Below are 54,600 nucleotides of genomic sequence, written 5' to 3' on the forward strand. Positions count from 1 at the left end.
AGCATCTGGTATGCCGACTACCACCTGTTCAACGTGTTGGGCGTCTACGCCGAGTTCACCATCGTCGCCCATGGTGACTGAGCTTCCGCCTCTCGATGGGGGTGAGACCATGCGCGCGTGGAAGCTGATCGCCCTGATGGCCGTCCTGACGGCCGTCACTGCAGGATGCCGGGGGGCCGTCACGATGTCCCAGATGGCCTGCCCGGTCTTGCCGGCCAGCGGGCTCCTCTTCGCCGACATGTGCGGCCCGCTGACCGTCGACTACAACGGGACGCCTGTGGCAGCCAGAAGCGGAGAGGCGTCGACGCTCTACGTGTACGATCCCGTCATCACCGGGCTTGACATCGCCTGGAGCGACGCCAGCATCGCGGCGGCCGCCGCCCAGGGCCGCCTCTCCCGCGTACACTACGCCGACTACCGCCTTTTCCAGATCCTGGGAGTCTTCGGGAGGTTCACCGTCATCGCGTACGGGGAGTAGTCCGGCGCAGGCCGGCCGGCTCAGCAACGGTCGCACCCTCCCCCGCCGCCGATCGGCTGCCCTTCCGGCACGTGGCGCAGCCCGCCCTTGCAGCCGGCCGCGCCCAGGCGATAGACTGGATGTCATCGCCCCTGGATTGCAGTTGGTTGATGGCCTGCGACACTACTTCTGTACCAGCCGAGGTCGCCACGGCCCTCCTTCGTCGTCTCACCGGCTCCCCGCTCGCCGTCACGGGCATGACCCGGATGCACGGCGGGATGGTCAACAGCGTGCTGGAGCTGACGACGGACGGCAGGCCGGAGCGCGTGGTCGCCAAGTTGTCCGCCCACCCGGACGACGCGGCCTTCGAACGCGAATTCTGTGCCCTCCGGTGGTACCGCCGTCACACCGCGTTCCCCGTGCCGGAGCCCTACGGGGTGGACGTCTCAGGCGACCTCTTCCCCGGGAGCTGCCTGATGATGCAGCGCCTGCCCGGCGAGAACCTTGCGCAGGCGGCGCTGAGAACGCGCGAAGCGGCCGACGTCGAACGCCGCATCGCAGACTGCCTGGCCCATCTCCACGGCCTGCACCGCGCGACCTATGGCTTCGCCTACGAACCCGCCGCCGCCGGATGCGGACTCTGGCTCGACTGGTTCGCGCCGAAGATGCAGGCCGAGTTCGAGGCCGCCGCCGACCGCCTGAGCGCCGACACGCGGGACATCCTCGCCCGCGAACTGGCCCGGCTCGACCTCTGGCTCCCCGAATGCGGCGCCCCGACGCTGGTCCACGGAGACGTCTGGGCCACCAACGTCATCGTGGACCCACTGGCGCCCGGCGGGCCGGCCCTGAGCGGATTCGTCGACGGCCGCTGCCGGTTCGCGGACGTCGAATACGAACTGGCCTACCTGCTCGTCTTCCGCACGGTCGGCCGCGCGTTCTTCGACGCCTACACCAGGACGCGACCGCTGCGCGACGGCTTCGAACAGCGCTGCCGCCTCTACTGGCTCCACACCATGCTGCTGCACGTCCGCGCCTTCGGCGACGCCCACTACATCCGCGCCTGCGAGGCCCTGGCGCACGAGATCGGTTGCCTCGGGCCCCCCTGAGGCGAATCACGCCCCCCCCGACTCGGACATCCGCCGCCGAATGCCGCCGAACACGAACAGGCCCCCTGCGGAACCCTCTGCAACCCGCCCGGGGACCGCACCGCGGCGCCGCGACACCGCCCTCGGCAGCCGGCCGACACGCGCACGCACGCCGGGACGAAACTTGCAGCCCCGGAGCCCGGCGGGCTATACTTGCCTCTCGATCGGCACAGCGGGGAGGGGGAGGGGCGGCCGCACCGCGAGGGCGTAGCTCAGTCGGAAGAGCAACGGATTTTTAATCCGTAGGCCGAGGGTTCGATCCCCTCCGCCCTCACCATCCCGACAGCCCGTTGAAGAAGTTATACTCCTGGGTGCGGTCGATTTCTTCTGGTGGAAAGGGCGTCCGCTCGTGGCGGGGATGGCCCGGCTGGCCACCGATGTGGCGCTTCTTGCCACGCCGCCGCGTGGCCGCCGGCGGTTTGACGATGTCCGAGGACGGCGGCTTGTGCGAGTTGGAGGAGTCCTTGCGCAGGCGGGCAACCTCGCGCTCCAGCTCCGCGTTGCGCGCCTCCAACTGCACGTTGTGCGCCTCCATCTCTTCGAGACGTGCCTCCAGCTTGAGCAGGCTCGCCTCCAGCACTTCGATGCGGGCTTCGAGTCGTCTGCAATTCGGGCATGTGGCTGGCGCTGCGTCGCTCATGCCGACGCAGCATACACGTACGCCGAAGGCAAAAGCATCAGGTCTTCAGAGAAACCGTGAACGGTTACTGACCCTGGAATGACAGGCCTGCATCGGCTACAAGTCCTGTGAAAGCGTTCGCCTGAGTCGGTGCAAATCTCGCTGGGCGTGGAGGAGGGACTGCCGTGGAACGCCGTAGGATGCTGCCGGCTGCACTCGTGTTGGCTGCCCTGGTATGCGGTCCCGCGTCCGGGGAGATCATCCCCGCTGAGCGCAGGATGGACTGGACTCCCGGAGTGAACGTCGGCGTGCCGGGCGGCATTCCGCAGCGTACGACTATCGGTGCGACGGTCGACGCGGCAAGGTACGGCACCGGACTCGTCGACGCCTCAGGCGCGATCGGAGCCGCAATCGACGCGTGCCCGGCCGGGCAAGTGGTATTCATCCCGGCCGGCACCTACCGCATCGACAACCGCGTCTATCGCCCCTACGCCAGTAACATCACGCTCCGCGGCGCGGGAATGGGGAGGACTGTCCTGAAGGCGAATACCAAAGGACAGGTCCTCCTGTTCGGCACTTCCGACTGGCCCCGGCCCACCGCCGGACTTGCGATCACGGGGGGCGCCATGAAGGGCAGCGAGGTCCTGACCGTGGCCGACACCTCCACGATTGCCGTCGGCAATCTGGTCCGCGTCGAGCAGGACAACGCGCCCTACGTCGCCTCGACCTCGGGGCTCCGGCCCGATGTCCGGCTGATGAGCGCCGTGTTCAGGGCGACGGCGAAGACCGGGACCACGGTGACGGTCGCGCCACCGCTGCCGTTCGATTTCACGCTGTCGCCGAGGCTGGTGCCGTACAAGATCCCGCCCCTGAGCAATACGGGTGTGGAAGACCTCACGATCGACTGCAACGCGACCTCGGGGATCGGCATATCGTTTGAGCAGTGCTGGGGATGCTGGATCAAGAACGTGGAGATCGCCGGGTCCCTGAGCCGCCAGATGCTGTTGGTCCGCTTCGTCAGCGGGGAGATCCGGCGCTGCTATACGCACGATTGCATAGGCGGCGGCCCCAATCACGAGGGCATTGACTTCTACGAAGACGGATCGTTCAACCTGATCGAGGACAACATCACCTACAACGGCGGCTTCCCTGGCATCATCCTCGGCGATTCCAAGGGCGGCTGCACCGGCAACGTGATCGCCTACAACTTCTCGTACGCGGGGAACGTCGGCACGCCCACGATGGCGGGCATGGACATCAGCGTTAGCCACGGCCCGCACAACATGATGAACCTGGTCGAGGGAAACATCGCCGGGGGCATCGGCAGCGACGGGTATTTCGGCTCCACCAGCCATATTACCTTCGCCCGCAACTGGTGCACCGCCACGCATCCCACCGCCGCAGAGAACCTGATCGCGGTGAACGTGGGCAGGTGGAACACCTATTTCAACGTGGTCGGCAACATCCTCGGCACGAACGGCTTCAGCAGTCAGGGGCTGTTCCAACCGGAGACCCCGTTCGGATATGAGAAGCAGGTGATCTACAAGATCGGCTTCCCCAACATGGGCAACAACGGCTTCTCGGGGACGTGGGGCCCCACCACCCCGCCGGACTACAGGAGCCAGTGGGCGAACCAGCCGGACCGTCGATCGCCGCAGGAACTGGACCTCAACGTCAAGAACACCATGATCCGGCACGGGAACTACGACTTCCTCACCCGTGCCGTCGAGTGGAACCCGGCGATCGCAGACCGCGCGCTCCCGAGCAGCTACTTCCGCGCGAGCAAACCGGCTTACTTTGGGGACCTGGCGTGGCCGCCGTTCGATCCGGCTTCCCCGCCCGCCGCGTTCGATGAGGCCAATGTCTGCAGGATCCCCGCCGGTTATCGATACGTCCACGGCACCGACCCGCCCGGGGCAGGGAACCCATAACGGGCCGGGTGGCCACCGCCCATCCCGACCTCACCTTCGTGAAGAGTCCGCAGGCGCCTTGAGGATCGCGATCAAGTAGTCCGTGGGGCTCTTGTGCGTCGCACCTGTGGCGCCGGGGTACGCGAGTTCACAGTCAGTGCCCATCTCCCGGCAACGCTCCTGCAGCTTCACTCCGAAGTTGGCGGTGTGCGTTGGATCCTTCTCCTCCTGGCCAAGGGCCGGAGGGTTCCTATAGGACAGGTAGACGGGAGGATCATCGGCACTCACGAGCGCCCACGGGGAATACTCGGCGATCCACGGCAGGAGGCTTCCCCGCGCGGCAAGGAACTCCGCGAAGTCGCGTTTTCCGAAGGCATGGCCCCCGTACCTGCTGTTCGGCGTCCAGTCCTTCATCTGCTGCGGATCGAGCGTGGTCTGCGCGCTCGCAACGGCGGCGCACCACAGGCGAGTGGATTCACGGGCGACCGGATCCTCGCTTCCGGCGTCAGCGAGATCATCACGGTAAGCCAGCCAGAGGGCCGAACAGCCTCCCGCTGAGACGCCTGCCGCGCCCATGCGTTCCTTGTCGAGGTTCCACTCGCGCGCCTTGCTGCGGATGAACTGCAGGGCCCGGGCGGCGTCATACAGCGGCGCCTTGACGGGTGGCTCGATCCCTTCCCGGGTGGCCTGAGAGATATACCGGTAGTTGATGGCAGCCACCGAGATGCCCTCCTTCAGCAGGGCATTCACGTCGACGGAACGGTGCACCGTCTCCTTGTTGTTGCCTGTCCAACTGCCGCCGTGGATGACCAGGACGAGCGGGGTCGGCCTCTCGGAGGGCGCCTGCCAGAAGTCGAGGACGTTCCGCTCGTGATCGCCGTAGCGGGCCTCAGCCCGGGTGGGCGTCGGGACGAAAGCCGCATACGCCGTCATGACCTCGGGCTCGACGTTCCTCGGCCGGCCGGCATCTTGAGCATGAGTGACAGCCACGGCGCCGACAAGACTGAGAAGGCAGCATGCAGCCAGGAAGGTAGAGGTTACGGTCTTCATGGAAGGTGTCCTTAGCGCTGGTTCTGCTGGCGGGGCAGCGTCGGGGCCGACGCCTCGTCCCTGTGTTCTCGCAGAAAAGCCCGCAACAGGCGGCTCCAGTTGGGCTTGTCGCCCATATGGCCGCACAACGGGTCGATGGCGACCTCCTTCGGGCCCCGCAGCGCATTGTAGGCCGCGAAGACCCCTGACGATGGGCAACTGAGGTCCTGGAACGCCACACCCACAATGGCGGGCGCGGTTATGCGGCTGGCGAAGTTTACGCCGTCCATGTAACGGGCGGTCGTGAACGTTACGGGGTCCGGCACGGCGCCGTTCATGATCACCAGCCTTGGCCGGCCTGTCGCGCGGCCGACCAGGACTCCCGCATAGTCGCACATGCCGGGCGCGTCGATGGCCAGCGCCGTCACGTGGGGGCTCAGAGCGGCGCAAGCCAGCCCCTGGCCGCCGCCCATGCTGTGGCCGTGGACGGCAAGGGTCCGGCCGTTCCAGTCAGGCCGGGAGGCCACGAACTCCGCCGCGCGGTAGCAGCGCAAGTACATCGCTCGAAAGTAGGTCGTCTCGCGGCTCTCCCGTCCCTGGAACATGTAACCCGCCAGGCGCCCCGCCATGAGCCGGTCGTAGTACTCCTGCGGCTGACCGTTGTCGATGTCGTGCGCATTCATCGCGAACGCCAGGTAACCCATGCGTGCGTAGCCGAGCGCCTTGTCGGGGTCCACCGAGGACACGCCCGCTCCCTGAAACCGCACGAGGCCCGGAAAAGGGCCGGGGCCCGCGGGTCTGGCCAGATAGCCGGTCACCTTGGTGCCGCCCAGGCCCGCCAGCGTCACTGAAAACAACTTGCAGGCATCGGGGGAAGGCATCGGCGTGAGCACCGGATTCATGGGCACCGCGTCGACCAGTGCTTTCTGGGCCTCCCAGAACTGATCGAAATCGTCCGGCGCGGACATGGGCGCCCGGATCTCCTCGTGACTGAAGGCCGCGCCGCCCATCGCCCTGACGGCCCTCCCGCCTGCGGGCGTGCAGGTGGCCCGGATCCAGAGAAGGGACGGCTCCGGCCGGCTTCCCTGCACCTCCGCACGACCGGCCCTGAGAACGACCTGTCGCCGCTCACTGTGCTCGAAGGCGTCGGCGGACAGCTCCACATCGAGCAAGGCTTCTGCGACGGGCTGATCGCCGTGCTGCATCTCGATGATGAACGTCACGGTTTCCCCCTTAGCGTAGACGGCCTCGGGTCGGTCGGTCCGGACCGCGAGCTGCAATGCCTGCTCGGCCGCCGTCGCCACGGGAGAGCCCAAGAGAAGCGCGAAGCCCAAAAGAACCGTCGCGGCTCGCGTCATCGTCCTGCCCTTTCATGGTTCGCTCCCGATGGAGCATATCCGGGCATTGTAGCCCCGGCATCCGCCAGTGCCAGAACGTTGTTCTTGAACTCCCCCGGCGAGAAGTTCTGAACGAGCGAGATGAGACCGGATTGATGGTCGATCAGCAGCAGCGCCGCCTCGTCCCGGGACAAGCGGTTGTACGCGAATCCCTTTGCCATAGTCGCCCCCTTCCTGGCTGTCGTTACGCAGTCCTGTGCCGCGGACCGCTCCCCCATCTGCCTGTCTAATGCGCAGGGCCGCCGGTGGCAAGCAGGACGAGCCGGCGATCGGATTTCCGTCAGTCGACGCGGCTCGGCGGCCGGCGTGCATTGCTCAACTGTCGCCTTTCAGGCCGAGGCTGCGACCGCCGTCCACGGCCAGTTCCTGGCCGGTGATGAAGTCCGATTCCGGTTGCGCCAGGAACAGCACGGCGCGGGCGACGTCGTCCTGTGTGCAGACGCGGTTGACGGCAGAGAAGCGGTGCGCGAACGCGGCGGCGTCCTCGATGGGGTCGCGCTGCACCAGGCCCGGCGAGACGCAGTTGACGGTGACGTTGTGCGCTCCGAGTTCGAGCGCCAGGGAACGGGTCGCCGCAATCAGGCCGCCCTTCGCGGCGCCGTACTCGACGCAGCGCTTCTTGCCGCCCCGCGCTACGATGGAAGTGACGTTGATGATCGCCCCCTGCTTTGCCGCCACCATGAGCGGCGAGACGGCGCGGATGCAATGCAGCGCGCCGACCAGGTTGACGCTCAGCATGTCATGGATGACGTCCAGCGACTGCTCGTGGAACAGCGCCATCTTGTCCCGCGCGCTCCCGCCGGCGCAGTTGACCAGGATGTCGATCCGGCTGAAGCGCCGCAGCACCTGATCGACCGCCGCGGCGACGGCTTCGTAGCATCGCACGTCGACGGCGAAGGCGGCGCCTCCGTTGCCGGTCTCGCGCAGCATGTCCACGGTCCGTTCGGCAGCCTGCGACGTGACGTCAAACACCGCCACCCTGGCCCCGTCACCGGCGAGATGGCGACAGATGGCCCTTCCGATCGCGCCGCCGCCGCCCGTGACGATCGCCACCTTCTCGGTCAGTGACATGACGACTGCCTTTCTCCGTATCCCGCCGCCGCCAGCAGTGTTTCCTGCACCAGCAGCTCGTGTTTGTAGTCGAACGGATTGACTTTCGCGCCCCGGATGATCTCCGCGAACTCCCGGAGTTGCGGAGCATAGCGGTCACCCATTGGACCGCAATCGACCTGGTGGGTGCCGGCCTCGTGACCGGGCACGGCATGTTTCAGGGTCAGCCGCGCGGTGAGCGGTTGGGTCTCGTATCGGCCGCCCGGCGCCTCCAGCGGACAGATCTCCACCGTGCCCTCGGTCCCGCAGACGATCAGCCGCCGGTGCTGCATGCCGTCGACCTCCTCGACCGACACGCGAAGGGTGGCGGTAGCATGCTCGTATTCGAGCACCGCCAGCCCGTTGTCGATGAGGCCGTCGTCGCGGGTGCGTTTCAGAAACGGCACAACCCGATCCGGCCGGCCGAGCATCGTCACCACGACGTCCACCAGGTATCCGGCGAAGATGAACATGGCGCCGCCTTTGAACTGCGCCAGCCAGCGGCGATAGGCGGCGTTGTCGCCGTCGTAGCGGCTCATCACCGCATGGATCTCGAAGATCTCCCCCAGCCAGCCGGCACGCACCGCGCCGATCGCAAAGCGGATCGCCGGATTGTAGCGGTACGCATAGGCAAGCTGAATGGCGAGGCCCTTTTGTTCGCAGGTCTCGAGCAATCGGCGGAAGGCCGGAAACGACTCCCCGCCGGGCTTGTCCAGGTGGACGTGCAGGCCGCGTTCCGCGCAGCGCTGCGCCGTCGGAACGAGTTCGAAGCCGTCGGTCTCCACCGCGACCGCATCCAGATGGGGCATGGCCAGAAGCTCGTCTTCGGAAACCCATTCCAGCCCGCGGTAACACGGCAAGCCGCCGCGTCTTTCCTTCCACTCCGGATCGGCCTCGGCGACGCCGACGATCTCGAAGAGATCGGGGAGCTTGCGCAGCGATTCCATGTTGCCCTCGGCATGGTTGTGTCCGATGCCGATCTGCCCGATCCTGATGCGCTTTCCGCTCATGCCGTGTTCCACTCCGTCCAGGACCTGCTGCGCGCCTTTCACTGTCTTTCAGCCGGCGCTCCGATGCCGCACAGGTGTGTGGTCCAGCACTGTAGTTCACGCGCGGTGCAGTGTCCAGCGTCGAGCCGCCTCTGCCGCGCGCTCTGATGCTGATGCAGGCCCTGGTCGCTCCGGGGGCCCGGTGCCGGTTTGCCGGTGGACAGGTTGCCGGCCGGTCTTGCCTGTCCCCTCACACAAACGCCTTGCCCCCGTGTTCTCGATATGGGGCTCTTCTCCCGGAAGGTGAGCAGAACTGAAGGGGCGGATGTGAGCTGACATCGGCGCCGTTTTTCTGTATCCAGTTGTTCGTCAAAGACTTCTGGAACAGGAAGGAGCGCCGGTGTCGGGCCTCAGTACAGCACGCTATCACCCCTGGAACCGAGTGGTCGTCAGCCGCCAGAGCGTCAGCGCCCAGGGACACCTCGCCGTCCTCGACCTGGGGCCCGACGAGCGCTTCTCCCCCCTGTGCAGCCGATGCAGGCAGCGGGTCTCCCGCACCTGCTCCCACGAGGTCCGTGCCGTGCGCGACCTCAACATGGCCTCGGCGCGTTCGCCGTGCTTGCCGGGGCGCCTACTCGGACGCTGCGGCCGGTTCGCGCGCGATCAGGGCCACGCCCTTGCGTTGGAGCAGGTCGCCCTGGGCGCGGTAGAGGGCGGCGAGGGCGGAGGCGTAGTCGGTGCGGGCGCCGATTTCGTCCCGCTCGGCGGCCGCCAGGTCCTGCTGGGCGCTCAGGAGGTCCAGGGCGTCCGAGAGGCCCAGGTCGAAGCTCCGCTCCTCGGCCTTCAGGAGCTGCTCGGCCAGCTCCCGGGCCTCGACCGCCCGCGTGATCCGCGCCTCGGCCGCCCGCAGGGACTCCAGGGCGTCGGCGATCTCGCGCGTGATCTGCTCGAGCACGTCCGCCTGCTGCACCAGCGCGATCCGCCGCTGGATCACGGCGATCCGGTGCCGGGCACGCGCCGATCGGTTCGGGAAGGGCCACTCGACGCGCAGCCCGGCCCGCCAGCTCCCGTAGCGCCCGTCCCGGATGTCGCCCGTGCCGTCGGAGAGGTCGTCGCCCAGGCCGGCCAGGCTGTATTCACCGAATGCCTGCAGCGTCGGCAGGCGCTGGTTCTCCGCATGTCGCTCGGTCAGATCGGCGTTGGCGATCGCCAGGTTCGCCTGCCTGTAGTCCGGCCGCTCCTGCGCGGCGACGGCCAGCGCGTCGGCCAGCGTCGTCCGGAAGCCGACGTCCGGCGGGGCGTCCACAAGCTCGAACTCGGCCGACTCCGAGGCGCCGTCCAGCACGCCCATCAGTTGCAGGAGCCGGTTCCTGGTCTGGCTGACCCGGTTCTCGGCGCTCACGATGTCCACCGACCGGGAGGCCGCGCGCGCCTTCGCGCGCGTCACCTCGATCAGCGCCACGTCGCCCGCCCGGTGGCGTCCCTCAGCCCGCTTCACGAGACGGTCGGCGCTGTCGCGTTCCTTGCGCCGCACCTCCAGGTCCGCCAGCGCGTAGGTCAGGTCCCAGTAGGCCTCCTCCACCTCAAGGAGCGTCCGCATCGCCGTGTCACGGAATCCCTCCTCCGTCACGAGCAGGTTGTTGCGCGCGATGGTCACCTGCGTACGGTTGATCCCCACGCCGCCGTCCTTCAGCAGGTCCTGGCTGATGCCCAGCGTCACGCCCGGGCTGTACTGGGGGTTCAGGACGCTCGTGTGGGTCCGGTCGCGCATGTAGCGGCTCGACGCCCTCAGCTCCAGCTCCGTGCCCGTGACCATGCGCCTGCGCAGCCCCATGGACACGTCGGCGTCGGACGTCTCGGTGCGCGTCACAGGCACACCCGCCACGGGCGTGTCGCTGCGGCCGACGCCGGCCTCGGCAAAGAGGTTGACGTCGAACTCGCCCTCCGCCTGCATGATGCCGGCCTCCGACGACTCCGTCCGAAGCTGGGCCACCCGGATGTCCTTGTTCGCCGCCAGCGCGCGGAGGAAGCACTCCTGTAGTGTCAGCCGGGCCGGCAGGGCCGGGACGCCCTCCACCGCCTCGGGCAGTGCTGCATCATGCGGAGGCCTGGCGCCGGCCGCAGCGGTGCACAGCAGGCAGGCCAGGCCAACGACGAGGCCGCAGACGGCGCATGCGTGCCGTTTCGTTCGTACGGCCACCGGATTCGGTCCTTCAGGATGTCGAGTCATGTGTGGTCCTCTGCGTTTGTTCACTCCCTGCGCACGGCCTCGGCCGGATCGATGCGCGCCGCCTGCCAGGCCGGGAAGATGCCGAACGTCAGCCCCACCGCTCCGCTCACGCAGAGCGCCAGCAGCACGAACCCCGGCGCGATCAGCACGCGCCAGCCCGTATAGAGCGCAATGGCCTTCACCAGCGCCCAGCCGACGGCCAGGCCCAGAAGACCGCCCAGCGCGCTCACGCACACCGCCTCGGTCACGAAGTGCAGCAGGATGTCCTTCCGGCTCGCGCCGACCGCACGCCGGATGCCGATCTCGCGCGTGCGCTCGCTCACGCCGGCCAGCATGATGTTCATGATGCCGATGCCGCCCACAAGCAGCGAGATGCCGGCGATGGCGCCCATGACCATGTTGAAGACGCGCTGGGTCGCCTGCGCCTGCTCCAGCAGCTCCTGGGGCACCATCACGCTGAAATCGTCCGCCTCGCGGTGCCGAAGAGAGACCACGCGGTGGATGGCGGCGGCCGACTCGCGCAGCAGGTCCTCGTCGTCGATGGTCAGGCTGATCTCGGTCAGTTCGCTCACGTAGCGCTCGTGCGCGAAGGTGTAGATCGCCGCCGTCACCGGCACGTAGACGTCGTAGTTCGAGTCGGCGACGCTGAGTGCCTTCACCTTGCCCTCCACCATGTGGCGGGGCGACATCACGCCGACGATGACGTACGGGGAGAAGCCGACCGAGATCACCTCCCCGACCGCCTTCCCCTCCTCGCCGAACAGGTCCCGCCGCACGGCCTCGCCCAGGACGCAGACCTTGTTGACGTTCGTCACGTCGGCGGCCTCCAGAAACCGCCCGGCGGCCACCGGCCAGTCCATCGGCACGATGAACTCGTCGGTCGTGCCCACCACGCGCGCGTGCGCCGCCTCGGCCTGACCGCGCGTGACGCTCGCCTCCACGGTGCGCACGGGCACGGACGAGACGACGGTGGGGACGATCTCTTTGAGCGCCTTCGCGTCGTCGATCGAGAGGCCCCAGGAGCCCTGACGGCGGGCCTCCAGGAGCTTCTCGCCTTCCAGGGCGGCGTCGCTGACACGGATGTTATTGATGCCGAGCTGGCGGATCTGGTCCAGCGCCTCCTCCTTCGCGCCGGCGCCGATGCCCGACATGGCGATCACCGCCGCCACGCCGAACATGACGCCCAGCACGCTCAGGAGCGTGCGCAGCCGGTGCCGCGCCAGACCGTCCACCAGGGCCGTCGAGAGTATGTCGTTCCAGCGCATGCTAAGCTCCCTGGCCTGGGGCGGGTTGGTCCTCCGACGGCTCGCCGGCAAGCTGCTCGGTCGACTCTGCCGTGAAGGTATCCGAATGGATCCGGCCGTCCACGATGTGCAGCACGCGCCGGCAGCGGCTCACGATGCTGTGGTCGTGGCTGACCATGGCGATCGTGATGCCCTCGCGGTGCAGGTCGATCAGCAGGTCGAGCACCTCGTGCGCCGTGTGCGAGTCCAGGTTGCCGGTCGGCTCGTCAGCGAAGAGCACCCTCGGCTCGCCGACCAGCGCGCGGGCGATGCCGGCCCGCTGCGCCTGGCCGCCGCTCAGTTCCGCCGGCCGGTGCGTGAGCCGGTCGCCCAGGCCGACGCGCTCCGCCATCTCGGCGGCGCGCCGTCGCCTCTGGGCACGCGCCACACCCTGGTAGGCGAGCGGCAGCGCGATGTTCTCCACCACGTCCAGCCGCTGCAGAAGGTTGAACGACTGGAACACGAACCCGACCACCGAACTGCGCACGCGCGACAGCTCCCGGTCTTCCAGCGCCGCCACGTCCCGACCGTCCAGGCGGTAGACGCCCCCGCTCGGGCGGTCCAGACAGCCCATGATGTGCAGCAGCGTCGACTTGCCCGAGCCGGACGGCCCGGCGATCCCGACGAACTCGCCTTCGTCGATCTTCAGGCTGACGTCGTCCACCGCGCGCACTTGCACGCCGCCGCGCACGCCGTAGACCTTGCTCAGCCCCTCGACCTCGATCAGACTACCCATGAGATGCTCCCTCGCTGGATGTTGCCTCGCCCTCCCCCGCCGGAGTCGCGGCCGCACCCTCCGGCAGCGGGAACACCTCCACCATCGCCGACATGCCAATGCACAACGGCGGCTCTTCGTCCAATGCCACGACCACCTGGAACAGCCGCCCATCCCGCACGCGCGTCTCCCCGACGTACTGCCGCGTCCAGTGCGCGAGCTCGGGCCAGGCGACGACGTCCGTGACGCGGCCGCTGAACGTCCGCCCGGGCACACCCGCCAGCGTCAGACGCGCCGGCGCGCCCCGCCGGACCTTGAAGTAGTCCGATTCGTCCAGCATGGCGTGGACGGCAGCCTGCTCCATGTCGGCGATACCCATGAAATGCCAGCCCTGCTGCAACTCGGAGCCCTTCTCGGCCCAGCACCACGCCACGAGGCCGTTGACCGGAGAGACGATCTCGGCCCGGCCAGCCTTGCGGAGGCGACGCTCGGCCTGCGCACGGTAAGCTTCGAGCCGGGCGCCTGCCGTCTGGAGCTCGGCTTCGGCTTCTCTGACGTCAAGCTCGGCCAGCGCACGGGTTCGGGCAAGGGCGGCGCGCGCACGCTTCAGCCCGGCTCGGGCCGCCACGCGCTCCAACGCCGCCGCGCCCGCCAGGATGTCCTGCAGAATGGCGTCCTTCTCGGCAAGCGTGGCCTCCGCGCGTCCCACCTGAAGCTCGGCCTGACGCACGTCGGCCGCACGCGCATTGCCCTCGGCAACGAGATCTGCGCAGGATTCCAGCCTACGCTTCGCCCATTCCAGTTGCCATTCGGCCTCGGACCGCTCGTTCTCCGCGTGGATGCGCTCCCGCGCCTCTGGTCGCGAGGCCAGCTCCTCGACGCCCAGTTGGGCGAGCGTGACGTCCGCCTCGGCTTCCGCTACGAGGAGCGGGACGAGTTCCTCCTTGAGGTGCACCTCGATCTCGGACGCTCGCCGAAGGACCTCCAGCCTGGCCAACTCGCTGGCGTCCTGCGCCCGCCAGTCCACCGCCAGGTCGGGGACGAGCGTTGCGACCACCTCCCCCTCTTTGACAGGAGTGCCTGCCGGAACAACCGAGATCAGTCTCCCCTGGAAGGGACAGCGTATCTGATGCGTCGATTCCGCCGCAAGGCGGCCCCGCAGAAGCAATGCCGGTCGACCAAGCCGGCTGTCCGGCACCCGGTGCACGGGCTCCCACGCCGCCGCGTCGTCGGGTCCAGGGAAGATGCGCACGTCGGCCTTCATGCCCGGCCGCACACGCCGGCCGGCGTCACTCACCGCCACCAGCACACAGCCTTCGCTGTCGAGGATCTGGGTAGCGGTCTCCGCAGTCTCCCGCCGCGACGTCGACACTAACGCAAGCACGGACTCTACGGCGCCACGGTAGACGGTATCGGGCACACCGGGAAAGCCGATCTCGGCGCGGTCCCCCTCCTTCACGCGGAGCAGCTCCTCCTCGGGGACCTTCGCGGCGACCCGCACTTGACCCGGATCGACGACGGACGCAATCCTCTGCCCGTAGAACACGGGAGCGCCGGGCCCGAACCGCTGACCTTCCATGTGGAGCCAGTAGCCGTCTCGATCTCCGTAGAGGATCTCCCCCGCTGCGGGGGCGCGGACCGTCAAGGCTTGCGTGCGTTTGAGGCTCAGTTCATATTCGCGCTTCGCCTGGCCGACTCCTTTCTCCCGGCTGGCGTCACAGAGCAAGCGCCGGCGCTCAGACTCGAGCTGCGCTCGCAACTCGGCCGCCTTCAGCCTCGTCCGGAGCTTCTCCACGTTCGCGGCCGCCTTCTCCTCCTCGAAGCAAGAGCCCTGCGAACGCAGCCAATCGCCGAGGCTCTGCAGGTAAGCCGCGTCGGCCGTCCTGCTTTCGCAGCCATGCCGGGCCGTCATCAGTTCTGTCTCGGAGCAGAGACCTTCTGCACTGAGCTGGACCATTCGGTCCAACCGATCCTTGGCCTCCGTCCGTCGGGCCTCGTTCTCGGCGACCCGCGCGTCGAGTTGCGCCACGTCCACGGCACACGGGAGGGCCTGGAGAGCGGCCAGGTGCTGCTCCGCACCACGCAGGTCCGTGCGGGCCGCGAGCACGGCGGCCCGCAGATCCCCCAACGCGGCAGCCGCCTCCGCCTCGGTCCGACGCGCAACGGCCTCCGCCTGGCGCAACAGTCGCTCCTTGTCGCGCTGTTCGTCTTCAAGCCACGGGGTCTGGAGTTCCGCGATCACGTCGCCCGCCTGCACGCGGCTCCACTCGGGGACGATTCTGGTGATCGTCGGCGCGAACGCTCCGTTCAACTCGACGTTCCAGAAGACGTCTCGCGGTTCAATGGCCTCGGCCGTTCCCTCGGCGGTGATGACCGCTGGCAGAGCGACGTCAGCGGCCGGCGCACCTCCACCGCCCTGGCCCTGCCCAAGGGCCAGGATCAGCGACAACGCTGCCGCCACGCATGCCATTCTCTGCTGGAACAACGCCCCCACGAGTTCACTCCTCGGGGTTCAGCAGGATCCATTCCCCTTCGGCGAGCCCGCCGCGGATCACCGCAGTCGAGCTGTCCGCCGCCAGGACGTCGACCGATCGAGTTTCCCGGGTGCCGCCGGTCCAGATGACGACCTTGCCGTCGCGAAGGCACGCCCTCGGAACGATCAGGCCGTCAGCGTGCGCCACCTCTATGGAGGCGTCCCCCGTCATGTACGGCCGCATGTTCGGGGGCACGGCGTCCAGTTTGATCTCCACCTCAAGGTACTGCACGTCCGGCTCATCTTCGGCCTCGGCCAAGGCTTCCCCCACCTTCGACACCACGCCCGTCGCGGCCAGGTCAGGACGCGCAAGAAACTGGACGCGGGCAGGCTGGTCGAGTGCGACAAGCCGGGAATCAGCTTCCCGCACGCGCCCCTGAAACACGAGAGCGTCGGTGTCGGCCAATTCAGCAACCACGAAGCCCCGCCAGACGGCGCGGCCGATCTCGACCTTCCCGCCCGACGGGGAGAACACCACGCCATCCCGCGGGGCCGTGATGCGCGTGTTCTGCAGGTCGTCTTCGAGCTGCGAGAGCTTCTGTCGCAGCGCATCGAGCGCGCTCTGCGCGGCCTTCTGTTGCGACTCGGCCTGCCGGATGCGTGCGTCTCGGCTCTGAGCCGCCTGCTCGTGCGAGACGCGGGCCTCGGTCAGGTGCGCCCGGGCGGTTTCCAGATCCTCAGCGCGCGCACCTGCCGAGGTGTCCTCCAGGACCTTCTGCGCTTGGGAGCGTTCCAGCACGGCGGCGGCGTACTCCAGTTCGGCGGCCCGCACGTCCTTCCCGCTCACGGCGCCCTCCTCGAACATCTCACGCATCGATGCGAGCCGGTCCTCGGCGTAGCGGAACGACGCCTCGGCTCGAGCCACCCGCGCCCGGGCGACGGCGAGAGCACCAGGCAAAGGTCGGCTCTGCTCCAGGTCGAACTGCGCCTGCGCCACCTCTTGCGCGGCCGCCAGTTCGGCGATCTGGCCCTCGACGTCGGCCTTCGCCCGTTCGAGGGCGATTCGGGCCTCCGAGAGGGCCATCTCGGCAGACACCATATCCTCCTTGACGGTCAGGATGCCATCCTCGATATCGGTCGCATCCAGTTCGATTATCACCTCTCCCTGCCGTACCGCAGTGCCGTCGGGGACCACGCTCACCACCGACAGGCCGTCCAGCGCGCTAGTCACCCGTGTCTTCTCCGCTGGCTGCAACTTGCCAGGGACCCTTACCATCTGCCGGAAGGCCCCCCGCCGCACCTGCGCGAGAAGCGCACCAGGCGCATGCGGGGCGTTCGGCGTGCGCGTTGAGGCAGCCAGCAGGAGCAGCAGACAGAGGCCGCCTGTCCATCTCGCCCACCACAGGAGCCTTGTCTTTGCGCGTGCCATGTTCAGAGGCCTACTCCTTGCCCGTCCGGGCGGCGGCCAACTCAACCGTCCCCGTCATTCCCGGCAACACCCGCAGCTCTTCGCCCTGCGGCAATTCGACAAGGACGTCCACTCGCGCCGCTCGGACGCCGGAGAGGCGGGGAGCGTCGACCATCGTTGACAGGATCTCCTCCCGGTCCGTCACGAGCGGCACGACCGAGAGCACTTCGCCGTCGAAGGCCCGCCCTGGGAATGCTAGTAGCTCGACCCGCGCCTTGTCGCCGATCGCCACGCGACCCAGATAAGGCTCCTCGACGACTGCGCAGAACTTGAGTCGCGACAAGTCCACGATGTACCCGACACACTGGACCGACGCCGGAAGGTCGTCCCCAATGGAGACGCGCTTGCGAAGGTAATGGATGTAGGGGTTGTACATGATGCTCCCGGCTACGGGGGCGCGCACGATCCTGTACTCGTACTGGTCCTTGTAGTGCTGGGACTCCTCGTCAGCGTCGGCCACAGCAGCCTGAGCGACGGCCAGCTCCGCCTCGGTGACGGACGCCATCTTGTCCGCCATTGCTTCGGCGAACGCGAGCTTCCCCTCGGCCTCTTCGAGGTCGAGTTCGGCCTCGCGGATCCGGGCGGCGGGAGCGCCTGCTTTCACCTTCGCCAGGCGGATCTCCGCCTCCCGAACGGCCAAATCGGCGAGCGACTCCGCCAGTTCCTTCGCCTGCAGTTCGCGGACCGAGTCCAGACCGGCCTCCCGGGCCAGCGCCAGCCGTTGCCGGGCGCGCTCGCGTTCGATCTCGGCCCGGCGGAGTCTGGCCTCTTCCGCCGCAATGGGGTGCGGACCGGGCTGGGCCCGGAGCAGATCAAGTCGCAAGCCGGCGACTTTGCGCGCCATTTGCGCCTTCCTGACCTCCGCCCGCCAGCGACTCGTTTCGTTGTCCATCTTGCGGCGCAGTTGTTCGAGTTCGGCGCGCGCAAACTTGGGGGGATCCTCCGCCCGCTTCACATAGGCGTGCGTGTGGTAGCCGTTCGTCTCCAGGACCGCGTCGCCTTCGTTCAGCCAGCTATACTGCGGCGCCAGACGGATGATGGTCCCGGCGACGCTGTTGTGGGTGAGGACGGCCGTGCTGCGCACGGGTTCGACGGCCCCGGCGAATCGCAGTGCGTCCGGGGCGCTTTGCAGGGCTGGTCCGTGTGCGGAGCGCCCGGACGACCCTTCCGGCGTGGCGTCGGCGACTATCGTGGCTTCGCCGCCGAGGCCCGGCAGGAGCCCGTCCGGCGGGTTGTCGATCTCGATGAGCACCTCAAACTCCTTCGGCCGAGGCGATTCCAGTTCCGCGACAGCGGGCCGCTCCTCGTCTTCCCTGGCGCTGGCCACATCCAGCGACGTGACGCGGCCCGTGAGGACCTGTTCCGGAAGCGCTGACAGTGTGACCCGGGCAGTCTGCCCGGCATGGATACGCCCCAGGACACCCTCGCCGGCCCGTCCGCGGAAGCGGAATGCTCTCCCGCCGAAGATGGAGCAGATGCGCTCACCCCATCCGACCTCGACGCCGGGGCCCACCTTCTCAAACTGTCCGGACCCGACGTACGTCTTCTCGTAAGCAACAAAGCCGTCAGCGGGCGCCGTCCGCACGGCACCCGCAATGATGCCTTCCCAGAGATCGACCTCCCTTTGGGCGAGGGAGAGCCGGTACTCCCCACCGCGCACGTCCAGGCGCGCTCTCTCGACTGCCAGCGACTTCTCGGCAATATCCAAATCGGCGTCCATCCGTGCCATGGCCAGTTCCGACTCAGCAATCTCGATCTCCCGCGATTCGGCACCTTGCTCCACTTCGCTCAGTTCTGCGCGCGCGACATCGGCGTCGGCAGCAGCGATGTCGGCGGCAAGCCGAGCCTCCATCACGGCCTGCCGGGCCTCCGCCTGGGACTCGACCATCGCATCGACTGCCTCGACCTGTCGACGTGCCTCCTTCGAGTGCGCAAGCCGCAGCTCCAGGTCCGATCGGGCGGCAGACAGCTCGATCGGGTCGGGCAGCCCCCGGAGCCGTTCGACCGCCAGTTGCAGGGGCTGGAGGCGGGGCGCAGCCTTCTTCTTGGTCGCCTCAAGATCGGCCTGGGCGGCGCTGAGCCGGGCCTCTGCGCCCGCCAGTTCGGCTTCACGTCTCTTGACTAGCCCCTGGCAGTTGTCCCTCTCGCGCTCCCACAGGTTCGTCTCTACGCTCAGTAGGAAGTCGCCCTTGTGGACGAAGGTTCCCTCAGGCACGATTTCCCTGATAACGTCACCCCGGAACTTCCAGTGGACCTCGCGCCGCCCAACCCAGACAGCATCGGCGGCCGAAATCTCGCCGGGGATCTGGATGCCCTGGACCACAGCCGCCGCATGCTCCTCGGCCGCTTGGGTCGACACGCCCCAGGAGCAGACCACAGCCAGCACGGCCAGGACCACCTCGCACACTGCGCTCTTTGAGGAGAATCCACGCACGCATGCTCCTCCTGGTGCTGGTCAGTCGCTCAGAATCGCCACTTCGTCGCCAGGCTCGAGCCCTGCGGCAATCACGGCCATTCCGTTGTGCTCCCCGGCGACTTCCACGGCCTGCGGTAGCCACGCGCCGCCGCGACGGACGAGGGCCCAGCGGCTATCCGCGGCCTCACGGAGGCATGCCTGTGGCACAAGCAGGACGGTGCGTGCCTCCGCGAGCGCTATCACGGCTTCACCGCTCATGTTCTGCGGCAGGTTCAGTCCTGCCGCGTGGTCGACGGCGATCACGACATCGTAGACGTTCACACCCGCATCTGGGCGCTCCTCCCAATTGGCGAACTGCGCCGTCCTCGAAAGGTCGTCGGCTGTGGCGCCGACCGCCGCCACCGTCCCGGCGAGCGTTCTGCCCGGCAAGCCGGGAATGCTGAGTTCGACCGGCTGCCCCACCGATATCTGCGCTACCTCGTCCTCGCCGGCGCGAGCGACAAACGCCCACTGCGACGGATCCAGAACCTGGGCGATCGTCGCCGTCCAGAGCGGTCCGACGCCGGGACGTGCCTTGCCGCCGACGTAGATGGGAGGGCGAACAACGATGCCGGCCATCGGCGCCCTGCGCGTCTCCCGCTCCTGGCACCCCAGCCAGTGGTCGAGCGCGGCCTGCTGCACTTCGCCCGCACGCTCCGCCTGCGCGAGGTTCGCCGCGTGCAGTGCGCGGGCAGCGGCCGCCGCCTCTCGCGCCGACTCGAGCGCCGACTCCGCCTGGGTGACCGCGCGCCGCGTGTCGAGCAACTCGGCATCGCCAGGCTGGTGCGTCAGGACGGCCAGGTCCGCCTTCGCTTTCTTCAACTGTGCCTCGGCCAGGCGGTGCTTGTGATCGAGTTCCCGTGCGCTTTCCCGCGCGGTCAGGCCCTTCTCCGCCAGGCCCTTTGCGCGGGTCAGAGCGGTGGCCGCTGCGTCGCGCTCCAGCCGACAGCGCTCGCACGCCAACTGAGCCAACTGGAGGTCGCCCTCAAGGGGCCCTTCGTCGAGCGCCTCCAGGCGTATCCGGGCGCGGCGGAGCGCAATGTCCGCCGCGCGCACGGTCTGCTGGTCCGTCATCTCGGCCAACTCGAAACGGGCGCGGGAGAGGCCCTCGCGCACCTTCCCGCGTCGCAAGTCCCGCTTCCGCTCCGCGACCCGTGTCTCGACCGTCTCGTTGAACACCGACGCCACTGGATCGCCCGCAGCTACGGCACTCGCTTCGTCCGCCATCCAGCCGACGATCATCCAGTAGCAGTAGTGGCTGACGATGTCGTGCCAGTGCGTGGATCTCACCTCGCCGGGCAGCGTCAGCGTGGGCACGAATACATGACGGCCAGCGACTACGCTCAGGCCGCTTGGCGTGAGCCGCGGAGGCGCGCTGAGGTCCTCCGCGCCCCAGGCAAGCCTCGCAGCATGCACGCACACGAGGAGCGCGACCGCCCGCACGACTCGCCGGCTATCCACAGGCAACACGGGCCGTCCTCGCAGGAAGCAGGAAGACACGCCGTCCTCAGGCATGAGCGGCCGGCACCCACGCTCCGGCCGCAGGCATTATGGCCGCACCCGGCACCACCGTCAACACACATTCGGCCGCCTGCACCTCCACGCCGCCGCGCACGCCGTAGACCTTGCTCAGCCCCTCGACCTCGATCAGGCTACTCATGGGATGCTCCCTACACTGGATGTCTCCTCGTCCTCAGCCGCTCCCCCATCCGCCCCGCCTTCAGGAGCGGCGAAGATCTCCACCATCGCCGACATGCCAATGCACAGCGGCGGCTCCTCGTCCAATGCCACAATCGCCTGGAACAACTGCCCGCCCCTCACGACCGTCTCGTCGCCCCTGGGGCGCACCCACCAGTCAAGCTCGGGCCAGGCCACGACGTCCGCGACGCGCCCGCTCAATCTGCGCTTGGGCACCCCCGCAAGGCTGACGAGCGCCGGCGCCCCTCTCTGCACCTTGAAGAAATCCGACTCGTCCAGCAAGGCGTGGACCTTCAGCTGAGTGTCGTCGGCGACGCCCATGAGGTACCTGCCCTTCTGCACCTCCTCACCGTCTTCCACAAAGCGATCAACGACCAGCCCCGACACGGGCGACATCACGTCTGCCTGAACCGACCGTTCGACTCGCCTGCGGGCGCCCTCGCGAAATGCGGCGAGGCCGGCCTCCGCGGCCTTCATCGATGCCCTGGCGACCTCCAGGTTCACCTCCGCCAGGACCTCCAACTCCTGAAGGGAAGCGCGCGCCACTTCGAGGGCGGAACGTGCGACAGCGCGCTCCGCCTCCGTCGCGCCGGCCAGCACGCGGTCATGCCGTGCGACCTTTGACTGGAGGATACAGAGCGCGTACGCCAATGCCGCCGTCCAGCTGCTTGCAGAACTGCCCACAGATCAGCAACCAGAAGCCCTCCGCTAACGCGTCCGGCTAGCAGGGGACAACCCTCCGACTTCGCCCTGCGCAGCGGGCGAACGCGATGTCTGCGCCGCGGGCTCCGGCCGGTCACTGCGGTGAGGCACTCGGCTGTCGGCAGTGGGAAGGATCTCAACCACGGCGGACATTCCAATGCATATTGGGGGATCCTCCTCAAGTTCAACTGTCGCCCTGAAGAGCCTACCTGCTCGGCCTTTCAACGAATCGGCGCCCGGTCGGTACCATGGCGGCGTGCCGAGCCAGTCCGTAATGGCAGACACGCGGCCGTGGAAGACCTCGTCGGGCAGGGCGGCCAGGCGAACGGACGCGCGGTCCCCGATCGCCAGGCGAAAGAAACCAGACTCGTCCATCATCGCATGCACGCATCCCCTCTCCATTTGGGCGACGCGCATCAACCACCAGCCCGCCTGGACTTCTTCCCCTTGCTGCACATAGAGGTCGCACACGATTCCCGTCGCGGGCGATTTCACAACTGCCAAGGCCGCTCTCTGACGGTGCCGGTCAACTTCGCGCCGGAACGCAGCAAGCCGTGCGGCGGCAACCTTCGCCTGAGCCGCCGCAACGCGAGTGTCCGCCTGAACGCGGGCGTCCACTTGCTGGAGCTCAGTGCGCGCACGCTTCAGGTTGGCCTCGGCAACGGCGATCTCGACTGCAGGAGCGCCCCGTGCAACTCGGGCCAGCGCGGCGGACGCAGCTACTTCGTGCGCTGCGCTCACGGCTTCTGCCAACTCACGCTGCTCGACATCCACAGCGGAAATGAGACCTGGGCCAAGCATGTCCCGGCTCGCGGCGAGGCGGTCACAGTCATCTTGGAGTTCCCGTTGGGACTCCACAAGCTCGTTCTCCGCCCTGATCCGTTCGGACGCGAGGGGGCGGGACGTCACCCGCTCCAGCGCGAGTTCCTGCAGAGCCACGTCCGTTTCCGCCGCGCGGCGCAGGAGCGGGGCAGACTGATCCCGGAGTTGCTGCTCGAGTTCAGCCGCACGCAGCAACCCCGTCAGGCGTCGTAGTTCGCTCTCGTCCTCGCTACGCCAGTCTTCCTCCAGTCCAGCCTCGACGCGCGCCACGACGTCGCCGGCCTGGACGAGGGTTCCCTCCTCGACGACCTCCGTGACCCGTCCCGAAAAGGGCGCGGTGACAGCGCGCTCCGACTCCCCCGCCAGGAGGCCGGACAGAACGATGGCATCCGGACGCAGAGAGGATGCGTCATCAGCACTGCGTGAAATGCCTGGCCGGCCCCGCGAGGCGCCCGTGCTGCCGGCCTCACGGTCCGGCCCGCCCGACGCAGGGGAGATCCACCCGACGGCAGCCATGCCGGGACGGGCGCGTGCACCCGCGTCCCTCACGACGATGATAACGGTGCCGCACGGCGTGCCGCCCCCGCCGCCGGTCTCCGGATGCGCGAGCCGGCTCGCTCGCACGACGGGGAGCACAGTCTCCACTTCGCCCTTGCAGGTCAACCCGGGGATGGCGCGGAATCTCACCTCTGCCTCGTCGCCTCGGGTGATCGCTAGGAGGTCCTGTTCTGCGACCTCGGCCCTGACACGGAGGCCGTCGCCACCGACAACGGAAGCGACCGGTTGGCCACCGTAGACGGGCGTTCCGGGTGAGACCCTCCCGTCCGTCCCCAGCCCGTACGCAACATCCCAGTTGTCGCCGTGGCGCACACGCCCGGGCGCAGGCGCGCGGATCGTCAGGGCCTCCACCTTCCTTTCCAGGACGGCCAGCTGCTTCGTGGCCTGCGCCAACTCCTCCAGCTGCGCCACCTCGCAGAGCACGTGCCGCCTCTGCGTCTCGACTTCGTACCGGACCTCCGCGATCTCCAGGTCCAGGGCCGCCCGCTGGGCCTCGAGTGCCGCCTGCCGTGCGGCGAAGGAGGCGCCCTCTCCCTCGACCTCTTGCAGCACCTGTCGGAGGCAGTCGCTGTGGGATGCAAGTCGGAGGGTCTCACGCTGCGCGTCTGTCATGTCCCGGTCCGAACAGACCCCCGCCTCCTGTGACTCGGAGAGAATCCCGAGCCTCAGCTCCGCGAACCGGCAGCGGGCCTCATTGGATTCGAGATGGAGCTTGGCCAGACGTTGGTCCTCGTCGGTCGGCATCGCCTTGAGCAGCGCCAGCCGGTCGTTCGCCTGCTGAACCCTCATCCGAGCCGTGCTGCACTCGGCGCGAAGCCGGGCGAATGCGGCGCTTGCGTCCGCCCCGACCTTCTGCGACTTGGCATCCAGAACCTGCAGTTGGTGTTGGCTGATCGAGCGCTCCTCCATGAGGTACGGGGCATCCAGGAGCACAATAGCGTCCCCCTCCTCCACAGGAGCCCACTCGGGCACCATCGTGTGCACGACCGGCACATGCATCCGGTTGATGTGTATGGTGCACAATGCGTCCTTCGACAGCATCGGCTCGGCAACGCCCTCGAAAGCAATGCGAGTAGCGGCCCCCGCAGACGGAGGCGAGGGTCCCGTCGCATCTGCGGCCAGCCCGAGGCCGAAGGCAGACGCCGCCCACGCCAGCAACGCCACGCCGCAGGTCACCGAACCCACTGCCCTCTTGTGATCTGTCCACACAGACACGCCGCTACCCCTCGGGAAGCAAACGGACCCACTGGCCGGTGGTGAGGCCGGACTTCACGACGGCGAAGGTTCCGTCGGTCGCCAACAGCTCGATCGCCGTCACCCGGGCACGGTCACCATCGAGGACGGTGACCGTCCCGCCGCGGACGCATGCCTGCGGGATGACGAGCGCGCTCGGCACCCCAGCCACCGTGACCTCCGCCCGACCGCCCATTCCTGGCTGGACGCCGGCCGGCGCAGAAGCAAGCTCGATGTCGACCTCCAGGAAGCGCATGCCGGGCACCCCTTCCTCCTCGACCAGGGCACTGCCCACGCTCACAACCGTTCCCTCCAGCGGCTGCCGCGGGAGCGACAGCAGGCAAACCCGGGCGCTCTGGCCTGCCTCGATGAGCTGGGAATCACACTCCCGGGCTCTGGCGCTGAACAGGAGCGTGGACGTGTCCGCAAGCTGCACAAGCGCCCTGCCCCGACGCGCTCCCTCCCCGAGGGCGGCCCTTCGGCCGCCAGGCGCGAAGACCGTCCCGTCGTGCGGGGCCTCGATCCTCGTTCCGGCCAAGTCCTCGCGCAGTCCTGCCAGCTTGGCCCGCAGGCGTTCGAGGTCCTCCCTCGCGGAGGCAACGGCCACCTCAGCCTGTCGGGCGCGCCCCTCGCTGCTTCCGCGAGCTTCTTCCAGCGAGGCCCGCACGCCTGCCAGTTCCGCCCGGGCGGCGTCCAGGTCCTCCTGGCCTGCTCCCTCCTGCACCAGGTCGAGCAAGCCCCGGGTCTTCTGTTGCTCCAGCGCCGCAGTGTAATGCGCGAGTTCGGCTTCCCTGAGTTCACGTTGGCTCAGAACGCCGTCGTCGAACAGGATCCGCGAGATCTCCCGCCAGCGTTCTGCATAGGCGCACCTGGCCGATGCCTCGTCCAGTGCGGCTTGTGCCGATGCCAGGTCCTCAGCGAACGGCCGGCCCTCCACCATCGCCAGCCGCGCCTCGGCCACGGTCAGGTCCGCTTCCAGGTTCTCTATGTTGGCGCCGATTCCCCATTTGGTCCTCTCGGAGGCGGCTTCAGCGGCGGCCAGTTCGGCTTCCGCTGTGTTGATCTCGCCCACAACGTCCTCGACCTGACTCTCCAGAGACGTCGGATCCAACCGGACGATCACGTCGCCCGCCTTGACCGCGGCCCCTTCGGGAGCCATGTAGGTGATGACGGGCCCTGACAGCGGGCTCGTGATCTGCGTCGCCTCGGCCGCGCGCAGGTCCCCGACGCACTGAACAACGTGCTCGAAGTCGCGCAGACGCGCCTGACTGGCAAGGGGGCCCCCGGCGGGTTGCTGCGGCTGCACGCCCACTGCACCCACAGCGCACAGGGCCAGCGCACAGGCAACCGGCGTGCGCCTGCGCCGTGCGAAGCGGCTCCCTGTCGGTTCAGTCCGCATCGTCGGCCGCTCCCGATATGGACTCCTTGTCTGTGCTCCGAGCATAGCCCGTCATCTCGGGCAGAACGTCGCTGGCCTCCATGTCCTCGGGCAGGCCAAACGCAATATCGACTCGACCGCACTGGACGCCGGACGCCCGCTTTGTCTGGCCGTCCCGACTCAGGACCTCCTCCCGGTCCTGCAGGATGGGCATGACGCCGAGAACGGTCCCCTGGAAGACCCGCCCCGGAAAGCACAGGAGTTCGATGCTCATCTCCATCCCCGGCTTGAACCGGGAGACATACGGCTCCTCCACAACGGCGTGGAACACAAGGGACGTCAGATCGGCAACGTAGCCGACGTTCACGCCTGCGACCGAGTCGCCGTCGCTGAGGCGGGCCTCCGTGTACTGAACGCTCTCGCAGAACACGACGTGCCCGGATCCGGGCGACCGGACAACGCGCGCCTCGTACTGCTCCTTGAACAAGCTCAAGAGATGCGACACGCGCGCCAGCGACACCTCGGTCTTGACCACAGCGGTCTCCTGCTGTGCCGCCGACAGTTCCCCCTCTGTACGCATCGCGTCGAGGTCGCTGCGCAGGCGCCGAACAGCACGCTCCGCCTTACCGAGCTCCGGGGCGTGGGTCCTGTTCTGCATCTGCGCCAACCGCAGGTTCTCCTCCTCAACCGCGAGCCCGGCGAGCACCGCCGCCAGCTCCAGCTCCTCAAGCCTGGCCTGTGAGTCGACCGCCGCCTCGCGAACAGCGAGCAGCCGGGCCAGGGCGATCTCGTGTTCCGCCTCCGCCCTGCGGACACGGGCCTCCGCCATCTCCGTCGCCGAAGAGGACGGGCGAGCCCGAAGCTGGGCCACGCGGAGTTCAGCAATGCGCAGGCGGAGGCCGGCCTCGTGCAACGCGTCCCGGTGCAGACGCGCGTCCTCCTCGCCCTTGAGCCTGGCCATGGCCAGTTCGGTCTCCAGCACTGTCGGGCCGTCTTCCCTTGTGCGGAGCAGCTCACGGGCAGCGTCGCCCGTGCACCGGACGATGACATCCCCTTCCTCGACCCGCTCATACTGGTCCGCGATGTCGGTGACGTGGCCGCCGGCCCACGGCAGGAAGATCCAGGCCTTGTCCTGGGCATCGACGCACCCGGGAAGCCGCAGGAAAGGAGGGTCGCCGGTCGGTCGCTCGCCATCGGTCCCCCCGGCAGGACCGGCGTCGCCGCCTGACACGGGCAAGACCACGTCCGCCGTGCCGCTGAGGCCGGGCATCAAACCGTCGGGCACCTCGCTGAGCGACACGACGATGTCGAAGAACTTGGGCCTGACCGCCTCCAGTTCGCGGGCCACGGAGAACCCCGACGGCTGGGTTGTCAGTGGGATGTCGACGTCTGCCACCTTGCCAGACAGCACGACACCGGGCAGGGCACTCAGACGGACCTCCGCCGCTTGCCCGGCTTGCAGGCGGCCGAGAAATGCCTCGCTTGCCTTCGCTCGGAAGCAGAAGGACTCACCCCCGATCAAGGCAGCCACGCGCTGGGACAGCTGGATCTCCGTCCCCGGCGCTACCTTCTCAGTTCCCCCACCGCCGGGAAGCCGTGCGTAGACGACGACGCCGTCGCTTGGAGCGCAGTGCGTAGTGCTGCTGAGGTTCCGCTTCGCCAGATCCAGTCGGCTCTGCGCCCGCTCGCACAGCGTGCGGCTGAACCGAACGCCGATCTCCGCCCGAGCGACCTGGTGTTCGGCCGCCGCAACAGCGGCGTCTGCCTTCGCTGCAGCGATCTCCTCCTCCAGTCGGGCGATGGCGAGTTCGTCGGGGTCAGCCCCGCGCTGCACACGGGCCAAGTCGGCCTCCGCACATGCCCACTCAGCCGACGCGATGTCGCGTGAAAGACGTGCGAGCGTCTTGGCCAGTTCGGACGTCCCGTGTTCCTCCGCAAGCTCCAGAACCGCCGCATACTGCCGCTCGGCCTCCTGCAGCATGGCCTTGCGTGCGGCGAATGTCGACTCTGCCCGGAGCAGGTCCGCACGGGTGGGCAGTGACTCCAGGTGAGCGATGCGAGCCCGGCAGAGCGCTAGGTCAGCATCTGTGCGCCCCCGCGCGACCTCCAGTTCGCCCTGACGCGTGGCGCGCTGCAACTGGGCGGACTCCAAGTTGAGTTCCGCCTTCTTGAGTGCGGACTCGGCAGCCTTCAGAGCTCTCCCGAACTTGGTCTGATCGACCTGGAACAGGAAGTCGCCCTCCTTGACGTGCGACCCCTCTGGGACGATCTTGTCGATCACAGTACTCTGATACTCCCAGTCGCATGTTCGACAGCCCACCCACACGGCGTCTGTGGCCTCTAACACGCCGGCCAACGCAACGACCTCGGAGGAAGCGGCAGGGCGGACGGACGCGGCAGTCCCGGCATGGGGGTCTGATGACTGGGCCCCCATGACCATGGCCAGGCAGCACAGGCCCGGAGCAAGCACGGAACCCAGCGCCAGCCACGCTGCCCTTGCCCGCACTCCCATCGACACCATCTCCGGGCCTCCTACTCGGCCAGCAGGGCCACTGTCTCGCCGGCCTCCAGCCCCAACGTCACGGCGAAGTGGTCCTCGTCCATCAGGTGCCCTTCCAGTTCGCGCGGACGCCACGCGCCCCCGGCCTTCACCAGAACCCACGCTCCGTCCGACGCAATCGCCACGCACGCCCGCGGCAGGACGAGACGTTGGGCCGGGGCCCCAACCTGCAGGGCAGCCCTACCGTTCATCCCTGCGCGGACATCGGCACCGCCGACGGTGCTGATGGTCACGTCGTAGAGCCCAACCCCTGTCCGCTCCCACGACTCCTCCTGGCCGAAGAACTGCCGTTCCGCCAGGTCGCGGGTTGTCAGGGCCACGGACGTCACCGTGCCGGCCAGCGGCCGCCCGCCCAGAGCAGACAGGTACACTGTCGCCGGTTGTCCCACGGAGAGGCGAGCCACATCGCGCTCGGCGGCGGACGCAACGAACACAACGCTGCCAGGATCAACAATCGTCACTATGGGAGAGACACAGAGCGTGTTCAGGCCCGGTCGTGCCTTCCCGCCCTTGTAGGTCGCGGGCCAACAGGTGACACCTGAGCGGTCCGCCTCGATCCGCAAGCTCGCCCGTCTCTTCGCCCACACGACTGCAGCCGCTTCTGCCGACCCGGCTGCTGCCTCAGCCACGGCCACGTCAGCACTCAGGCTCTCCTGCTCGCCAGCCAGAGCGTCCCGAGCTGCGGCCAGTGCCGCCTCTGCCTCCTCAACCTGGCCGCGCGCCGCCAGCAGGTCCTCACCCGACGCGCCTCGCAGAGTCTTCTGCAATGTCAACTCCGCCTCGTCCCAGTCGTAGCCGGCCAACGTGAGCTTGTGACGGATTGCCTCCTCGTCACAGCCCGCACGCGCATCGCTGGGAAGTGCCGCCAGCCTCGCGAGCGACTTGGCGAAGCTCTGGGATCTCAGGCGTGCCTTCTTGACGGCCACCTGCACGAGCGCCACTGCCTCGGGGGAGGGACCAGCCTCCAAGTCGCTCAGGTACGCCCGGGCTTCTTCCAGATCTTCCTCCGCCTTGCGCAATGCGTCCTCCGCCCGGTGCCTTGCAGCCGCGGCCCTCGCCTGAGCGATCCGCAGATCGGCCTGCGCCTCCCTGGCACGGTACGGTGCCTCCTCAACGCTGAGGAAGAACCATATGTAACTTCCCAGCACCGCTACCAGGTCCCCGGGCGCGACCACTTCTCCCTCGGGAATCAGCCACCGAATGCTCATCCACGTCGCATCACTGGATAGCACGTTCTGCTTCTGCGTCGCGACGGTCTCCCCAGGCAGCACGACAACTGGCGCAACGTCTGTGGCCTGCACGCGCACCTGGACCCCACTTGGCACAAGCCTGGGAGATCGCGACGCCTCCCGACCGCCCCCCCCAACAACCTGCACTGGCAGAGACGCAATGGCCGACGCTAGCCAACCAGCGACTACGAGCACACCCACACCCACAACAACACCTGCGCACTTCGGGGTGATTGCCATGCCAACAGCGCCCCTGGATCGGAGGGTCACACAAAGATGGAGTTCTGGAACGTACTACAACGACCCTACGGCTGCCATCCAGATATGGAGCGTCATTATAGTGGTTTCCCCCACTCTGTCAACCCGTGTGATCCCTGACTCGTCCCCAGTTTGCGGGACAGATGGGGCGGAGATTTGCGGAGGACTTAAGTCTTTGCTCTGCAATGTCTTGAAGGGTTTACTGTACATGGAAGAGCGCCTTCCTCTACGAAGTTTTTGTCAACATGTCCCCAGTGGGAGGAACTTCAATGGACAGAAGGCGCTCTCTGGCGGCCATGATTGGACGGCATTTCGCTCCCTGGCGCAAGAGCCGACGCACGACGCTGACCGCGTTGGTCTTCGGATTACTGATGGGCCGGCGGCTGGGGCTGGCCGCCATCGCCCGCCGGATGGCCGGTCCGGTCAGCGTGCGCCACAAGATCAAGCGGATCGGTCGCTTTGCCGGCAATGGCGGCGTGCGCAGCGAGGAGATCGAGTTCGCCGGCGCCCGCGGTGAGGATGCGCAGTCCTTGCTCCGCCCTATCGAGCTTCAGCTTCGCAAGCGAGACCCCGTGCTCGCAGATCGCCAGTTCCTCCCCGGTGGCAACCGTGCCGGACTCGACCAGGCCCCGCTGCCTTGCGAGCCGCTTCCTCGCCGCATCGAGCTCGACGCGGGCCGCCTGCACCGACAACTCGGCCAGCGCGACGTCGGACGGATCGGGGCCTTGCGCAAGCGTCTCCAGACGGTGCTCGGCCTGATCCAGGCGCCACTTCGCACGCAACGTCTTCCGGCGACGGTCGGCCGCCTCAAGGTCGGTCTCGGCACGCAACGCGGCCTCGTCCGCACGGTTGCGGGGTACGCGCCAGACTTCGTGCTGCGTCCCCAGGCCGAAGCCGTAGTTGTCGACGGTCGCGACGAGATCTCCCTCGTTAACGAATGCCCCCTCGGCAGCGAGCCAGCTTATGCCGGTGTACTGTCGGTAGCTGCTGATGACGTCCCGTGACTTCGTCGAGACGAGACGACCGGACAGCTCCAAAGTCGGCACGAACGCGCGGCGCTCCACGACTACACTCAGGCCGCTTGGCGTGAGCCGCGGAGGCGCGCTGAGGTCCTCCGCGCCCCAGGCAAGCCTCGTAGCGTGCACGCACACGAGGAGCGCGACCGCCCGCACGACTCGCCGGCTATCCACAGGCAACACGGGCCGCCCTCGCAGGAAGCAGGAAGACACGCCGTCCTCAGGCATGAGCGGCCGGCACCCACGCTCCGGCCGCAGGCATTATGGCCGCACCCGGCACCATCGTCAACACACATTCGGCCGCCTGCACATCCACGCCGCCGCTTGGGCGGGCGCCGCGTCCCCTGCCGGCGGGGATCCGCACGCGCCGCCAGACGATCAGCGGCGGACGGACAGCAGGTCGTTCTGCGCGTTGCGCGCGTAGGTCGTCACCCAGGTGAGGGGGCCGTCCCCGCGACGGGCGATGACGGCGAGCAGCTCGGTCGCGCCCGCCTCGAGCCGGAAGTACCAAGACACCACGCCGCGCGCGCGCCGTCGCGCGCATGCGGGCCGGTATCCGCGTGCGAACAGCTCGTCGCGGGGCACCAGCACAGCACCGAGGAAGAGCGCCAGCGCCTCCTCACCGGACAGGTCCAGGCCCGCCCTGGCGTGCAGCCGGCTCAGGGCGTGTGCCGACACGTCCAGGGTCTCGGCACCGCAGAGCTTGAGGAACCGTGCACCGCTCGTGGCCATCGTACGCCTCCTTCGATCCGGGGCCTCGTTCAGACGTTCTCCCGTCCCAGGCGCGGGGCGGGCCGCTGCAGGGCCAGGGCGGCCTTGAACCGGGCCTTGAGCCGGGCCTCGAGCCGGGCGGCGGCCGGCTCCCACTGGGGCGCAAAGGCGCGAACCGACGCCTGCCCGTCCGACGCCCAGACGGCGTACGCCGGTTCGGGCCGCCGCTCCCCCTCCTGCCGAATGTGCACCACCCACTGCCGCATCGCCGTCCTCCCTGTGCTGAAGAAGGTGTCCGCAGACCGCGCTCCCCATGAGCACCGGCCGTGCCAGCCGCCGGGCCCGGGCCGTTTTTCTGCGTAAGCTCTGCCCCGCCAAGCGTTTACGACACCCGAGCCCGCGCCGCCCGAGGCGGCGTGCACCGCAGGCGTCCATCAGTTATTAGTCTGCCTCCGTCAACGGTTGACATGCGCCGGGCGTCGTCGGGTATGATGGGGCCACCACAGGGAGGATGCAGGGGATGGCGAAGCGACGGGACGTGGCGGTGCTGACCTACAACGGGGTGGACGGCGCGTGCGCGGCGGCCATGGCGCTCCTGAGGCATCCGCGCGCCGAGGTGCTGGTGACGAGCGCGAAGCGCGTGGGCGGCACGCTGCGCGCACTGGCCGGGCGCACGTGCACGCCGGCGGAGGTGCTGGTGTGCGGGTTGGGCGTCTACTGCCCGTGGGAGGAGGTGCGCGAACCGGCCGCCCGCCTGCGCAGGAGGGGCGCCGAGATCACGTGGTTCTGCGGCCGCGGCTATCTGGAGCCGGAGGAGGCCGAGTTTGCGCGCGTGTGCCGGCCCGTGTTCGGCAGTCAGGGGAGCAACACAGGGTGCGTGTGCACGCACCTGGGCCTGGAGGCGCACGCACGGGCACGCGCCCTGCTGGACCTGGCCGGACGCGACCCGCGCATCGCGCCGCGCGCGGGCACGGCGCCGCCGGACCAGGCGTTCTGGATCGACCTGATCGAGGCGTCCGTGGGCGAGTACTTCAAGTATCAGGACGAGGAGACCTACACGCAGACCATCGGGAAGCTCGCTGCGGGCGAGCGCACCGAGGCCGACCGCAAGCGGGTGGAGGTGCACCGCCGGACGGGCCTGGCGCACGTGCTCTGGGGCCGGCGGGCAAGCATGCAGAGACTACGGACGAGGATCCGCCTGTGCGCCGAGGCCGACGAGCCGGTGCTGATCGTCGGAGAGTCCGGCACGGGCAAGGAGTACGTCGCGCACCTGGTCCATGAACGCAGCGCGCGCGCCATGGCCCCCCTGATCCCGGTGAACTGCGCGCTGTTCGCCGGCAACGCCGCGCTGGCGAACTCGACGCTGTTCGGGCACGTGCGGGGCGCGTTCACGGGCGCCGTGCAGGACCGGGACGGGGCGTTCGTGTCGGCCGACTCCGGCATCCTGTTCCTGGACGAACTGGCCGAGCTGCCCCTGGAGGTTCAGGGGAAGCTGCTGCGGGTGCTGGAGGACGGGTGGGTCACGCCCGAGGGGAGCGACCGCCCCCGGAAGGTCGACGTGCGCATAGTGACGGCCACGAACCGCAACCTGCCGGCGTGCATTCGCGCGGGCACGTTCCGCAGCGACCTCTACCACCGGCTGGACACGTTCACGATCCACGTGCCCGCCCTGCGCGACCACGTGGACGACGTGGAGGCCATCGCGCGGGCCGTCCTGCCCTCACTGCTGCCCGAGGGGCGCCGGCTGAAGCTGTCGGCGCAGGACGTCGAGCACCTGCGCGGCTACGACTGGCCGGGCAACGTGCGCCAGCTCATCAAGGTGCTGAAACGGGCGGCCTGTCTGGGCATGTCGCCGGCCGACGCCATCGACGAGGAGCGCGCGCTGGGCCCGCTGGTCGAACAGGCGGAGGGCGAAGCCGCGGGCGGCCGCCTGTGGCCGCAGAGCGCCGAGGACGTGCGGACCATGGCCGAGATGAGGGCCGACTACGCTGCATGCGCGCTGGCGCTGCATGCCGGGAACCTCTCGGCGACGGCCCGCCGCCTGGACATCGCCGTCAACACGCTGAAGTCCTACCTGGCCGGATAGCAGCCCGTTGAAGGAGTGTGGAACAGCCGCCCCGCCCGCCCCGGCGGGCAAGCCCCGTCGGGCAGGCCTCGGCTGTCGGCCCAGATCTGGAACGGCCTCACTGCAGGCAAGAACGCACAGGCGAGGGCGCCTGTGCCACACAAAAGGACTTCTTCAACGGGCCGGATGGGCCCGGGCGGGGCCGTCACGGCGCGATGGCGGCCGCGATCTCCCGGCTCAGATCGGCAAGGGCCCGGCTATGCGCGGCGACGGCCGCTGCGGCGGTGCGGCCGTCAAGCGGCACGTGCACGACGGACAGGCGGTCGGCGACCTCCCCCTCCCCTCCCGCCCGGGTGACCGACCACCGGGCCGAGAGGACGACCTCGCGATCGTCCACACATTCGAAACCCAGGACGAAGACGGCCACCGCGAAGTCTGCGCGCGCGGCCTGTGCAGCGGGGCCGTAGGTGACTCGTTCGCTGGGGAGGAGGCCGGACAGGTTGTCCGCCAGCGTCCGCGCGATGCCCTCGTCGAGCGGCTCGCCCCATCGGTCGAACTCCGCCAGCGTCAGCTCCGAGGCCCCGCGGCGGGTGGTGAGCGGACTTCGGTCAAGATAGGCGGGCACCGACACACGGGCGACGGCCACCGAGGGGCCCTGTGCGCCCTGCGTCGTCGCCCGGGGCACGGCGGCCGTCAGCACGTACAGGCGAGCCGGATCGCTGCGCATGCATCCGGCCAGGGCCATCGCGAACGCCGTTGCCAGTGCCAGTTCTCGCACGGCCGGCCGCGCCATCTCAGCGTCCTCCTTTGCCGTAGACCAGCGACTCGGGGTGTCTCTCCAGGTAGTCGGCCAACTCCCGCACTGCGCGGGCGGCGGCGTTGAGTTCTCGAAGGGCGGCGTTCACGTCCTGCCGCACGCCCGCCGGGCCTGAGGCCGCCGCCTCCACGGACTGCAGCACTGCCGAGGCGGCGCGGATGACCGACTCGGCCGACGCGAGCGTCTCGGCGACGGCCCCCCCGACCGACTGCACCTGGCCGTCCGTGCGCTCGATGAGCGCGTCGAGCCGGCGCAGCGTCTCGGTGTCGGCCCTCCGCACCATGCGGCGGCCCTCGGCCAGGGCGGTGCCGACGGCGGCGACGATGAGGTCGATCCTCGAGTCCGTGCGCTCGATCACGCACCGGGCCTCGGCCAGGAGGCCCCGCAGGTCGGCCGGCAGTCCGCCGGCGTCCGTGACGGCCTTGAGGTTCCCCACCAGCTCGTCCAGGGACTGGACGACTCGTCGCAGATCGGCGGAGTTGACCAGTTCATCGATGGCTTCGGCGGTGCTCTGCAGGTTGGCGACCATCTCCTCGAACGGCAGGTTCTCCAGCGTCCGGGCAATCTGCTCGATGCTGGTGGGGATGGTGGCGAGTTCCGGGTAGGCGCTCTCGATCCCGGTCAGCCTGGGCTCGGAGCCGGGTCGGAACTCGAGCGCAACCTGCAGCATGCCGGTGACGAAGTTGCGCGTCTGCAACTGGGCGCGGAAGCCGGCGGTCGTCAGCATCTCGGCCAGCCCGTGGGCATCCGGCGCCGGGTCCGCGTCCAGCGTCCGGCCGTCGCGGACCCGGCGGAACGCACTGCGTTCCACCTCGATGACGACGGGGGCCAGTTGTTCAAACGTCTCCACGTCGAGCAGGACCGATATCTCCTCCACCGATCCCACCTGGACGCCGGAGAGCGTCACGGGCGATCCGACGCTGAGCCCCTTGAGCGAGCCGCGGAAGCAGACGACAAAGCGCACGGTGTCGGCAAAGAAGCGGCCGCCCCCGAACACCAGAACACCGGCGACCGCCAGCACGGCGGCGCCCAGGGCAAAGGCCCCGATCATCGTCGGGTTCGCTCTCCTGGCCATAGGTCTCGTCCTTTCCCAGGGCCTCCACCGGAGCGAGGCCGGTCAACGGGCGCGCCCGCCCCCTTCCTCGCCGCGCGTCAGGAACGCCCGGACGCGCGGGTCCTGCGACTCCTCCCGGAGCGTCCTCGGATCGCCGGCGGCGATGATCGTGCGCGCCTCCGAATCCAGCAGTACGGCGCGGTTGCCGATAGTGAAGATGCTGGCCAGTTCGTGCGAGACCATCACGATGGTGGTCCCCAGGCTGTCGCGAAGCTCCATGATCAGGTCGTCCAGCCGGCGGGCGTTGACGGGGTCGAGTCCCGCCGAGGGCTCGTCGAAGAACAGCACGTCCGGGTCCAGGGCCATGGCGCGCGCCAGGGCCGCACGCTTGCGCATGCCGCCGCTGATCTGCGCGGGGTAGTAGCCCTCGAACCCCGCCAGGCCCACGAGCGCCAGCTTCAGGGCCGCCAGGTCCCGCACCTGCGAGCGCGGCATGTCGGTGAACTGCTCCAGGGGCAGTGCGACGTTCTCGGCCAGGGTCAGGGCGCTGAAGAGCGCGCCGGACTGGAAGGACACGCCGATGCGCCGCTGCACCCGGCGGCGCCCGTCGGGGTCGGCGTCCCACAGGCTCACGCCGTCGTAGAGCACCCGGCCGGAGGCGGGCTTCTTCAGCCCGACGAGGGCGCGCAGCACGGTGCTCTTGCCGCTCCCGCTGGGGCCCATGATCACGAACACGTCACCGCAGCGGACCTGGAAGCTGAGCCCGCGCAAGGTCACCTCCTCGCCGTAGGCCAGGGTCAGGTCCTCCACCTCGATGCACGCATTGCCTGAGGCCATTATCGCCCAATTCGGGTCAAATGCCCAACACCGTCGACATGACGGCGGCCACCGAATCGATCACGATGACGGCGACGATGCCCGTCACAACCGCCGAGGTGGCCGCCAGGCCCACGGCGGCGGCGCTGCGCCCGCACTGCAGGCCGCGCAGGCATCCCGCCACGGCCACGGCGACGCCGAAGATCAGGGCCTTGCCGACGCCGATGCCGAAGTCCGTGAGCCGGACGGCCGCCCAGGTCTCCTCGAAGTACTGCGCCAGCGGAATCCCGAACATGGCCCACCCGACCGCCGCCCCGCCCAGTATGCCCATCAGGTTGGAGTAGAGGCACAGCATCGGCATCATGAGGGCCATCGCCAGGATGCGCGGCATCACCAGGAAGTCGAACGGCGAGACGCCCATCGTCTCGAACGCGTCCACCTCCTCGTTGACCCGCATGGTGCCGATCTCGGCGGCGAAGGCGGCGCCCGAACGGCCGGCCAGCAGGATGCCCGTCATGACCGGGGCCATCTCCCGCACCATGCCGAGCCCGACGCCGGCAGCGATGAAGACCTCCGCCCCGAACGCACGGAGCTGATAGGCGCCGACGAAGGCCAGGATCATCCCGACCAACGCGCTGATCAGAGCCACGATCGGCAGCGCGCGCACGCCCGAGTCCTGGATGACCAGCCAGAGGTCGACCGGCCGGAACACGGCGCGCCCCCGCAGAAGCCGCCCCAGCGAGAGCAGAGAGTCGCCCAGGAAGGCCAGCAGCTCCCCTGCCGACCGAACCAGTTCCGCCACCCGCTCCCCGACCCCGGCCAGGAGCCCCGTGCGCACGGACGGCCGCGGCACATCGCGGCGCGGCGCCACGGCCGAGGCCAGCGACAGAAGACGCGTCAGGCCGGCCGGCATGTCCTCGAGGACCACCGGCAGACCGCTCTCGTCCCCATAGGCCTGCAGGGCGCGCAGCAGCGCCAGGAGCGTGGAATCCCAGTCCGCGATCCCGCGGCCGCTGCAGTCGATGCGGCCCGTGGCCTTGCCGACGCCCTCCAGGATCCGGGACCGTTCGGCCGCCACGTCCACCGTCACCCAGCGCCCCGACAGGGCCACCCGCAGGCTCCCCTGCGGCGTGGCCTCCAGGGCGGTCTCATGGCCCGCGTCCATGCACATGCACCTTTCGACGGCCGGGCCGCTGAAACGGCCGGCACGTCCATTCCGACGCACACCCGCCGGGACGGCACAGACGGCCCCGCTCACACCCCCCGGCAGGTCACGCCGAACTGACCCATCCACTCCTTCACCAGCTCCACGCCCACGTCGACGCACCGGTCCAGGTTCGCGCGGTCGACCCATCGCAGGTCGTCCATCGGGCTGTGCGTCGGCGGCCGGCGCCCGGAGCAGTCCGAGCCGATCGACACGGCCTCGACGCCGATGGGCACGAAGGTCGAGGCGTCGCCGCCGCCGCGATTGCGCACGACGAACGCCACGTCGCTGCGCCGCTCGGCGTAGGCGCCGACCTGCCGCTGCAGGCCCTCGCTGCCGCAGACGCTGATGCGGGGCCGGGAGTCGGGGGCGCCGACGACGTCGAAGACCAGCAGCCGCTTCACCTTCAGCGCCTCGTCCCGACAGTTGTCCACGTACCACTTCGAGCCGAACACGCCGAACTCGTGCCCGCCCCAGCCGACGAACCGCAGCCGGGCCCCGCATTCGGCCCCGGCGAACCGCTGCGCGATCGCCAGCACCACGCCGATGCCGGAGGCGTCGTCGCTGGCGCCCGGCGAGTTCGGGGACGCCTCGTGGTGGGCGCAGACCAGGATCACGGGGCCGTCTTCCGGGCCCTTCTCGCCGAACACGTTCCCGGTGGTGCTCTCGGTCTGACGCGCCCGGATCACCATCCGCACGTCCTTGCCCGCCGCCTCGAACAACTGCGGCCCGACCTCCCCGCTCACGCCCATCGCCGGCAGCTTCGACTCCGGCGTGCGGAACATCTTGGTCGAATAGGTGTCCGGGAGGACGCTCTGCATCACCGCGCCGACCGCCCCGGCGGCCTCGAGGTTCAGGAGCAGCGGGTTCCGGTCGGTCACCTCGTTCGTCTCGGACTCCCTGACCAGGGCGATCCTGCCCGCCACGTCGCCTGAGAAGCCGCCGGTCCCGTCCGGCCGGACGGGCGCCAGCGGGGCCGTCACGTCGCACCCCACGCTGTAGAACTGCGCGCCGGCTTCGATGGGCCGGCCCTCCAGGTACATCTCCTCGCCTTCGAACTCCCAACCCGGACACGGGAAGCGCATCTGGCGCGTCTCGTAGCCCATGGCTGCGAGCTGCGCCTCCATCCAGTCACCCGATTCCCGCTCTCCGGGCGAGCCGGTCCAGCGATTCGGCCACGTCTCAACCAGGTGCTCACAGTAGTCCAACGCATCCATCGTTCGGCTCCTCTGTCGGCACGGAGGACATCCAGTGCCTAAGATACGCCCGAACCGCCGGCGATGCAACCTCGGCGCCGCCCGGGCACGCGGCGGGCACGGCCCGCGCGGCGCCTGTTGAACACCGATGGGGGTTGTCGTAGACTCGCCGGCGAGTGCTGTGCAATCCGGCTTCTGGACTCTGCGGGGCGGAGGGACGGTCATGGTGAAATGGGACAGGGCTTGTCGCCGGGCGACGCCGACACGTGAGCGGGTCTTCCTTCACGGGCTGTGGCAGTGGCAGCCGGGGGACGACGCGGCCGCAGCGGCTCCGGCCGACGGGTGGACCGAGGTGCCGGTCCCGGGCCCGTGGCCCGGCGGGGAGGGCCGGCCGGACGTGGACGCCGCGTGGTATCAGACGCGCATCGTCGTGCCGGAGCACTGGGCCGGCCGCCGCGTGGCACTGACCGCCGAGTTCGTCAACTCCTTCGCCACCGTCTACCTGGACGGCCGGAAGGTGGCCGACATCCGCTTCCCGGCCGGCGAGGCCGACCTGACCCCCATGTGCCGGCCAGGCGGCGAGCATGTGCTGAGCATCCTGGTGCGCGCCATGCCGCTGCGCGCCGTGATGATGTCCTACAACGACTCCGACGCGGCCAAGGAGGTGAAGGGCCGGGTGGGCATGCGCGGCCTGTGCGGCGACGTCTGCCTGGAGGGCACCCCCCGCGCGGCCCGCATCGACCACGTGCGCGTCGAGACCTCCGTCCGCGCGTGGCGCCTCGCCTTCAGCACGGCCCTGAAGGACGTCGACCCCGCAGCCACCTACGTCCTGCGAGCCGAGGTGCGCGACGGCGTCGAGACGGTCAAGGAAGTCGTCGGCGAGCCGTTCCGAGGGGCCGACGCCCTGGCCGGGCGCGTGACCTTCGGCGAGGACTGGCATCCGGACAAGCTCTGGGACATGCACACCCCCGGGAACCAGTATGAGGCGACCGTCTCGCTGCTGGCCGCCGACGGGACGCTGCTGGACGAGGCCCTGCCGGAGCGGTTCGGCTTCCGCGAGTTCTGGATCGAGGGCCGCGATTTCTACCTGAACGGCACGCGCGTGTTCCTGTCCTTCGCCCGCGGCCAGCGGGGCTGGACCTACGAGGAGACGCGCAGGAGCCTGGAGCAGCGCCGCAGCGTCGGCATCAACTTCGTGGCGGTGGGCGGCTTCGGATGCCTGCCGGGCGCCCACCGGGGCTTCGACGGCGTGCTGCGCGCCTCCGACGACTACGGCACCGTCGTGGCCCTGACCCAGCCGCACTTCAGCGCGTACGACTGGGACGCCCCCGACGCCGAGCAGACGAACGGCTACGCGCGGCACGCGGAGTTCTACGCGCGCGTGGCCGGCAACCATCCGTCCGTCGTCTTCTACGCCGCCAGCCACAACGGCACCGGCTATGCCGAGGACATGAATCCGGACCTGATCGACGGCCTGGTGGACCGCACGCAGTGGTCGCGCGGCCCCAACGTGGAACGCGCCGAACGCGTGCGGGCGATCATCGAGCGCACGGATCCCACGCGCGTGATGTACCATCACTCGTCCGGCAACCTGGCCACGATGCACACCAGCAACTTCTACTCGAACTTCACGCCCGTGCAGGAGATGAGTGACTGGTTCGGCCACTGGGGCACCGTCGGCGTCAAGCCCGTGCACACCTGCGAGTATGGCGCGCCCCTGTGCTGGGACTGGGCGATGTACCGCGGCTGGTACAAGGGCAAGCGCGAGTACGGCAGCGCCTCCGTGCCCTGGGAGTTCTGCATCGCCGAGTGGAACGCGCAGTTCATGGACGCCGAGTCGTACAAGATCAGCGCGCACGAGGCGGAGAACCTGCGCTGGGAGGCCGAGCGGTTCCGCAACGGCGAACTCTGGCACCGCTGGGACTGGCCCTACGACCTGAACTACCTGCATCCGGAACGCGACCCCGTGCTGGCGATGTACTTCGCCGAGAACTGGCGTGCGTTCCGCACGTGGGGAATGTCGATCACCGCGCCTGAGGGCTACGGGAGCCCGCTCTCGACCGCCGCCCTGATGCGCAACAACCGCCCGCTCCTGGCCTACATCGGCGGCCCGTCCGGCGCCTTCACCCGCAAGGACCACAACTTCCGGCCCGGCGAGTCGTTCGAGAAGCAGCTCATCGTCATCAACAACTCACGGGTGACCGTCACGGCCGACTGCACCTGGACGTTGCACCTGCCGCGGCCCGTCCACGGAAAGCGGGTCATCACGCTGCCCACGGGCGAGCAGGAACGCATCCCGCTCCGGTTCGCACTGCCGGCGGGCCTGCCGGCCGGCCGCTATGAGTTGACAGCCATGGTGCACTTCAGCAGCGGCGAGACGCAGGCCGACACCTTCGCGATCGACGTGCTGCCGGCGCCCGCCGCCGTGCGCGCGCGCCGCCGGATCGCGCTCTTCGACCCGAAGGGCGAGACCGCCGCGATGCTGAAGAAGCTGGGCATCGCCTACCGGCCCGTGGACGCAACGTCGGACCTGAGCCGCTACAGCGTGCTGGTCATCGGCAAGGGCGCCCTGACGCTCGACGGCCCGGCCCCCGACGTCACCCGCGTGCGCGACGGGCTGAAGGTGGTCGTCTTCGAACAGACGGGCGAGGTGCTCGAGAAGCGCTTCGGCTTCCGGATCGCCGAATACGGCCTGCGATGGGTCTACAAGCGCGTGCCGGACCATCCGCTCCTCGCCGGCCTCGCCGGCGAGCACCTCCGCAACTGGCGCGGGGATTCGACGACGCTCCCGCCGCGGCTGAAGTACGAACTGGCCGTCCACTTCGATGGCCCCGAGGTCGAATGGGCCGGCCTGCCCGTCTCGCGCGGCTGGCGCTGCGGCAACCGCGGCAACGTCGCCTCGGCGGTGATCGAGAAGCCGGCGGCCGGCGACTTCCTGCCCATCCTCGACGGCGGCTACTCCCTGCAGTATGCCTCGCTGATGGAATACCGCGAGGGCGACGGCATGGTGCTGTTCTGCCAGACCGACGTGACCGGCCGCACCGAGGCGGACCCCGCCGCCGAGGCGCTGGTGGCCAACATCGTGCGCTACGTCGCCGCCTGGAAGCCGACGCCGCGCCGGACGGTCGTCTACGCGGGCCAGAAGCCGGGCCTCCAGTATCTGAAGGCCGCCGGCGTGTCCCCGACCGCCTACGCCGGCCGCCTGTCGGCCGACCAGGTGCTGGTGCTCGGCCCCGGCGCGCGCCGGGCCGTCGGCGAGAAGGCCGCCTCCGTGAAGCGATGGGTCAAGGGCGGCGGGCCGGTGCTGGCCGTCGGGCTGACCGGCAAGGAGGCCTCCGAACTGCTGCCCCTGGAGGTGAAGACCACCCGGGCGGAGCACATCGCCGCCTGGTTCGAGGCCTTCGGCGTCGGGTCGCCGCTGGTCGGCGTCTCGCCGGCCGACGTCCACAACCGCGACCCGCGCACGCTGCCCCTGGTGGACGACGGGGCGACGCCGGTCGGCAACGGCGTCCTGGCCTTCGCCGAGGACTTCGGCGTCGTCTTCTGCCAGCTTCCCCCGTGGAAGCTCGACTACTCGGGCGAGAAGATGAACGTCAAGCGCACGTTCCGCCGGCTGGCCTATGCCGCCAACCGGCTCCTGGCCAACCTGGGCGCCGCCGGTGCGACGCCGCTGCTGGCGAGCGTCTCCCGGCCGGTCGGCGACGGCGAACGGCGCTGGCTGGACGGGCTCTACCTGGACGTGCCGGAGGAGTGGGACGACCCGTACCGCTTCTTCCGCTGGTAGCGGAAGGACGACGCCCCGCCGCGAGCAGTCGACGGGGCGTGCGCGCTCGATCGGGGCCGGCTCGTCGGCGCAGGAGGCCGGCCCCCGTCATCCGGGCCGGCAGGCGCGCACGGTGGCGATGAGTTCCTCGGTCGGACCGTCCTTGGTGAGATAGGCGATCGCCCCGGCCTCACGCATCGCCTGGGCGACCTCTCCGTCCAGGTGCATCGAGAGGCCGATGACCTTCGCGCGTGACCCGTCGGCCAGTATCCGTCGGGTGGCCTCCACCCCGCTCATCGCGCCCAGAGACACGTCCATGATGATGACGTCGGGCTGAAGCTGCCGCGCCAGCTCGATGGCCTGGGGGCCGTCGGCAGCGTGCCCGACGACCTCGATGTCGGACTCGAACTGGAACAGGCCCGCCAGGCCCTCCCGCACCATCTTGTGGTCGTCCACGATCAGCACGCGGCAGAGGGCGCTCTTGCGACGGATGGCCACCGTCTCCTCGCTCACGCGGCCGGCGGGCTCCTCGGCCGGGCGCGGCGGCTGCTCGGCCGACGGCGCGGTGAGCGTCACGCGCGTGCCCTTCCCCGGCGCCGTCTCCAGCACCATCTGCCCGCCGACCTGCGCCAGGCGTTCCTGGATGCTGAACAGACCGAAGGTCGCGTCGGCGGCGCTGCGCCTGCGCAGGCGGTCGGGGTCGAACCCCTTCCCCTCATCCCGGACGATGATGCGCACGCGCCTGTCGCCCGTCTGCAGGAGCGTCACGCCGGCCTCGGCGGTCCCGGCATGCTTGACGACGTTGAACAGCAGCTCGCGGACGCACTCGAAGAGCAGCGCGCGTATCTCCTCGGAGCGCGGGTCGGCCTTCGTCTCGGCCCGCACGACCACGGTCAACTGGTGCCGCTCCTTCATGCAGGACGCCAGCCAGTTGATCGCCGCGCTCAGACCCGCCTCGTGCAGCACGGGCGGGCAGAGGTCCAGCGCCAGATTCCGGCACGCCGAGAGCGCCTCGCCGAGGATGGCGTCGACGCCCCGGACGGTGGCGAGCAGGCGTTCGCCTTCGGCCTCGCGCTTGACCCATCGCACCTGCATGCGGGCGGCGGCCAGCAACTGCTGGACGTGGTCGTGGAGGATGGTGGCCAGCCGCCTGCGTTCGCGCTGCTCGGCCCGGCCCAACTCGCTGGCGAGGGCGCGCAACTGGTCCGCCTGGTGCTGAACCTGGGCCGTGCGCCGCAGGACGCGCTGCTCCAGCGAGTTGTTCAGCACCCTGAGCGCCCGCTGCGCGTCGATGCGCTGGACGGCCACGGCCACATGGTCGGTGACCGACTTCATCAGGGCCACCTCTTCGACGCCGAAGGCATCGCGCGAGCGCACCCCGAACGAGAGCGTGCCCAGCAGGGCGCCCTGGGCCACCAGGGGGTGGCAGCAGTATGCGCGGATGCCGTGGGACGCGAGCAGCTCCCTGCGAGCGTCCTGCCGCCGCTTGACGGTGCCCGGCACCGCGATGTGGTGGCCATCCGCCGCGGCGCCCCAGTCGGCCGTTTCGAGGTCGATGCGGGCGATCTCCCGGGCGACCTCGGGCGGGATGCCCGCGCAGGCGCTGACGGACAACTCGCGCCCCGGCCGGTCGATGACGCAGATCGAGAAGCACTCGCAGTTCAGGTGCGCCATGCTCAGGCGGCCCACGTCATCCACGGCCTGGTACGGGCCCACCGCCCGCAGCAGGCGTTCGGCGACGGTGGCCAGCAGCTCCAGGCGGCTTCGGCTCGACTCCAGCGCCGCCACCATCCTCCTGTGCTCGCTGATGTCGCTGAACAGCACGGCCACCTGCCTGTCCTCGGGGCGGCCGTGTCGGAAGGCATACACGTCGTACCAGCATCCCAGTTGCGCGGCTCGGCTCTGGAAGCGGCGGGGCTCGCCCGTCAAGGCCACCTGCCCGAAGGCCTCGAACCAGTAGTCCTCGTGCCCGGGGCAGAGTTCGCCCATCGTCCGGCCCTCCGCCTGCGTGAGCCCCGTCTGCCGCACGAAGGCCGGGTTCGTCTCCAGATACCTGTAATCGACGGCCCGGCCGTCGTCCGCGAAGATGACCTCGATGATGCAGAATCCCTCGTCGATGGACTCGAACAGGCTTCGGTAGCGCGCTCGGCTCTCGCGCAGTGCCCTCTCGGCCGCCTTGCTGCCGGTGATGTCGATGTTCACGCCGAAAATGCCCTGCACCGCCCCCCCGACGTGGACGGGAGCCACGACGTTCCGGAAGACCCGCACGCCGTCCCGTCGCCGATAGGTCACCTCTCCGGTGACGACCTCGCCGCCGAACGCCCGCTCGTTGTTCGAAAGCCACTGTCGGAGGACCTCCTCGGACGGGGCGACCTCCTCCGGGCGCTTCCCGACGCGCGGCCCCCAACCGGACCGGCAGACGGGATTGGCGAACGTGTAGCGGCCCTCGGCACTCATGGCCCAGACCTCGAACGGCAGGTTGTCCACCAGCGCACGCAGGCGGGCCTCGCTCTCCACCAGGGCCCGCTCCGCCTGCTTGCTCTCGCGCAGGTCCCGGCCGATGCCCACCATGGTGTCGGCGTTGAACGGCACGTTGCACCACTCGCTCGGGATCACGCCGCCGTCCCCCGTTGCCACATTCCACTCGCGCCACTGCGGCGTGAGCGACCGCATGAAGGCGCTCACCTCGGCGCGTTCGTCCGGATCCGGGAACAGCCGGCTCATGAACTCCCCGTCGGCCGCCGCCGCGTCGGACCATCCGAGGACGCGCCGCGCATGGGTGTTCAGGATGAACCGCTTCAGCTCGGGCTCCCAGATGATCAGCATCATCGGGATGGAGTCGACGATGCCGGACAGTTGGGCCCGCTCCCGGTCGACAGACTCCTGCGCGGTCTTGCGGGCGGTGATGTCGCTGACGGCCAACACAACCTGGCCCGGCGTCGGCGCATACCCGCGCACCTCGAACCAGGCGTCCCGCTGGACGTCGTGGTGCTCGTAGACAACCGGCTCGGCGCTGCCGGCCGCCCGCGCGAACGCCTCGGCCCAGGCCCCGTCGGGCTCCGGCAGCACGTCGCGCAAGGTCCGCCCCACCAGGTCGCCCCGGCTCAGGCCCGTCAGCCGCTCGAAGGCGGGGTTCACGTCCAGGAACCGGCCGTCGCACGGCCGGCCGGCCGCATCCGTGATGACCTCCTGCAGGGCCAGCCCCTCGGCCGCGTGCTCGAACAGGGCCCGGTAACGCCGTTCCGACGCCTGCAGAGCCTCCTCAACCCGGCGCAGGCGCGTCCGAGACGCACCGGCCCGCACGCCGACGGGATCTCCCCCGGTTCGCTCCGGTCCCGGCCGCAGTCCCTCTTCCGTCTCGCTCACGAAGTCAACCCCCATTCAGCCCCCGGAAGCACGCCTGACGCCCCTGCAGATGCGCCTTATACGGCATCCTCCGCCACTCCGTCAAGCGAGCAATGTCGCGCCCGCGACGGCCTGCCCGATGCGGCGCCCCTCGCCCCGCAGTTGGCATCGGCCGTCCACAGGAGTAGACTGCCCCTCGGACCATGCATCGTGCCGCACGGACGCCGTCTAAAGGAAGCCCCGCCGACCGGGGCACAGGAGCCGTCATGAAGAGCGCAACGCAGGTCATTCAAGACGCGCTGGACAGCGTGCCGGTCTACGACCCCCACTGCCATCTGCGGCCGCAGAAGCCCTGGGCCGACAGCCTGGCGGACATCGCGCTGTACCATCACGTCTGGATCGAACTCGTCTCGAGCGGCCTGGGCCAGACGGCCGTCACCGAGACCGGGCTGCCGCACGAGATCTCGGACCCCGGCCTCCCGCCGCTCGAACGCCTGCGGCGGGCGCTGCCGTACCTGCCCAACGTCCGCAACACCACGGCCGGCCTCTGCCTGCGCTGGATCCTGGGGGACCTCTACGGCCTGGACGGCGACCTGAACGAACGGAACCTCGAGGCCGCGTTCCGGGCCGTGGAAGAGCATGCGGACAGCCGGGAGTGGAACGAGCACGTCCTGCGCGAGCGATGCCGCATCGAGTACAACATCACCGTCAAGGACGGCGAGCCGCACGGGCCGCGCCTGCTGCAGGGCCGGGAGAGGATCCCCATCCACCTGGGCGGGAGCCGCTGGGCGCCGCACGAGGCCCTGGCGCGCTACGAGGAGCGGTTCGGGTTCCCGATCCGGAACGCCGACGACTACGGGCGCCTGCTGGCCGCGACGGCCCGCGCCATCGGCAAGGAGGGACTCCGCTTCATCGGCATATCGCTGCCCCCCACGACCGCGCCCGAAGGCGCCCGCCCGGAGGACATCGACGCCGTCATCCGGAAGGCGCTGAACCGGGAGCCGCTCAGCCGGGAGGAACTCGGCGGCGTCTCCCACTTCGCCATCCGGCGGCTGCTCCAGGAACTGCGCGCGACGCCGCTGCGCACGGTGCAGATGCTGGCCGGCGCGCAGGTGCTGCCGCCGCATCGGTCGCTCCCTCAATGGGACGGCGGCTTCACCGGCCACCTCGGCCGGCTCGCAGCCGAGTTCGAGGACTTCCACTTCAACATCTCCGCCGCATCGGACAACTACACGCACGACATCGCCGTCCTGGCCAAGCACGTGCCCAACATCAGCGTGGCCGGGCACTGGTGGCACACGCTCTACCCGCATTACATCCGCCGCGCGATCGAGACGCGCATCGACCTGGTGCCGATGCCCAAGATCGTCGCCTACTTCTCGGACGCCTACCACAGCGAGTGGTGCTACCCGAAGCTGAAGCTCATCAAGGCGATCTGGGCGGACGTGCTGTCGGAGCGCGTCGAGCGCGGTTGGATGGACACGGGCACGGCGACGGACCTGATCCGGGCGGCCTTCTGGGAGAACCCGCGCCGCATCTACGGCGGCCCGTAGGCTGCGGCTACTGCGTTGCGGCGGACTTGTATCCGTCGCTGATCATGCGCGGATCGCGTGCGTGCGAGACGGCGGCGTCATACGAGATCGAGGCGGCCTCGTAGAGGCGGCGCAGCGAATCGTCCATCGAGTGCATCCCGGACCGACGTCCGGTCTGAATCACGCTCTGCAGCTTGGACAGGTCATTTTCCCGGATGACCGATCGGACGGCCGTATTGGCCACCAGCACCTCGGTGGCCAGCACCCGGCCTTTCTTGTCCGCGCGCGTCAGCAGCAGCTGCGCGACGACGCCCTGCAGGCAGTTGGCCAGCTGCGTGATCACCTGGTTCTGCTGTCCGGCCGGAAAGACGTCGACAATCCGCTCCACGGTCTGGAGCGCGTTGGGTGTGTGCAGCGTGGCGATGACGAGGTGGCCCGTCTCGGCGGCAGTAAGTGCGGTGGATATGGTCTCCAGGTTGCGCATCTCGCCCACGCAGATCACGTCGGGGTCCTGCCGGAGCACGTGCACGAGCGCGCGGGCGAACGAGTGGACGTCGGTGCCGACTTCCTGCTGGACGACGATGGCCTTCTTGCAGCGGTGGAGGTACTCGATGGGGTCTTCGATCGTGACGATCTTGCAGCGCCTCTCGCTGTTGATCAGGTCCAGCATGTAGTTCAACGTGGTGGTCTTGCCCATGCCGGTCGGGCCTGTGACGAGCACGAGGCCGGACGTCATCCGGGCGAACTCGTCGACGATCTCCGGCAGGCCGAGCATATCCCGCGTGGGGATGACGGTGTTGCACGACCGCAGGGCCATTTCGGGATGGCCGCCGTGGTAGTAGGCGGTGACGCGGAAGCGACCGAGGGCGCCGTCCTTGATGGAGACGGAAAGCTCCCATTCCTTTTCGAGCTGCGCCCGCTGCTGTTCGGTGAGCAGGCTCAGCGTCATGTGCGCCGCCTGCGCGGGCGTCAGCGGCGGGGCGTCGGCGAGGATGATCTCGCCATGGATCCGGAAGGCCGGCGGGAGCCCGGCGATGACGTGCACGTCGCTGGCCATTGCCTCCCGGGCCTTCTTCATGAGCCGCGCTACCTGGCGATCAAGCTCCATTGTCGCTCCGTGTAAACCAGCGTTTGACGTATCCCCACAGGCTCCTGCGCCGCCGTGCCAGCCGCAGGCGGGCCTGGTCGCACAGCGGGTCGAGCTGCAGGGCTTCCGTGAAGGACTGGGCCGCGTCGGGCAGGCCCAGGGATTCCTGGCAGAGGCCCACCTCGAGCGCGACCGCCGCGTGAAGCGGCATCGCCGCCTGCGCAGCCTTTGCATGGTAGAGCGCCTCCGACCGCCGCCCGTAGCGGCGCAGCACGCGCGCCACCTCGACGTTCATCCAGGCCCGGTCCACCGTGGCCGGGCTTTCGGCGATCGCGCGCAGAAGGCATTCGCCGGCCATGCGCCCGCGACGGGCCAGGAGGACCTCGCCGCGCGCCAGCCACGTGTAGGGGCTGCCGTCCCTGCCGGCCATCGCGCTGTCGGAGAACGCCATCGCGCGGCTGTCCATGCCCGTGCGGGCGCAGATGACGGCGCGGGCGGCGAGCAGGTCCGGGTGGTCCGGGAACATCTCCAGCGCCTTATCCGCCCACACGCCCGCCTCCGTGTACTCCTCCAGTTCGATCAGGATGCGCACCTGCATGAGCCAGCAGCCGCAGGCCGTCGTGTCGCATTCGAGCGCGCGCGAGTAGCTGCGCAGGGCCGCCTCCAGCCGCCCCAGCCGGTATTCCTCGCCGGCGGCCTCCCGGAAATACGAGCAGTCGCGGACCGGCGTCCCCGTGGTCTCGCCGGAATGCCGTCGAGGCCCCGCCTTCGGCCGCTCAAACTCCAGGCTGTCGAACCGGCTCATCCGCCGGGCTCCTCCTTCGGGGCACGCGGAAGCCAGCGGGCGCGCCGAAGCGGCCGCCAGAGCATGAACGCCCGTCCCGCCAGACCGGTCAGACGCGGCATCGCCACGGTCTGGATATACGTGGATACGGGCGGAGCGTCCCCGCCGTGGTCGGTCCGTGCATACTGAGGCGGCAGACAGAGGCAGTGATCTGCCGGAACGACGATCTCCGTCGCACCCGCAACGGGCAGCGGCGAGATGTCATACCGCGTCTGCCGGCCATCCGCCCTGGTCACCGTCACCTCCGCGTGGTGAATCTTCACCGTGTCGCCGGCCAGGGCGATCACCTGGCTCATGACCTCACCCCCACCGAGCCGATAGCCGGCGCCTCCGGCCGGTTCGATCGGATAGAGAACCAGGTCCCCCCGCCGCGGCGCCCGGGCACCGCCGCGATGCACAAGGAGGAGATCCCCCTGGCGGACGGGGCCTGCATCGACGGCGGATCGTGCGCTCCGCACAAGCCGCCCGGCGGCGGCTCGGACCGGCGCGTACAATCCGAACGCAAGCAGCAGGAACAGACAGAGTGATGCACCGATCCGCAGCCATGCGCTGTTCAGGCGCTTGTTGAGGTCAACGGAGTCGGCCGCAACATGGGCGTGCAGCGCCACGGCCAGGCCCAGGAGCCAGCCGCCGGGCGTCGTGCCGTAGAGTGCCAGCCCCGCCAGAAGGCAGCCGCCCCAGCCGGCGGTGAACCAGCGGACGCGCCGGCCCCTGCCGGTGAGCAGGTGGCCGAGGCCAGGGACAACTGAGGCTGCACCCGCCCACAGGGGACCCGGGAGGGGGCCGGCCGGCGCCCGCCTGGGGGATCTGAGGAAGCCCAGCGCGTTTCCGAGCCGGTATCGCATGCGGCGCAGCCGGCGCGGTCCGCGGGCGCGCGGCGGCGTGACGCTGATCGGCTCGCGCACGACCAGCACGCCGCTGCATCGCCCGCAACGTTCCAGGCCGGGCATGTTCTCGAAACCGCACCGTCCGCACCGCATCGGGCGCCCTCCCGGCGGGCTATGCCTCGTTCGATTCCCTGACGTGCTGGACCTGCTCGGCATCGACGCGCACGCGACCATCCCGCTCGTAGTACTCCTGCGTCAGTCGCCGCTCCGCCACCGGCCCCACGACGTCCGCAAGGAAGTTCACGTATTCGAGGCACTGCTCGCCCTTGACTCCGCGAACGTGCACTTTCACCCGCCCGTCCCGCGCGATCTCGATTTCGATGTTGCGTTCTTTCATGCGCACCCTCCGGCTCGTTCAGACCGCCTGCCGGCGGACGTGGATATGAACCGTCTCATCCTGGGCGACGCCTTCCTGGATGACGGTGAACCCCTTGTTCTTCAGCTCCGTCATGACCCGGTTGTAGACGTACATCTGGGTCACCTTGTCGACAACCTGGCGGCCGATCTCCCGCAGTTCCTCGCTGCCCCTGCCCGCGCCTTCCACGCAGACCTTCAGCGCCCCGCGAAGGTCGCGCGAGATGCGCACGCGGACGCTGTCCCTGACGAGCACCAGCTCCTGCTCTCCCGCGAGGCTCTCGCCGAGCACCTCGGAATTCTCCACCTCGACTTCGACGGTGGTCTGCTCTTCCTGTCCGGCCTGCACGGCCGCGGCGGCTTCTACGGACGCGCGCACGCCCTCCCTGGCCATCGAGAAACCCAGTGCCGCGGCCGCGCCCGCCACGGCGGCGCTGATCATCGGCCAGCCCGCTATGATCGTCGGCGTGAGAATGCATACGGCGCTCATGTCGTCGCCTCCTCTCCCTGTTTCGGTGTCTAAAGCTCGATCTTGCGCCGCACGTCGGCGACGTCCTGCGGCCGTGGGACCGCCGCGTTGCGGGCCCGGCCGTCCGCCCACCGGCGCAGGCGCGCGATCTCCTCTTCCATGGTCTTCGACAGCGGCACGGTCTCCCGGATGCACTTCAGGATGGCCTTCGTCGAGAGGTCTTTCTTGTCGTAGAAGGCATCGAAGAGCGCGGAGACGATGCTCTCCTCGATTTCGGCTCCGCTGAATCCTTCCGAGAAACCGGCCAATTCGTCCAGGTCGAAGGCGGCCGGATCCCGCTTGCGCTTCTCGATGTGGATGCGGAAGATCTCCCTGCGTTCGCTGCCCGACGGCAGGTCGACGAAGAAGACCTCGTCGAAGCGCCCCTTGCGGATCAGCTCCGGCGGCAGGGCGCGGATGTCGTTGGCCGTGGCCACCACGAAGACCGGCGCCTGCTTCTCCGCCAGCCAGGTCACGAACGTGCCGAAAACGCGGGACGCCGTCCCGCCGTCCGTCACGGCCGTCCCGCTCTGGCGCGCGAAGGCCTTGTCGATCTCGTCGATCCACAGGATGGCCGGTGCGACCGACTCCGCCACCTTGATGGCCCGCCGGATGTTCTCCTCCGAGGAGCCCACGAGGCTGCCGAAGACGCGGCCGACGTCGAACCGGAGCAGGGGAAGGTCCCAGAGGCGCCCGATGGCCTTGGCCGTCAGGCTCTTGCCGCAGCCCTGCACGCCCAGGAGCAGTATGCCGCGCGGCGCCGGCAGTCCGAACTCCTGGGCGTCGTCCGAGAAGGCCGCCACGCGCTTTTCGAGCCACGACTTCAGCCCGTCCATGCCGCCCACGCCGGACAGGTTATCCGCGGTCTCGCAATACTCCAGAAGGCCGCTCTTGCGGATGATCTGCTTCTTCTCGCCGACCACGCGCGGCACCTGTGTTTCGTCCAGCCGCCGCGCCGTGACGAGGATCTTCGCGAAGACGTTCTCCGCTTCCGTCAGCGTCAGGCCGAGCGCAGCCTTGACGAGCTTCTCCCGCGCGCCGTTGTCCAGGTCGATCCTCACCTGGGGGTTCTCGCCCAGCTCTTTCTGGACCCTTCCCAGCAGGGCGTTGATCTCGCCCGGGCCCGGCAGGTCGAAGTCGATCACCGTTACGTCCTTTTCCAGGTCGAGCGGGATCTCCATGATCGGCGCGATGAGGATCACCGTCTTGTAGCTGTGCTTCAGGCTCTGGACGATTTCGCGCAGGCGGCGGACGACCGTGAAGTTGCCCCTGGACAGGAAGTGGTGGAAGTCCTTGAAGATGTAGATCGCCGGCTCTACGTCGCTGATGACCCTGTCCAGGGCCACGAGCGGATCCTTGGTGGCGGCATCCCGATGGTGGTCCGACTGAAGCGACGTGCCGACGGGCACGAGGCCGGTCGTGATGGACCATTCGTAGACCTGCTTGTCCCGCTTCCGCGCCAGCGTGGTGATGTCGGCGACGACGCGCGCCTCCTCCCACGTCGTCACGTAGATGACCGGGTAGCGGGCGCGGATCAGCACCTCCACTTCACTTGCCTGCTTCAGCATCGCCATGTCGGGTCTCCGCGTCTTGCTGAGGGGTCCGGGAAGGGCGGCGGGGCAGCGCCAGGCGGCGGCGGACGGCCGTTTCGCGCGGATGGAGCGCCGCGGCAAGGTCGAGCAGATCGCCGCTCAGACCGTCCAGATAGACGCGTCCGTCGGGCCGTATCCGCACCTGGATCGGGTTTTCGGGGCCAGTTGCCATGCTTCACTCCACCAGTTCAATGCCGGCCGCGCACGCGGCGTCCCGGGCGCGATCCAGCTCCTCATCCGTTATATACGCCGCCGGCGCCCCGTCATTTGCCTGGGGCGGCATGTATTCGCCCTTGAGCGCCAGCCGCGGCGAGTCCAGGGACGAAGACAGCCATGCCAGGATGGGGCGGAAGCAGCATTCGAAGTGCCCCGGCAGCAGCAGATGCCGCACGATGAGTTCGCTCGCCGTCCCTGCCTGCAGGAGGTTCCTGGTGACCGTCTCGAAGTAATCCGGCGCGTCCGCTATGCGCCGGGCGCATCCGTCGTTTCCGAACTTCAGGTCCGCCACGTAGACGTCGACGACGCCCGACAGGGTCTCCAGGGCGCCGGACGACATGTACATGTTGGTATCCCAGGCGACCGGGGGGACCGAAGGCAGCCGCGCCAGCAGGTCGAGGGCAGCCGGCAGGTTCACCGTGGGCTCCCCGCCGACGAAGAGGAGCGTGCGCGCGCCTTCTTCTTTCCGCGCCGCCACCCGGGAGGCCATGGCCGCGGCGTCCATGGGCGCCGCGGCGCTTGGGCGGGCGTTCCACTCCGCCGCCGTGCAGAAGCCGCACCGCATGTTGCAGCCCGCCAGGTAGACGGCGTGGGCGGGCGCGATCTCCAGCTCGACGCCGAAATGGAGCATCTCCCGGAAGCAGTGGGCCTCAGGTCCGAGGCCGCAGTAGCCGCGCTCGCCCCGAAGCCGGTCGACGCCGCAGTCCCTCGCGCAGAGGCTGCACGAGCGCAGCAGACGCCGGGCGGCCCGCGCCCGCTCTCCCAGGCTGTCTGCGGTCGCCGGCTGCATCGTTCGATGCCTCCTATCCGTCCAGGTCGATCTCACTGAACCGCTTCGCCGGGGCGCGGGGCTTGCCCGGACGGCCCCGCAACCGCCACGACCGGCTGCAGAGCTCCGCGTAGAGAAGCCCGAAGGCGGCTCCCGACAGCCAGAGGATGCCGGCGACGGGCACGAGGTTGAAAAGCAGGATCACGACGAGCGCGCCAATGACCACATAGGGGACGGCGATGGGACCCGGTGCGAGGATGAGCCAGATCTTTTCGCCCCGGCAGACGTGCCCAAAGGCCGCCAGGACCGCGCAGAGCAACCCGGTGCTGCCGACGAGGACCATGCCGGATTCTGTCTCCGGCAGCACACGGATCAGGCCGGCAGCGGCCGAGGTCAGCACGCAGAACAGGAGGAAGCGCGCCGTGCCCCACGCGCGCTCCAGGCGGCTGCCGCAGAAGAGAAGGATGAAGAGGAAGGAGATCAGCAGCCCGACGAGGCACGGAGTCGGGTAGAGCCCGGCGTAGGTCAGCGGCTGCCAGAGGCGCAGGCGGTGAAACAGGCCGTCGGCGCCCAATCCCAGCGCCAGCACGAGCGAGACCGCGCTCTGCTCCGGCATGAACAGCGGCACGGCGAACCCCAGGATGTGGAGACACGCAATCGCGGCCACCCCGGGGGTCAGAAGTCGTCCGCCCGCCGTCTGAGGCAGCTCCACACGCTCCCAGCGCACCTGCTCCATCCTGCGCCTCCCGCCTTGTCTGTGCCGGTAGCCTCAATCCCTCCCGTAGCCTGCGGACTTCCCAACTTTAGCCATGGCTGCCCTGAAGTCCATTGTACACCGCGGTACCGCAGGCGGAGTCTCTCCTCCCATCATCTATCCGCCTCCCGGGCATGGAATATCAGCTTCGCCGCGCAAAACCGTGCGCGTGTTGGGTCGATGCCGGCTCCACGCCGCGAGACCCTGATCCGTACCCACTTTGTAAAGCATTGCTACATAAGTATGTATGGCATTCTCTGGTACGAAGAGATGCCTTCTGGTATGAAAGGGGCGTCCATTTCGCAAGAAGGGAGGCCCTCGCATGACCAGAAGGCATCGTGTCGGAGAGTTGATTGGACGGCATTTCGGGGCG

General features: G+C 69.0%; 42 protein-coding genes, 1 tRNA gene and 1 pseudogene. 7 read left to right on the forward strand and 37 right to left on the reverse strand.

The features are described 5' to 3' along the window. Nucleotides 1–109 precede the first annotated feature (109 nt). The 3 genes from GXY85_07600 to GXY85_07610 all read left to right on the forward strand — a co-directional run bounded on the left by GXY85_07600 (nt 110) and on the right by GXY85_07610 (nt 1,879). A complete protein-coding gene (locus GXY85_07600; protein ID NLW50697.1) occupies nt 110–478 on the forward strand; it encodes a hypothetical protein in 369 nt (122 codons plus the stop codon). Nucleotides 479–627: 149 nt separating this feature from the next. Further along, on the forward strand, nt 628–1,563 hold the full coding sequence (locus GXY85_07605) for a fructosamine kinase family protein (GenBank protein NLW50698.1): 936 nt from the start codon (nt 628–630) through the stop codon (nt 1,561–1,563). 240 nt (nt 1,564–1,803) lie between these two features. After that, nucleotides 1,804–1,879, forward strand: a tRNA-Lys gene (locus GXY85_07610). Here GXY85_07610 and GXY85_07615 read toward each other — a convergent pair. Then, nucleotides 1,874–2,242 carry a hypothetical protein gene (locus tag GXY85_07615; GenBank protein ID NLW50699.1) on the reverse strand — a complete coding sequence of 123 codons (369 nt, stop codon included), beginning with the start codon at nt 2,240–2,242 and terminating at the stop codon, nt 1,874–1,876. The genes GXY85_07610 and GXY85_07615 overlap by 6 nt on opposite strands. A gap of 164 nt (nt 2,243–2,406) precedes the next feature. Here GXY85_07615 and GXY85_07620 point away from each other — a divergent pair, with 164 nt between their 5' ends. Further along, the gene (locus GXY85_07620; GenBank protein NLW50700.1) at nt 2,407–4,152 is read left to right on the forward strand and encodes a hypothetical protein; all 1,746 of its coding nucleotides are present in this window, start codon (nt 2,407–2,409) and stop codon (nt 4,150–4,152) included. A 30-nt stretch (nt 4,153–4,182) separates the two neighbouring features. On the opposite strand, the gene GXY85_07625 is transcribed toward GXY85_07620, so the two are convergent. From GXY85_07625 to GXY85_07725, 21 genes and pseudogenes are all read right to left on the reverse strand, one after another. Then, nucleotides 4,183–5,064 carry an alpha/beta hydrolase gene (locus GXY85_07625; protein NLW50701.1) on the reverse strand — a complete coding sequence of 294 codons (882 nt, stop codon included), beginning with the start codon at nt 5,062–5,064 and terminating at the stop codon, nt 4,183–4,185. Nucleotides 5,065–5,192: 128 nt separating this feature from the next. Further along, nucleotides 5,193–6,518: an acetylxylan esterase gene (locus tag GXY85_07630; protein NLW50702.1), complete on the reverse strand. Its 1,326-nt coding sequence runs from the start codon at nt 6,516–6,518 to the stop codon at nt 5,193–5,195. A gap of 62 nt (nt 6,519–6,580) precedes the next feature. After that, a pseudogene (locus GXY85_07635) lies at nt 6,581–6,718 on the reverse strand (hydrolase). A gap of 154 nt (nt 6,719–6,872) precedes the next feature. Further along, nucleotides 6,873–7,628 carry an SDR family oxidoreductase gene (locus tag GXY85_07640; protein ID NLW50703.1) on the reverse strand — a complete coding sequence of 252 codons (756 nt, stop codon included), beginning with the start codon at nt 7,626–7,628 and terminating at the stop codon, nt 6,873–6,875. Continuing rightward, the gene (locus tag GXY85_07645; protein ID NLW50704.1) at nt 7,619–8,656 is read right to left on the reverse strand and encodes a Gfo/Idh/MocA family oxidoreductase; all 1,038 of its coding nucleotides are present in this window, start codon (nt 8,654–8,656) and stop codon (nt 7,619–7,621) included. The genes GXY85_07640 and GXY85_07645 overlap by 10 nt, the downstream gene beginning before the upstream one ends. A gap of 610 nt (nt 8,657–9,266) precedes the next feature. Continuing rightward, entirely contained in the window at nt 9,267–10,835 is a 1,569-nt protein-coding gene (locus tag GXY85_07650; GenBank protein ID NLW50705.1) for a TolC family protein, read from the reverse strand. A 50-nt stretch (nt 10,836–10,885) separates the two neighbouring features. Then, a complete protein-coding gene (locus GXY85_07655; GenBank protein NLW50706.1) occupies nt 10,886–12,130 on the reverse strand; it encodes an FtsX-like permease family protein in 1,245 nt (414 codons plus the stop codon). Between the two features lies 1 nt (nt 12,131). Continuing rightward, nucleotides 12,132–12,884, reverse strand: coding sequence for an ABC transporter ATP-binding protein (locus tag GXY85_07660; GenBank protein ID NLW50707.1), 753 nt, complete (start codon nt 12,882–12,884; stop codon nt 12,132–12,134). Beyond that, entirely contained in the window at nt 12,877–15,324 is a 2,448-nt protein-coding gene (locus tag GXY85_07665; protein ID NLW50708.1) for an HlyD family efflux transporter periplasmic adaptor subunit, read from the reverse strand. Before GXY85_07665 ends, GXY85_07660 begins: the two co-directional genes overlap by 8 nt. A 37-nt stretch (nt 15,325–15,361) precedes the next feature. After that, nucleotides 15,362–16,567, reverse strand: a complete 1,206-nt coding sequence (locus tag GXY85_07670) for an HlyD family efflux transporter periplasmic adaptor subunit (protein NLW50709.1) — start codon at nt 16,565–16,567, stop codon at nt 15,362–15,364. Between the two features lie 208 nt (nt 16,568–16,775). Further along, on the reverse strand, nt 16,776–19,238 hold the full coding sequence (locus tag GXY85_07675) for an HlyD family efflux transporter periplasmic adaptor subunit (protein NLW50710.1): 2,463 nt from the start codon (nt 19,236–19,238) through the stop codon (nt 16,776–16,778). A 21-nt stretch (nt 19,239–19,259) separates the two neighbouring features. Then, a complete protein-coding gene (locus GXY85_07680; GenBank protein NLW50711.1) occupies nt 19,260–20,576 on the reverse strand; it encodes an efflux RND transporter periplasmic adaptor subunit in 1,317 nt (438 codons plus the stop codon). A gap of 190 nt (nt 20,577–20,766) precedes the next feature. Then, nucleotides 20,767–20,919 carry a hypothetical protein gene (locus GXY85_07685; protein NLW50712.1) on the reverse strand — a complete coding sequence of 51 codons (153 nt, stop codon included), beginning with the start codon at nt 20,917–20,919 and terminating at the stop codon, nt 20,767–20,769. Further along, nucleotides 20,916–21,608 (reverse strand): HlyD family efflux transporter periplasmic adaptor subunit, encoded by a 693-nt coding sequence (locus tag GXY85_07690; protein ID NLW50713.1) that lies wholly within the window; start codon nt 21,606–21,608, stop codon nt 20,916–20,918. The genes GXY85_07685 and GXY85_07690 overlap by 4 nt, the downstream gene beginning before the upstream one ends. A 57-nt stretch (nt 21,609–21,665) precedes the next feature. Further along, entirely contained in the window at nt 21,666–24,224 is a 2,559-nt protein-coding gene (locus GXY85_07695; protein ID NLW50714.1) for an HlyD family efflux transporter periplasmic adaptor subunit, read from the reverse strand. Between the two features lie 34 nt (nt 24,225–24,258). Next, nucleotides 24,259–25,671, reverse strand: a complete 1,413-nt coding sequence (locus tag GXY85_07700) for an HlyD family efflux transporter periplasmic adaptor subunit (protein ID NLW50715.1) — start codon at nt 25,669–25,671, stop codon at nt 24,259–24,261. After that, nucleotides 25,661–28,090, reverse strand: a complete 2,430-nt coding sequence (locus GXY85_07705) for a hypothetical protein (protein ID NLW50716.1) — start codon at nt 28,088–28,090, stop codon at nt 25,661–25,663. Before GXY85_07705 ends, GXY85_07700 begins: the two co-directional genes overlap by 11 nt. 92 nt (nt 28,091–28,182) lie before the next feature. Beyond that, nucleotides 28,183–29,517 carry a hypothetical protein gene (locus GXY85_07710; protein ID NLW50717.1) on the reverse strand — a complete coding sequence of 445 codons (1,335 nt, stop codon included), beginning with the start codon at nt 29,515–29,517 and terminating at the stop codon, nt 28,183–28,185. Nucleotides 29,518–30,062: 545 nt separating this feature from the next. Then, on the reverse strand, nt 30,063–30,761 hold the full coding sequence (locus tag GXY85_07715) for a hypothetical protein (GenBank protein ID NLW50718.1): 699 nt from the start codon (nt 30,759–30,761) through the stop codon (nt 30,063–30,065). A 330-nt stretch (nt 30,762–31,091) separates the two neighbouring features. Then, nucleotides 31,092–31,445, reverse strand: coding sequence for a hypothetical protein (locus GXY85_07720; GenBank protein NLW50719.1), 354 nt, complete (start codon nt 31,443–31,445; stop codon nt 31,092–31,094). Nucleotides 31,446–31,474: 29 nt separating this feature from the next. Next, nucleotides 31,475–31,690 (reverse strand): hypothetical protein, encoded by a 216-nt coding sequence (locus tag GXY85_07725; GenBank protein NLW50720.1) that lies wholly within the window; start codon nt 31,688–31,690, stop codon nt 31,475–31,477. A gap of 254 nt (nt 31,691–31,944) precedes the next feature. Here GXY85_07725 and GXY85_07730 point away from each other — a divergent pair, with 254 nt between their 5' ends. After that, nucleotides 31,945–33,510, forward strand: coding sequence for a sigma 54-interacting transcriptional regulator (locus tag GXY85_07730; GenBank protein ID NLW50721.1), 1,566 nt, complete (start codon nt 31,945–31,947; stop codon nt 33,508–33,510). Nucleotides 33,511–33,694: 184 nt separating this feature from the next. Here GXY85_07730 and GXY85_07735 read toward each other — a convergent pair whose 3' ends face one another. The 5 genes from GXY85_07735 to GXY85_07755 form a co-directional block, all read right to left on the reverse strand. Continuing rightward, complete coding sequence (locus GXY85_07735) at nt 33,695–34,282, reverse strand: membrane integrity-associated transporter subunit PqiC (GenBank protein NLW50722.1); 588 nt, start codon at nt 34,280–34,282, stop codon at nt 33,695–33,697. A 1-nt stretch (nt 34,283) separates the two neighbouring features. Beyond that, nucleotides 34,284–35,381, reverse strand: a complete 1,098-nt coding sequence (locus tag GXY85_07740; GenBank protein ID NLW50723.1) for an MCE family protein — start codon at nt 35,379–35,381, stop codon at nt 34,284–34,286. 42 nt (nt 35,382–35,423) lie between these two features. Next, nucleotides 35,424–36,197: an ATP-binding cassette domain-containing protein gene (locus GXY85_07745; GenBank protein NLW50724.1), complete on the reverse strand. Its 774-nt coding sequence runs from the start codon at nt 36,195–36,197 to the stop codon at nt 35,424–35,426. Nucleotides 36,198–36,213: 16 nt separating this feature from the next. Next, complete coding sequence (locus GXY85_07750) at nt 36,214–37,341, reverse strand: ABC transporter permease (GenBank protein NLW50725.1); 1,128 nt, start codon at nt 37,339–37,341, stop codon at nt 36,214–36,216. Nucleotides 37,342–37,430: 89 nt separating this feature from the next. After that, nucleotides 37,431–38,597, reverse strand: coding sequence for a M28 family peptidase (locus GXY85_07755; protein ID NLW50726.1), 1,167 nt, complete (start codon nt 38,595–38,597; stop codon nt 37,431–37,433). Between the two features lie 202 nt (nt 38,598–38,799). On the opposite strand from GXY85_07755, the gene GXY85_07760 reads away from it, so the two are divergent. Further along, a complete protein-coding gene (locus GXY85_07760) occupies nt 38,800–42,360 on the forward strand; it encodes a hypothetical protein (protein ID NLW50727.1) in 3,561 nt (1,186 codons plus the stop codon). An 87-nt stretch (nt 42,361–42,447) separates the two neighbouring features. Here GXY85_07760 and GXY85_07765 read toward each other — a convergent pair whose 3' ends face one another. Continuing rightward, nucleotides 42,448–45,705 (reverse strand): PAS domain S-box protein, encoded by a 3,258-nt coding sequence (locus tag GXY85_07765; GenBank protein ID NLW50728.1) that lies wholly within the window; start codon nt 45,703–45,705, stop codon nt 42,448–42,450. Between the two features lie 245 nt (nt 45,706–45,950). Here GXY85_07765 and GXY85_07770 point away from each other — a divergent pair, with 245 nt between their 5' ends. After that, nucleotides 45,951–47,237, forward strand: coding sequence for a hypothetical protein (locus GXY85_07770; GenBank protein NLW50729.1), 1,287 nt, complete (start codon nt 45,951–45,953; stop codon nt 47,235–47,237). 7 nt (nt 47,238–47,244) lie between these two features. Here GXY85_07770 and GXY85_07775 read toward each other — a convergent pair whose 3' ends face one another. From GXY85_07775 to GXY85_07815, 9 genes are read right to left on the reverse strand one after another with little or no spacing between them, the layout of a single operon-like run. Further along, nucleotides 47,245–48,324: a PilT/PilU family type 4a pilus ATPase gene (locus GXY85_07775; GenBank protein NLW50730.1), complete on the reverse strand. Its 1,080-nt coding sequence runs from the start codon at nt 48,322–48,324 to the stop codon at nt 47,245–47,247. Further along, entirely contained in the window at nt 48,314–49,108 is a 795-nt protein-coding gene (locus GXY85_07780) for a tetratricopeptide repeat protein (protein ID NLW50731.1), read from the reverse strand. Before GXY85_07780 ends, GXY85_07775 begins: the two co-directional genes overlap by 11 nt. Beyond that, nucleotides 49,105–50,127 carry a hypothetical protein gene (locus GXY85_07785; protein ID NLW50732.1) on the reverse strand — a complete coding sequence of 341 codons (1,023 nt, stop codon included), beginning with the start codon at nt 50,125–50,127 and terminating at the stop codon, nt 49,105–49,107. The genes GXY85_07780 and GXY85_07785 overlap by 4 nt, the downstream gene beginning before the upstream one ends. Before the next feature lie 19 nt (nt 50,128–50,146). Beyond that, nucleotides 50,147–50,371 (reverse strand): DUF2997 domain-containing protein, encoded by a 225-nt coding sequence (locus GXY85_07790; GenBank protein ID NLW50733.1) that lies wholly within the window; start codon nt 50,369–50,371, stop codon nt 50,147–50,149. An 18-nt stretch (nt 50,372–50,389) separates the two neighbouring features. Then, a complete protein-coding gene (locus tag GXY85_07795) occupies nt 50,390–50,878 on the reverse strand; it encodes a DUF1257 domain-containing protein (protein NLW50734.1) in 489 nt (162 codons plus the stop codon). A 29-nt stretch (nt 50,879–50,907) separates the two neighbouring features. Beyond that, complete coding sequence (locus GXY85_07800) at nt 50,908–52,470, reverse strand: AAA family ATPase (GenBank protein NLW50735.1); 1,563 nt, start codon at nt 52,468–52,470, stop codon at nt 50,908–50,910. Beyond that, nucleotides 52,445–52,660 carry a hypothetical protein gene (locus tag GXY85_07805; GenBank protein ID NLW50736.1) on the reverse strand — a complete coding sequence of 72 codons (216 nt, stop codon included), beginning with the start codon at nt 52,658–52,660 and terminating at the stop codon, nt 52,445–52,447. Before GXY85_07805 ends, GXY85_07800 begins: the two co-directional genes overlap by 26 nt. Nucleotides 52,661–52,663: 3 nt before the next feature. Further along, nucleotides 52,664–53,494, reverse strand: a complete 831-nt coding sequence (locus GXY85_07810) for a radical SAM protein (GenBank protein ID NLW50737.1) — start codon at nt 53,492–53,494, stop codon at nt 52,664–52,666. A gap of 13 nt (nt 53,495–53,507) precedes the next feature. Next, nucleotides 53,508–54,209, reverse strand: a complete 702-nt coding sequence (locus tag GXY85_07815; protein ID NLW50738.1) for a rhomboid family intramembrane serine protease — start codon at nt 54,207–54,209, stop codon at nt 53,508–53,510. Nucleotides 54,210–54,600: the final 391 nt, after the last annotated feature.

This window comes from Candidatus Brocadiaceae bacterium (genome assembly GCA_012728835.1).
In the GTDB taxonomy this organism is placed as follows: domain Bacteria; phylum Planctomycetota; class Brocadiia; order SM23-32; family SM23-32; genus JAAYEJ01.

Bases quoted from the DNA above. Each gene is read 5' to 3' on its own strand.
- GXY85_07600 (NLW50697.1), top strand. From the start codon at position 110: ATGCGCGCGTGGAAGCTGATCGCCCTGATGGCCGTCCTGACGGCCGTC.
- GXY85_07605 (NLW50698.1), top strand. From the start codon at position 628: ATGGCCTGCGACACTACTTCTGTACCAGCCGAGGTCGCCACGGCCCTC.
- GXY85_07615 (NLW50699.1), bottom strand. From the start codon at position 2,242: ATGAGCGACGCAGCGCCAGCCACATGCCCGAATTGCAGACGACTCGAA.
- GXY85_07625 (NLW50701.1), bottom strand. From the start codon at position 5,064: ATGACGGCGTATGCGGCTTTCGTCCCGACGCCCACCCGGGCTGAGGCC.
- GXY85_07630 (NLW50702.1), bottom strand. From the start codon at position 6,518: ATGACGCGAGCCGCGACGGTTCTTTTGGGCTTCGCGCTTCTCTTGGGC.
- GXY85_07640 (NLW50703.1), bottom strand. From the start codon at position 7,628: ATGTCACTGACCGAGAAGGTGGCGATCGTCACGGGCGGCGGCGGCGCG.
- GXY85_07645 (NLW50704.1), bottom strand. From the start codon at position 8,656: ATGAGCGGAAAGCGCATCAGGATCGGGCAGATCGGCATCGGACACAAC.
- GXY85_07655 (NLW50706.1), bottom strand. From the start codon at position 12,130: ATGCGCTGGAACGACATACTCTCGACGGCCCTGGTGGACGGTCTGGCG.
- GXY85_07660 (NLW50707.1), bottom strand. From the start codon at position 12,884: ATGGGTAGTCTGATCGAGGTCGAGGGGCTGAGCAAGGTCTACGGCGTG.
- GXY85_07685 (NLW50712.1), bottom strand. From the start codon at position 20,919: ATGAGTAGCCTGATCGAGGTCGAGGGGCTGAGCAAGGTCTACGGCGTG.
- GXY85_07700 (NLW50715.1), bottom strand. From the start codon at position 25,671: ATGCGGACTGAACCGACAGGGAGCCGCTTCGCACGGCGCAGGCGCACG.
- GXY85_07705 (NLW50716.1), bottom strand. From the start codon at position 28,090: ATGGTCATGGGGGCCCAGTCATCAGACCCCCATGCCGGGACTGCCGCG.
- GXY85_07720 (NLW50719.1), bottom strand. From the start codon at position 31,445: ATGGCCACGAGCGGTGCACGGTTCCTCAAGCTCTGCGGTGCCGAGACC.
- GXY85_07725 (NLW50720.1), bottom strand. From the start codon at position 31,690: ATGCGGCAGTGGGTGGTGCACATTCGGCAGGAGGGGGAGCGGCGGCCC.
- GXY85_07730 (NLW50721.1), top strand. From the start codon at position 31,945: ATGGCGAAGCGACGGGACGTGGCGGTGCTGACCTACAACGGGGTGGAC.
- GXY85_07735 (NLW50722.1), bottom strand. From the start codon at position 34,282: ATGGCGCGGCCGGCCGTGCGAGAACTGGCACTGGCAACGGCGTTCGCG.
- GXY85_07740 (NLW50723.1), bottom strand. From the start codon at position 35,381: ATGGCCAGGAGAGCGAACCCGACGATGATCGGGGCCTTTGCCCTGGGC.
- GXY85_07745 (NLW50724.1), bottom strand. From the start codon at position 36,197: ATGGCCTCAGGCAATGCGTGCATCGAGGTGGAGGACCTGACCCTGGCC.
- GXY85_07750 (NLW50725.1), bottom strand. From the start codon at position 37,341: ATGGACGCGGGCCATGAGACCGCCCTGGAGGCCACGCCGCAGGGGAGC.
- GXY85_07755 (NLW50726.1), bottom strand. From the start codon at position 38,597: ATGGATGCGTTGGACTACTGTGAGCACCTGGTTGAGACGTGGCCGAAT.
- GXY85_07760 (NLW50727.1), top strand. From the start codon at position 38,800: ATGGTGAAATGGGACAGGGCTTGTCGCCGGGCGACGCCGACACGTGAG.
- GXY85_07770 (NLW50729.1), top strand. From the start codon at position 45,951: ATGAAGAGCGCAACGCAGGTCATTCAAGACGCGCTGGACAGCGTGCCG.
- GXY85_07775 (NLW50730.1), bottom strand. From the start codon at position 48,324: ATGGAGCTTGATCGCCAGGTAGCGCGGCTCATGAAGAAGGCCCGGGAG.
- GXY85_07780 (NLW50731.1), bottom strand. From the start codon at position 49,108: ATGAGCCGGTTCGACAGCCTGGAGTTTGAGCGGCCGAAGGCGGGGCCT.
- GXY85_07785 (NLW50732.1), bottom strand. From the start codon at position 50,127: ATGCGGTGCGGACGGTGCGGTTTCGAGAACATGCCCGGCCTGGAACGT.
- GXY85_07790 (NLW50733.1), bottom strand. From the start codon at position 50,371: ATGAAAGAACGCAACATCGAAATCGAGATCGCGCGGGACGGGCGGGTG.
- GXY85_07795 (NLW50734.1), bottom strand. From the start codon at position 50,878: ATGAGCGCCGTATGCATTCTCACGCCGACGATCATAGCGGGCTGGCCG.
- GXY85_07800 (NLW50735.1), bottom strand. From the start codon at position 52,470: ATGGCGATGCTGAAGCAGGCAAGTGAAGTGGAGGTGCTGATCCGCGCC.
- GXY85_07805 (NLW50736.1), bottom strand. From the start codon at position 52,660: ATGGCAACTGGCCCCGAAAACCCGATCCAGGTGCGGATACGGCCCGAC.
- GXY85_07810 (NLW50737.1), bottom strand. From the start codon at position 53,494: ATGCAGCCGGCGACCGCAGACAGCCTGGGAGAGCGGGCGCGGGCCGCC.
- GXY85_07815 (NLW50738.1), bottom strand. From the start codon at position 54,209: ATGGAGCAGGTGCGCTGGGAGCGTGTGGAGCTGCCTCAGACGGCGGGC.